43 protein-coding genes are annotated in these 42,545 nt (G+C 61.3%); 36 read left to right on the top strand and 7 right to left on the bottom strand.

Annotation, left to right across the window (positions count from 1 at the left end; genetic code table 11):
• The 3 genes from OOZ63_RS27675 to OOZ63_RS27665 all read right to left on the bottom strand — a co-directional run.
• Window positions 1–559: GMC family oxidoreductase N-terminal domain-containing protein (locus tag OOZ63_RS27675; protein WP_266008946.1), on the bottom strand; the 559-nt coding region annotated here is incomplete at its 3' end.
• Window positions 560–910: 351 nt separating this feature from the next.
• Window positions 911–1,687 (bottom strand): alpha/beta fold hydrolase, encoded by a 777-nt coding sequence (locus OOZ63_RS27670; protein WP_266008945.1) that lies wholly within the window; start codon window positions 1,685–1,687, stop codon window positions 911–913.
• 374 nt (window positions 1,688–2,061) lie between these two features.
• The gene (locus OOZ63_RS27665) at window positions 2,062–2,211 is read right to left on the bottom strand and encodes a hypothetical protein (protein ID WP_416234793.1); all 150 of its coding nucleotides are present in this window, start codon (window positions 2,209–2,211) and stop codon (window positions 2,062–2,064) included.
• A 562-nt stretch (window positions 2,212–2,773) separates the two neighbouring features.
• Here OOZ63_RS27665 and OOZ63_RS27660 point away from each other — a divergent pair.
• The 7 genes from OOZ63_RS27660 to OOZ63_RS27630 all read left to right on the top strand — a co-directional run bounded on the left by OOZ63_RS27660 (window position 2,774) and on the right by OOZ63_RS27630 (window position 8,939).
• Window positions 2,774–5,182: an ATP-binding protein gene (locus OOZ63_RS27660; protein ID WP_266008943.1), complete on the top strand. Its 2,409-nt coding sequence runs from the start codon at window positions 2,774–2,776 to the stop codon at window positions 5,180–5,182.
• A 131-nt stretch (window positions 5,183–5,313) separates the two neighbouring features.
• Window positions 5,314–5,793: a DUF1348 family protein gene (locus OOZ63_RS27655; RefSeq protein WP_266008941.1), complete on the top strand. Its 480-nt coding sequence runs from the start codon at window positions 5,314–5,316 to the stop codon at window positions 5,791–5,793.
• A 50-nt stretch (window positions 5,794–5,843) separates the two neighbouring features.
• A complete protein-coding gene (locus OOZ63_RS27650) occupies window positions 5,844–6,497 on the top strand; it encodes a response regulator transcription factor (protein WP_266008939.1) in 654 nt (217 codons plus the stop codon).
• Between the two features lie 112 nt (window positions 6,498–6,609).
• Window positions 6,610–7,053, top strand: a complete 444-nt coding sequence (locus OOZ63_RS27645) for a nuclear transport factor 2 family protein (RefSeq protein WP_266008937.1) — start codon at window positions 6,610–6,612, stop codon at window positions 7,051–7,053.
• Window positions 7,054–7,086: 33 nt separating this feature from the next.
• A complete protein-coding gene (locus OOZ63_RS27640) occupies window positions 7,087–7,476 on the top strand; it encodes a hypothetical protein (protein ID WP_266008936.1) in 390 nt (129 codons plus the stop codon).
• Between the two features lie 49 nt (window positions 7,477–7,525).
• The gene (locus tag OOZ63_RS27635; protein WP_266008935.1) at window positions 7,526–8,029 is read left to right on the top strand and encodes an RNA polymerase sigma factor; all 504 of its coding nucleotides are present in this window, start codon (window positions 7,526–7,528) and stop codon (window positions 8,027–8,029) included.
• 19 nt (window positions 8,030–8,048) lie between these two features.
• Entirely contained in the window at window positions 8,049–8,939 is an 891-nt protein-coding gene (locus tag OOZ63_RS27630) for an anti-sigma factor family protein (protein WP_266008933.1), read from the top strand.
• A gap of 213 nt (window positions 8,940–9,152) precedes the next feature.
• On the opposite strand, the gene OOZ63_RS27625 is transcribed toward OOZ63_RS27630, so the two are convergent.
• Window positions 9,153–10,415 (bottom strand): SET domain-containing protein, encoded by a 1,263-nt coding sequence (locus OOZ63_RS27625; RefSeq protein ID WP_266008932.1) that lies wholly within the window; start codon window positions 10,413–10,415, stop codon window positions 9,153–9,155.
• Between the two features lie 618 nt (window positions 10,416–11,033).
• Between OOZ63_RS27625 and sctC the strand changes: the two genes are divergently transcribed.
• From sctC to OOZ63_RS27550, 15 genes are all read left to right on the top strand, one after another.
• Window positions 11,034–12,881, top strand: coding sequence for a type III secretion system outer membrane ring subunit SctC (gene sctC, locus OOZ63_RS27620; RefSeq protein ID WP_266008930.1), 1,848 nt, complete (start codon window positions 11,034–11,036; stop codon window positions 12,879–12,881).
• 1 nt (window position 12,882) lies between these two features.
• Complete coding sequence (locus OOZ63_RS27615) at window positions 12,883–13,899, top strand: FHA domain-containing protein (protein ID WP_266008928.1); 1,017 nt, start codon at window positions 12,883–12,885, stop codon at window positions 13,897–13,899.
• A gap of 23 nt (window positions 13,900–13,922) precedes the next feature.
• Window positions 13,923–14,192, top strand: coding sequence for a hypothetical protein (locus OOZ63_RS27610; protein WP_266008926.1), 270 nt, complete (start codon window positions 13,923–13,925; stop codon window positions 14,190–14,192).
• 100 nt (window positions 14,193–14,292) lie between these two features.
• Window positions 14,293–14,601, top strand: coding sequence for a hypothetical protein (locus OOZ63_RS27605; RefSeq protein WP_266008925.1), 309 nt, complete (start codon window positions 14,293–14,295; stop codon window positions 14,599–14,601).
• Window positions 14,602–14,691: 90 nt separating this feature from the next.
• Complete coding sequence (locus tag OOZ63_RS27600; protein WP_266008922.1) at window positions 14,692–15,162, top strand: HrpB1 family type III secretion system apparatus protein; 471 nt, start codon at window positions 14,692–14,694, stop codon at window positions 15,160–15,162.
• 22 nt (window positions 15,163–15,184) lie between these two features.
• Window positions 15,185–15,574, top strand: a complete 390-nt coding sequence (locus tag OOZ63_RS27595; RefSeq protein ID WP_266008920.1) for a hypothetical protein — start codon at window positions 15,185–15,187, stop codon at window positions 15,572–15,574.
• 29 nt (window positions 15,575–15,603) lie between these two features.
• Entirely contained in the window at window positions 15,604–16,377 is a 774-nt protein-coding gene (gene sctJ, locus OOZ63_RS27590; RefSeq protein ID WP_266008918.1) for a type III secretion system inner membrane ring lipoprotein SctJ, read from the top strand.
• Window positions 16,374–17,048 carry a type III secretion protein HrpB4 gene (locus OOZ63_RS27585; protein ID WP_266008917.1) on the top strand — a complete coding sequence of 225 codons (675 nt, stop codon included), beginning with the start codon at window positions 16,374–16,376 and terminating at the stop codon, window positions 17,046–17,048. Before sctJ ends, OOZ63_RS27585 begins: the two co-directional genes overlap by 4 nt.
• Window positions 16,994–17,824, top strand: a complete 831-nt coding sequence (sctL, locus tag OOZ63_RS27580) for a type III secretion system stator protein SctL (protein ID WP_266008916.1) — start codon at window positions 16,994–16,996, stop codon at window positions 17,822–17,824. The genes OOZ63_RS27585 and sctL overlap by 55 nt, the downstream gene beginning before the upstream one ends.
• Window positions 17,821–19,155, top strand: a complete 1,335-nt coding sequence (sctN, locus tag OOZ63_RS27575; protein ID WP_266008915.1) for a type III secretion system ATPase SctN — start codon at window positions 17,821–17,823, stop codon at window positions 19,153–19,155. Before sctL ends, sctN begins: the two co-directional genes overlap by 4 nt.
• A gap of 13 nt (window positions 19,156–19,168) precedes the next feature.
• On the top strand, window positions 19,169–19,669 hold the full coding sequence (locus tag OOZ63_RS27570) for a hypothetical protein (RefSeq protein ID WP_266008914.1): 501 nt from the start codon (window positions 19,169–19,171) through the stop codon (window positions 19,667–19,669).
• Complete coding sequence (sctT, locus tag OOZ63_RS27565) at window positions 19,666–20,484, top strand: type III secretion system export apparatus subunit SctT (protein WP_266008913.1); 819 nt, start codon at window positions 19,666–19,668, stop codon at window positions 20,482–20,484. Before OOZ63_RS27570 ends, sctT begins: the two co-directional genes overlap by 4 nt.
• A 28-nt stretch (window positions 20,485–20,512) precedes the next feature.
• Complete coding sequence (locus OOZ63_RS27560; RefSeq protein WP_266008912.1) at window positions 20,513–22,135, top strand: HrpF/NolX family T3SS translocon protein; 1,623 nt, start codon at window positions 20,513–20,515, stop codon at window positions 22,133–22,135.
• A gap of 439 nt (window positions 22,136–22,574) precedes the next feature.
• Window positions 22,575–23,126, top strand: a complete 552-nt coding sequence (locus OOZ63_RS27555) for a hypothetical protein (protein ID WP_266008909.1) — start codon at window positions 22,575–22,577, stop codon at window positions 23,124–23,126.
• Between the two features lie 349 nt (window positions 23,127–23,475).
• A complete protein-coding gene (locus OOZ63_RS27550) occupies window positions 23,476–24,177 on the top strand; it encodes a response regulator transcription factor (RefSeq protein WP_266008907.1) in 702 nt (233 codons plus the stop codon).
• A gap of 342 nt (window positions 24,178–24,519) precedes the next feature.
• On the opposite strand, the gene OOZ63_RS27545 is transcribed toward OOZ63_RS27550, so the two are convergent.
• Entirely contained in the window at window positions 24,520–24,702 is a 183-nt protein-coding gene (locus OOZ63_RS27545; protein ID WP_266008905.1) for a hypothetical protein, read from the bottom strand.
• Window positions 24,703–25,437: 735 nt separating this feature from the next.
• Between OOZ63_RS27545 and OOZ63_RS27540 the strand changes: the two genes are divergently transcribed.
• The 3 genes from OOZ63_RS27540 to OOZ63_RS27530 all read left to right on the top strand — a co-directional run bounded on the left by OOZ63_RS27540 (window position 25,438) and on the right by OOZ63_RS27530 (window position 28,920).
• Entirely contained in the window at window positions 25,438–26,502 is a 1,065-nt protein-coding gene (locus OOZ63_RS27540; protein WP_266008903.1) for a TAXI family TRAP transporter solute-binding subunit, read from the top strand.
• 172 nt (window positions 26,503–26,674) lie between these two features.
• Window positions 26,675–28,126, top strand: a complete 1,452-nt coding sequence (locus tag OOZ63_RS27535) for a helix-turn-helix transcriptional regulator (protein WP_266008901.1) — start codon at window positions 26,675–26,677, stop codon at window positions 28,124–28,126.
• Window positions 28,123–28,920 carry a lytic transglycosylase domain-containing protein gene (locus tag OOZ63_RS27530; protein WP_266008900.1) on the top strand — a complete coding sequence of 266 codons (798 nt, stop codon included), beginning with the start codon at window positions 28,123–28,125 and terminating at the stop codon, window positions 28,918–28,920. The genes OOZ63_RS27535 and OOZ63_RS27530 overlap by 4 nt, the downstream gene beginning before the upstream one ends.
• A gap of 1 nt (window position 28,921) precedes the next feature.
• On the opposite strand, the gene OOZ63_RS27525 is transcribed toward OOZ63_RS27530, so the two are convergent.
• Window positions 28,922–30,640, bottom strand: coding sequence for a hypothetical protein (locus OOZ63_RS27525; protein WP_266008898.1), 1,719 nt, complete (start codon window positions 30,638–30,640; stop codon window positions 28,922–28,924).
• A gap of 140 nt (window positions 30,641–30,780) precedes the next feature.
• Here OOZ63_RS27525 and sctU point away from each other — a divergent pair, with 140 nt between their 5' ends.
• Genes sctU through sctS form a run of 6 tightly spaced genes read left to right on the top strand, consistent with a single transcriptional unit; the run spans window position 30,781 to window position 36,616 of the window.
• Complete coding sequence (gene sctU / locus OOZ63_RS27520) at window positions 30,781–31,860, top strand: type III secretion system export apparatus subunit SctU (RefSeq protein WP_266008897.1); 1,080 nt, start codon at window positions 30,781–30,783, stop codon at window positions 31,858–31,860.
• Between the two features lie 41 nt (window positions 31,861–31,901).
• Entirely contained in the window at window positions 31,902–33,920 is a 2,019-nt protein-coding gene (gene sctV / locus OOZ63_RS27515; RefSeq protein WP_266008894.1) for a type III secretion system export apparatus subunit SctV, read from the top strand.
• Window positions 33,921–33,931: 11 nt separating this feature from the next.
• Window positions 33,932–34,603, top strand: a complete 672-nt coding sequence (gene sctP / locus OOZ63_RS29335; protein WP_416234792.1) for a type III secretion system protein SctP — start codon at window positions 33,932–33,934, stop codon at window positions 34,601–34,603.
• A gap of 19 nt (window positions 34,604–34,622) precedes the next feature.
• Complete coding sequence (sctQ, locus tag OOZ63_RS27510) at window positions 34,623–35,714, top strand: type III secretion system cytoplasmic ring protein SctQ (protein WP_266008892.1); 1,092 nt, start codon at window positions 34,623–34,625, stop codon at window positions 35,712–35,714.
• Window positions 35,692–36,348: a type III secretion system export apparatus subunit SctR gene (gene sctR / locus OOZ63_RS27505; protein ID WP_266008889.1), complete on the top strand. Its 657-nt coding sequence runs from the start codon at window positions 35,692–35,694 to the stop codon at window positions 36,346–36,348. Before sctQ ends, sctR begins: the two co-directional genes overlap by 23 nt.
• Before the next feature lie 7 nt (window positions 36,349–36,355).
• Entirely contained in the window at window positions 36,356–36,616 is a 261-nt protein-coding gene (gene sctS, locus OOZ63_RS27500) for a type III secretion system export apparatus subunit SctS (RefSeq protein WP_266008888.1), read from the top strand.
• A 112-nt stretch (window positions 36,617–36,728) separates the two neighbouring features.
• Here sctS and OOZ63_RS27495 read toward each other — a convergent pair whose 3' ends face one another.
• A complete protein-coding gene (locus OOZ63_RS27495) occupies window positions 36,729–36,896 on the bottom strand; it encodes a hypothetical protein (RefSeq protein WP_266008887.1) in 168 nt (55 codons plus the stop codon).
• 226 nt (window positions 36,897–37,122) lie between these two features.
• Between OOZ63_RS27495 and OOZ63_RS27490 the strand changes: the two genes are divergently transcribed.
• The 5 genes from OOZ63_RS27490 to OOZ63_RS27470 all read left to right on the top strand — a co-directional run bounded on the left by OOZ63_RS27490 (window position 37,123) and on the right by OOZ63_RS27470 (window position 42,111).
• Complete coding sequence (locus tag OOZ63_RS27490) at window positions 37,123–37,497, top strand: hypothetical protein (protein ID WP_266008886.1); 375 nt, start codon at window positions 37,123–37,125, stop codon at window positions 37,495–37,497.
• Window positions 37,494–37,982 carry a CesT family type III secretion system chaperone gene (locus OOZ63_RS27485; protein ID WP_266008885.1) on the top strand — a complete coding sequence of 163 codons (489 nt, stop codon included), beginning with the start codon at window positions 37,494–37,496 and terminating at the stop codon, window positions 37,980–37,982. Before OOZ63_RS27490 ends, OOZ63_RS27485 begins: the two co-directional genes overlap by 4 nt.
• Window positions 37,983–38,075: 93 nt before the next feature.
• A complete protein-coding gene (locus OOZ63_RS27480; RefSeq protein WP_266008884.1) occupies window positions 38,076–39,965 on the top strand; it encodes a sensor histidine kinase in 1,890 nt (629 codons plus the stop codon).
• 69 nt (window positions 39,966–40,034) lie between these two features.
• On the top strand, window positions 40,035–41,480 hold the full coding sequence (locus OOZ63_RS27475; protein WP_266008882.1) for a sigma-54-dependent transcriptional regulator: 1,446 nt from the start codon (window positions 40,035–40,037) through the stop codon (window positions 41,478–41,480).
• 148 nt (window positions 41,481–41,628) lie between these two features.
• Window positions 41,629–42,111 carry a tetratricopeptide repeat protein gene (locus tag OOZ63_RS27470; RefSeq protein ID WP_266008881.1) on the top strand — a complete coding sequence of 161 codons (483 nt, stop codon included), beginning with the start codon at window positions 41,629–41,631 and terminating at the stop codon, window positions 42,109–42,111.
• The last annotated feature ends 434 nt before the right edge of the window (window positions 42,112–42,545 follow it).

Below are 42,545 nucleotides of genomic sequence, written 5' to 3'. Positions count from 1 at the left end.
CGATCTGGCGGGCGGCGTCGAGCAATGCACTGGCCACCGGCTGCGGGTTGCGGGCAGGGCCAACATGGACCGGGCCGCCGACACCTCGACGCCTCGCATCGGGCGTGCCCGCATAGTTCTCCACCCGTTGGTAGATCTTCAGAACAGACTCGTACCCCCAGGCTGAATTCCCACTCTCCTGCGCGAAGTCTTCCCAGTCGTTCATATGCCCGCGCGCCCACAGCATCACGTTGATGCTCGAGCCACCACCCAGGACGCGCCCCATATTGAGCGGGATCTGGCGATTGTTGACATGGGGGTTGGGTGCACCACTGAAGTTCCAGTCACGCTCGGAGCCCAGGTTCAGCGGCCAGTTGCCTGGCTCCAGGACGTCAGCAACCTCGTCGTCACCTCCGGCCTCAATGAGCAGCACCCGCACCTCCGGGTTCTCGGCCAGCCGGCCCGCTACCACCGAGCCGGCTGCGCCGGCCCCGCACACAATGAAATCGAAATGGCTCTCACACGCTCCACCGTCATTGGCGGATGCGTTCGGATCACGTTGGCTTTGGTTCATGGTCATGGCAGTTCTCGTCGGTTGATGGTTTTCCAGGCAAAGCGCGACCGGCACGCTCCGGGTTTTGCTGAAATGGGAGCCTGTATCGCAAGATCGCCGGAACCTGCGAGGTCGAAGGTCCCGCTCCGCGCAGCCGCAGTGCGAGGCTCGTCTCCTGAGTGAACCGCGTGTAAAGGTCAACTCAGCGCGAAGTCCATGGCGCTGCGTGGCAGCTCTGCGTCGCACAGGGCATTGAGGACTTCTGATGGGCAAGAGGGGACGGCATCGCTGCAAGACGCAGACACTTCAGGCCGAGACCCGCTCGGCGAATGCCGTTCACGCCGACATGGCTCTCGCCATGTCGGCACGGTGCCTGCCTCAGCGCTGTGCTGCAGTGGCGGCCTCTAGGATGGCCTGGGTGACCTCCTTGGACCTGGTCAGCTGAGGCACGTGACTAGTTGGGACGCGCACGACCTTGGCGGAGATCTTCTTGGCGTTGTCCAGTTGCAGTGCGGGCTGGATCATCCGGTCCTGATCCGCGACCACGAACCAAGAGGGCTTGGAAGACCAGGCGGCCACAGTCACTTTCTCGTCGAAGTTGGTCGCGCGGATAGGACCTTGAACGGCCGTCATCAGGCGCTTTTTCGCGGCAGGCACATCCTGCGCGAAGTGCTTTGAGATGCCCTCGAAGGACAGGGTGACGAAGCCTTCCTTGTCGACGACGACGTGGTCCAGACCGCTGGGCTTGGGGTACTCCTTGGCCATATCGTTGATCGACTGGCCAACGGACGGGGCGAATGCTGCGACATAGACCAGCGACTTCACACGCGGATGCACACCGATCTCGGTGATGACCATGCCGCCCCAGGAGTGGCCGACCAGGACGACGGGGCCGGTCTGCACATCGAGCACACGTCGTGTCGCCGCCACGTCATCGGCCAGCGAGCTCAGCGGATTTTGCACGGAGACAACCTTCAGGCCCTTGGCCAGCAGCGACGGAACGATGTTGTTCCAGCCAGAGCCATCGTCGAAGGCACCGTGCACCAGCACGACGGTTGGCTTGTCGGCATCGCTGGCTTGAGCAGGGGCGACGAAGCTCAGTGCGGCAATACCAAAGGCGACAAGGAAGGCGGAGGAGTTGAAGAGCGATTTCACAGAAGTTCCTTTCAGGGGGTGGAGACGGCTTCGTTTTGCCGTAGGTACATCGAAGAATCGAGGGATCGAAACAGGAATGAACCTGTGACTCCACTGTCTTCCACCCGCCGCCTTTGCACATGGGACCTCCGTCCAAGTCTGATGTGCCCAGGAGGACAGCGGTGTGCTACTACCTTTGGATGACTCCACCACTCAATCCAGACTCGTATCGCCCTGCCCACCGGCCCCGAGGTTCACTATCCCCGTCAAAGGAAAGTCAACGTATCAAAATGAACGGACGCCGCCACCCGTCCCTCTGCATGGCGCTGATCAAATTGCTCGCTCCGTAACTAAAAACGCGATGCAGAAGGCGGCCGCAAACCGCGCAGGCGCGCTCAAACTGTCGGCACCGTGCCACCATCCATCAAGTGCTCAGAGCCGGAGATTGAAACTGCAAGGGGCGACACAAGGACGGTGATCAGATCAGCGCCTTCCTGCGGTTTGCCCGGCCGCCCGAGAGGAAACCCACCAAGCGACTGTGTGATGATCTTCTTGCCCGCTCGCAGTCCGCGTACCTGCCTGAAGTGTCAAGCGCTCTGCCAGCGTTACCGTACGCGTGCTTGGTCGATGCCGCTGCCTTGCACGCTCTGATCGCGTCGAGGCCGGAGTAGGTCCGCCCCGCGTCCTCCACAACGGCCTGCGGTGTGAAGCAACTAGCAATCGCCTCGGGATTCAATTTGTCAGCCGCAAAGTAGGCCGAAATCGGATCCAGAAGTATCGCGCCAGTCATCGCGGCATGACTTCCTTAGTGTTGGAGCACCGAAGTTGCCACCCCACATAAAATTAGAAAATAGCCCACAAACATTATTTTCTATGGAGCATCCAATACAGAATAAGCAAGCCTGCAGACTGAAGTCTTTGACGATGGGCGAGCATCGTCGGCCAAGCAAGGCCGGCGTATCTCGCACATTCGCTACTTACACGCAGCCTGGCTTCGCCAACTGCGAATAGAGCGGGACATTTGGTGTTGAACTGGCCTAGATAATCCCGGGGCCGAGGCCTACCCCCGGCCACAAATACTCTGCGCCGCCAGTACTGAGCCATTCGATGTCCGACACTGCCCCACCCGTACGCTATCGATTTGGACGTTTCGAGCTGCAGCCCGATGAGCGGCGGCTGCTCGACGCGGGCGTACCTGTGGCCATTGGTCCTCGGGCCTTCGACCTTGTCGCCGCGTTGGTGGAGCGCGCGGGACATCTGGTCACCAAGGACGAGTTGCTCGAGCGTGTCTGGCCCAAAATGATCGTCGAAGAGGCTGCGCTGCAAATGCAGATCTCGGCTTTGCGCAAAGTGCTGGGGCGCGATGCGATCGCCACGGTGACCGGTCGGGGCTATCGATTTGCGCTCGTCGTGGCGAGTGATGGCGCGCAGCACAGCGCACCCTCGACAGTGCCTAGGCACAACTTGCCCCAGCCATTGACCAGCTTCATCGGCCGTGAGCAAGAACTCTCTGAGCTCAAGGGATTGCTCGACACCGCCCGATTGCTCACGCTGACGGGCTCAGGTGGATGCGGCAAGACCCGCTTGGCCATGCAGATGGCTGCGGACTTGACGGGCGCGTATCCTGACGGCATCTGGCTCGTAGAGTTCGCGGCCTTGGCAGACCCGGCGCTGGTGCCCCAAGCGGTTGCCCAGGTATTCGGGCTGCAGGAACAGCCCGGCAAACACTTGACGCAAACCATCGCCGAGCACCTGGCGTCGAGGCACCTATTGCTGGTGCTCGACAACGCGGAGCATGTGCTCGAGGCCTGTGCGCAGGTGTCAGATGTCCTGCTGCGGGCCAGCGCCAAGCTGCGCGTCCTGGTCACCAGTCGGGAGCGACTGGGCATCGTGGGCGAACTCATCTACCCAGTGCCGTCTCTCTCAGCGCCGGGTCCTGAACAACAGACCACGCCAGAGCAGATCGGGGCCTACGAATCCGTGCGACTGTTCGTCGAGCGAGCGCAGCTTCAGCAGCCTCAGTTCCGCGTCACTGCCGGGAACGTTGCCGCACTGGCCTTGGTCTGCCAACGGCTGGACGGCATTCCTCTAGCCATCGAACTGGCGGCCGCTCGCGTGCGGTCGATGCCGGTGGAGGAAGTAAGTCGACGTCTCGATCAGCGGTTCGACCTCTTGACCGGCGGCTCACGCACGGCGCTGCCCCGCCACCAGACACTGCGCTCGCTGATCGATTGGAGCTATGCCCTGCTGAGCGGGGCCGAACAGGCGCTGTTGTGCCGGGCCTCGATCTTCGCCGGCGGCTGGACGCTGGAGGCGGCAGAGCAGGTGTGCGTGGGCGACGGGGTTGACGGCAAGACTCTTTTGGACCTCCTCACTTCCCTCGCGGACAAGAGCCTGATCTTGGCCAAGGAGCACCAGGGAACCACTCGATACGGCTTGCTGGAGACGGTGCGCTACTACGCCCGGGACCGGCTGGCGGAGAGGGGCGAAGAAGCGACCCTGACGCGCCGGCATTACGACTATGTGCTTTCGCTGGCAGAAGTGGCCGACGATAAACTTGTCGGCGAGGGACAAAGGCTGTGGCTCGAGTGCCTCGATGCCGAGCACGACAATCTGCGTGCGGCCTTGGCGTGGTGTTGCGCCGGCGGAGGCGATGCCGCCGACGGTTTGTATCTGGCTGCAGCAGTTGGGTGGTTCTGGCGGTCGCGCGGCCATCTCAGTGAAGGCCGGCGCTGGCTCTCCTTGCTGATCGAAGCGACGTCGAGCAGGCCGGACAGCCCTGTTCGCGCAGATGCGCTGCGCCGAGCAGGCATCTTGGCGATGGACCAGGCCGACTACCCGGCCGCTCAGGATTTACAGCATGAGGCCTTGACGATCTACAGGAGGGTGGGGGATAGGCGAGGCATCGCCCGTTCGCTGCAGAACCTGGGACTGGTGGCGATGGAGCAGGCCAAGTACTCCGCCGCTCAACGGCTGCTGGAGGAGAGCATGGTGATTTACCGGGAGCTCGGCGCCCCGCTGGGCCTCCTGTTGAGCAATCTCGCTAGGGTTACACAACAACTTGGCGACCATGCGAAGGCCCAGGCACTGTACGAAGAGGCCCTGGGCATACAGCGTACGCTGGGTGATCGGGCATCCATTGCCCTCCTCACACACAACCTAGGTTCCACGCTCTGCTTCCAAGGCGACTACCCCCGTGCCAAAGCCATGCTCAAGGAGGCGCTGGCCATTTGGGACGAACTGGCCAGCAGACTCTGGCTTGCTTCGTCGCTCGAAGACTTCGCATGTCTCGCCTGGCTACAGGGCCAAGCGGCAAGCGCCGCTAGGTTGTGGGGAAGAGCAGCAAGCCTGCGAGACGAAATCGGCTCCACGCGATCGCCCAGCGCGCGGGCTACCCTGGACCCGCACATCGCCGCGGCGCGCACCGCCATGGGCAATGAAGCCTTCGAATCGGCCTGGGCCGAGGGGCGTTCTCTGTCTTTGGACGAAGTCACGCGGGAGTTGCTCGAGTCTTGAACCCGGAGGCGGCGGCGCCGTTCGAGTTCGAACGATGAGCCGCTCACGCAGGACTGCCCGGCTGCTGTCGTTGGAAAACTATTGGCCAGCGATTGGGACTTGTGACGTGATGCTCACGACACTCCGTCGGCATGAGCACTTTCGAATTGGCCCGCCCCCCCGTCCCGCCGTTCAGCATGGAGGCTGCTGCAGCAAAGGTACGCATGGCCGAAGATGCATGGAATTCTCGCGATCCTCAGCGAGTATCGCTGGCATGTTCCGTCGATAGCCGATGGCAAAGCTGCACAGAATCTCTGGCAGGTCGCGCGCAAATCGCACAGCTACTCAAACGCAAGTGGTCGAGCGAACTGGACTACCGACTGATCAAGGAACTGTGGGCCTGCGCGGAGAACCGCATTGCGGTGCGCTTCGCCTGCGAATTCCGTGATGAATCCGGACACTGGTTTCGTTCGGTCGGAAATGAAAACTGGGAATTCGACGATCAGGGGTTGATGACCCTGCGCTATGCGAGCGCCAACGGACAGTCCATCAGACCCGATGAACGGAAGCTGCACTGGCGTCTGGGCCGCCGCCCAGACGATCACCCAGGGTTGAGCTCCCTGGAGCTGTAGTCGTGGCGAACGAGCCCCCTAATTTGACGGACACACCAACGGAGTGACAGATGCATGCAGCTGATCAAATCCGCGTACAAGTTTGCCACGGCGACGCGCTGCTCGCGGCAGGCCTTTGCGCCATCTTGCGCAATGATCCAGACCTGTTCGTGATGAACGGCAGCGACGAAACCGACGCGCAGGTCATCGTTGCTGATTACGACCAGGGGCTTGCCGCCGCGAGCCGTCCTAGGCGAACGGCGGACGGAAGGCAGGTAGCCCCGAAGGTGCTCGTGTTCACCTCGCGTTGCAGCCAGGCCGACGTGCGCTTCGCGCTGCGCGCCGGCGTGCTCGGATACCTGGTCCAGGGCTGCACTGCACAAGACACCATTCAGGCCGCGCGCTCCGTCCACCGTGGCACACGGTACTTCTGCTCCCTGGCGACCGAGCGGATGGCCAACAGTCTGGCGCACTCGGCGCTCACAGCGCGAGAGCTTGAGGTGCTCGAGCTGCTCGCCAGCGGTCTGAGCAACAAGCTCATCGCACGCCAAATGGACCTGACCGTGGCCACCGTCAAATCGCATGTCGGAGCCATCCTTTTCAAGCTCGGGTCATCCAGCAGGACCCAAGCCGTCATCGTCGCATCCAGCCGCGGCTTGGTCCAGCGAAGCCTCGCCAGCTTCGAGCGTTCGTGGCCGCTGGATATGCACACGATCAGCAGCTGAGCCTGACATTTTGGATACGAGGACTGGAATAAGCACCGCATTGAGCCCGTCTGCCCTGGTGTCTGGGCCTCAAAGCCCTCCACCCCGCACCATCCTTTCACCGGAGCCTTCCATGTCCAATAAATTCGCCCTGACCTCCAGCTCTTTGGCCATCGCACTGATCTTTGTCGCGGGCAGCGCCTGCGCCGGACCCAGCGACGACGCACGCACGCACTTCCAGGCAGTCGCCTCGGGCGACACCCACGTCGTGATGCGCGGCTATGCCGATCAGGCCCAACTCAACTGGGTCGGCGGCCCGCTAGACGGTACCTACGCCACCACAGACACCATTCGCAGCACCTGGGAAAAATTTGGCAAGGCTGTCGGACCGCTGAAGCTCACCATCGGGCAGATCGAAGAGTCCGCCAACCCAAAAGGCGCAACCGTCTCGGCCAACGTTCTCTTCGAAGGGAAGACGCCCATCAAGGTGCGCTACGTGCTGACCTATCGTGAAGGCAAGATCGTCAGCGAAACATGGCAGATCGATCCGAAGCTTGTCGTCGCTGCAGCCTATTGATCCCACAGCGCCCCACCCCACCGGAGACACCCCATGAAGCACTTCCCCAGGCTGACCTTGCTGCTGGTCGCCGCGGCTTCCTTTGCCCTCTCGCTGTCCAGCGCCATGGCCGGGGAATCACCGGCCAGACTCGTGAACGGCGCACTCGTTGACGCCAAGGGCATGACGCTCTACACCTTCGACAAGGACGTGGCGGGAAGCGGCAAGAGCACGTGCAACGGCCCATGCGCCGCACTTTGGCCTCCCGCGAATGCCGCCGCCACCGACCGGGCCAGTGGTGCTTTCACCATCGTGGTCCGTGACGACGGCTCGCGTCAGTGGGCCTACAGGGGCAAGCCGATCTACACCTACCAAGCCGACCAGAAGCCCGGCGAGCGCGCAGGCGACAACGTTAAGGACGTCTGGCACATCATCAAGGCATGAGGTCGGCCCGGCTCGCCACCCGACAGCAAGACCATCCACTGGGCCGATAATGCGAAACGACCAGCAACTGTTGACTTGGCTGCCTCGTCTGCGGCGTTATGCACGGGCACTGGTCAATGATCGCGACGATGCCGACGATCTGGTTCAGGACACGCTGGAGCGGGCCTGGGCCAAGTCAGGACTTTGGGGCGGTGTGGCCGATATGCGAGCTTGGCTCTTCAGCATCATGCATAACCTGCACGTAGATGGCGTGCGCCGGCCCAGGCTGCACACAGTGACCATGGACGACGACACGCCCGAAGTGCCAGTGGCAGCCAGGCAGGGCGAGCGGCTCGCCGTCCTGGACCTGCAGGCGGCGCTGGACCTGCTGCCCGTGCAGCAGAAGGAGGTCCTGTTGCTGGTCGCCCTTGAAGACATGGCGTATGCCGATGTGGCGCAGGCCTTGGGCATTCCCATCGGCACGGTAATGTCGCGCCTGTCGAGGGGCCGTGAGCGGCTTCGCGGGTTGATGGAAGGCCGGGCCGAACCGGTGCATTTGAAGGTCGTCAAATGACTCCACAACAAAGCACCCCATGAACACCAACCGCACGTTACCCCCGATCCCACCGGTCACAGAGGCCGAGTTGCATGCCTTCATCGACGGCCAGTTGCCCGCTGACCGTCAACGCGAAATTCATGCCTACCTCGCGACGCGCCTCGATGAGGCACAACGGGTCGAGTCCTACCGGGCGCACAAGCGGGAGCTGCAAGCCTTGTTCGATCCAGTTCTGGATGAGCAGGCGCCTCAGCGCTTACTCGCCGCGGCGCGGCAACCTACTGCAGCGCTGACGCCGTGGTACCTGCAACGCCTGGCCGCCGGACTCGCCATCGCCGTCGTCAGCGGTGCGACGGGTTGGAGCTTGCGCGGCGAAATGCCGGCGGGTGGCGACGCAGTCCGTGCGCAGGCATCGGCCGTGAGCGGCTTCACGCAGGTTTCTGCGGGGGGCTTCGCTCAACGAGCGGCGGTGGCCCATGCGGTTTACAGCCCTGACTTGCGCCGACCGGTCGAGGTGGACGCGGCGCACGAGGACCAACTGGTGGCCTGGTTGTCCAAGCGCATGGGCGCGCCGATGAAGCCACCGCATCTCCATGCCCAGGGCTACTCGCTGGAAGGCGGCCGCTTGCTGCCAGGTGGCCAAGGGCCTGTGGCGCAGTTTATGTATCGCAACGAACTCGGCAGCAAGCTGACGCTGTATGTCTCGAATGACGCGGCCGACCTGGGCAGTGCCACAGGTCCGGGCGAAGCACTCAAGCATGGCCCGGAGAGTGCCGGCACCGCCTTCCGATTCGCAAGGGAGGGCACGGTCAATGTCTTCTACTGGGTCGATGGCCCCTTCGGCTATGCGCTGTCTTCCGACGCCGACCGCAGCGTGCTGGCGCAAGTCTCAACCGAGGTCTATCGGCAGCTCAGCCCCCCTCGTTGATGGCACGGGCTGCGTCGCAAAGACGAGCAGTTTTCAAACGCCAGGCAGTAGGCCGATCCATGCAGCGCTCTTGACTGGATCACCCGAATTGCACCCGCGGCGCCGGTCCACCGGGTGCCATCGGTCCCGTCAACCGGCCTCAAACACCCGCATGCTCATAGTCGCCCATCGTCGCGACATCCGTCGTTCGCAAGCGCGCCATGCACCAAGCCCTCATCGGCAAAGTCCTGAATCCAGCTGGGGCTCTACCCAAGCGGCATGACGCTCCAAGATGCGCACCTCATCAGCCATGATCGATGCGATCTGACGCCCGCCCGCAGTGGGCGGCGCACTTGCCGATCGCCGCCTAAGGACCTCTGCCCGAATCAGGCAGGCGTCTCGAAATGCGACCAGGGCGGCCCGCTTACCACTGAGGGAGTCAAAGTTGACAAGAATATCCGCCAGCGCATCCTCATCGGGACACGCCGACAAGCTCAGACACACATTGCCGACAGGCAAGGAAGCTGTGTCCCAGGGATTCCCCTGCAAGCAAAAACCGTGGGTCGCTAACAGCAGCGAATTCGGTGACTGCCCATAGCACAAAGCAATTGGCTGTTCTGCCGTGATCGGCTCTTCGACGGAAACTCGAAATCCACCCGCGTGTAGGGAGGCCTGGACCGGCCCGTGCTGCTCATGATTGAACAGATCAGCGACGGGCACCATGACGAATCTAGACCCTGCACGTCCATCGCGACGGAACGCGCGCGACAACACGCAAGCATACGCCCAGGCGAAATCTGAACCGCTCCACTGAGCACCGTCTACGGCACAAGCGAGGATACGTTCATGAGCTTGGCGACACTCCTCACGAACTGCTTGCACCGTATAGCGAGCTTCAGACCACTCATCCAACGCCGATAGCTCTGCGGCCCCATAGAAGAGGGGATGTGCGGAGAAATCGTGCGGCATCGTATCCACCCAAGGCTTCCAAAACCCGCCGTCTCGGCGTGCCGTCAGCAAGAACGCAGCCAACAGCGCGCGCTCGGAAAGCCCGGAGTCGGCAGCAATCAAGCACTGTCCAATTGCCGTCGCAGCGGCCACGTCCACATCGACCAGCAGCGCCGTCGGCACGTGCAACAAGGTGTCACCTACCGAAAGACAGCCGGCCGCGTGCAGACCACGAAGCTCCTCCACGGTACCCACAGCCATCGCGCCGACTTCCCCACCACAGGCACGAAGCCAGTCAAACAATCGATTGTGTGCGGCGCCCTGGGCGTCATCAAGACAAATAGCCCGCGGGCGCGCGTCGGTCGGCCTAACGCCTGTCTCCTTCGTGATGGGCGCGAGCCGACGGTAGGTGGCACGGGCTCGCCCCTTCTGAACATCGTCTACACCTGAGGTGGCAATCAATGCAGAGGCACCCGCTGGGCTGCTCACATCAAAGCCATTGTCTTGATCTTCTTCCTTGGCGCACTCGTCGCTCTGGACTTCCGGCATATGGCAGGCTGCCGCATCACCCCAACCGACGCGCCTGGATGCACTGGGTCCGGAAGGTACGGCCAATGGCTGCCCCAAGGCCGAAGTTCTGTTGAGCGTGGAGAGCGTACGGCGCATGGAATCAGTTGGCGAGAAAAAACGCCAATGTCCTCCACGCAGCTTCTCCGAGCCGTCAGCTATGCGAAGGACTGCTTGTGCTGGCGAATCCCCGGGTCCATTGCATCCGTCTGGATGCGTCATCGCCAAGCCATGTCGACAAACTGTGCTGGAAGGCGGCCTGAAATGGACATCACCTTCGCCACCCAACGGGTCGGCAAACTCAATGACGAAGGCATGCGGCGTCAACGCGTGGGCGCAAAGCAGCACAAGAGAATCGATTCGGCGGTAGTAGAGCAGTCGCCGAACTCGGCGGCGAATAGACACACATTTCAAAGTTCCGTGCCTGGCCTCCATCCCCTATCGCACCCTGACTTTGGCCGGCATAGCAAGCGGCCCTGAGCCGCCGATACCGCAGCTGGCAACCAAACCAACGTGTCAATCACGCAAGACTTCGCTCGGCAGCGCACTGCTTCGTGTTTCATATCGCACGCGCGACGTCTGGTGCCTAACCTCTCGACCATGCGCTCTTTCTCCGCCCTCATCTCACAAAGCCGCCCCTACGGCTCGCATCTCGCTGTCTGGCTGCTGGCCGCTAGCGCCACGCTAACGGCATTCAATCCGGCCTGGAGCGCAGGCCTGTCCAGCAAACGCTTCATCTACCAAGCATCCAACAAAAAGTTGCCCGAGGTGCTGCAAGACTTCGCGGCAAGTCAAGGACTGCCATTGATCGTTGACCCCTCACTGAGTGGCACAGTCAACGCTGACTTCAATGCGAAGCCCGAAGAGTTCTTGAATGCGATCGCGCGCACCTACGGCACGATCTGGTACTTCGATGGAACCGCCCTGTTCGTCTATCCCTCCAGCGCGATGCAAAGCAAGGTCTTTCGCATGCGCGGATACGACCGACAGCAGGTGCGGCAGCTCCTGGCATCGTTGGGCCTTGGCGACGCCCGCTTCCCGCTCCGCTTTGACGACAACAACCAGACGTTGCTGGCTTATGGTCCGCCCCGCCATATCGAATTGGTGTCCACAGTGGTGGAGCAACTGGAACGTGACGGAGCTGACCGCGTCGGGCGATCAATCCGAATCTTCCCGCTGCGCTATGCCTCGGCTGCGGACCGCCACTTTGGCAACAGCAAGGTGCCGGGACTTGCTCGCACCTTGAACGAGGTCTTCGCGCCTGCTTCCGACCGCTCAAGCTCCACAGACACGAACAGTGCCATTACAGCGATTACCGGGCCGACCGACAAAGTACGAACTGCCGCTGCAGGGAACTTCGGCCTGAAGCTACCGCCGGTGACTACGCCGCCACCGAACAACCAGACGGCACCGGCTGCACCGGCGGCGCCGCCCTCGGATCCCGAGCGTCCGTTGTTTCAGCCGGAGGAGTCGACAAACTCGATCATTGTGCGCGGCCTTCCGGACCGAATGGCTGAGTATGAAGCACTGATCCGCCAACTCGATGTCGCTCAAGACCTGGTGGAGATCGAAGCGACCATCATCGACGTCACGGCAGATGAATTCGACGCACTGGGCATCGACTTCAATTTCAGCAACAGGAACGTTCAGTTCGGCCTGTCCCCTGGCTCGCCCGGATCACCACCGTCCTCCGGCCTGGGTGACAACAACATCACCACAGTAATTCGTAGCGGCGGCGCTCAGTTGATATCCCGCATCCGTGCCCTCGAAGGCAATGGCAAGGCACAAATCCTGGCCCGCCCCAAGGTCCTGGGTGTCGCCAACCGCATGGCAACGATGTCAGATAAACGGGTTGCATCCGTACGCGTGGCGGGCAATCTGGATGCCAACCTGTTCTCCATAGAGACCGGAACAACTCTGCAAGTCACGCCGCAGATTCTGGCGTTCGACGACCACCGCGAGGTTCGACTTTCTCTGGCCATACGAGACGGCAGCTTCGACCGCCTCTCAGTCGACCAAATTCCGGTCGTGAAGCAGACCGAAATAGAAACCGAGGCCACCATTCGGGAAGGAGAGAGCTTGCTGGTGGGCGGAATCTCCCACCAGTCGGACACCAATGGCATCAGCTCTGTGCCAGGGCTGTCCCGTTTGCCTTTGATTGGTGCTGCATTCCGGCATCGGGAGACCACCACTGCTCGCAGTGAGCGACTGTTTCTCATCACACCCAAGGTCGTACCCAGCGGCGGCCGGCGCTCGTCGGCCAACACCGCGCTGGTAGCGCCAGCAGTCCATTCCAGCGCCACCGAAGCAGCCAGCTCCGTAGACACTTCGCCCACGGCAACTCCCGCAGCTCCAAAGCCGGAAACAGCGGCCTCGGCCCCTGCCAATCAGAGCTGCCCGGAAAAGGCACTGGGGCTGAGCGACAGCTGCGCCTCTGGAGCGCCATGACATGACCGACTCGACGGTGTTGCGACTGCGGGTACTCTCTGGCACACATGCCGGAGCCAGCGTTGATCTCGCGCATGGTCACTACTCCATCGGCGCCGATCCCACCGCCGACCTTGCGCTCGCCGATTGGACTTTTGCACCACTAGAGCTCGTGATCGATGCGACCGGTGCGTATGTACGCTGGGCTGGACCACGAGCTGGGCGCCGCAAGCTCACTCATGCTGCACCGATCGCCTTCGCCGGCGTGGTCATATGCGCTGCGCCTGTGGACAGTGTTTGGCCCGATGACACAGAGCTGCTTGATGCAGCCGTCCCCGCGATTGCCACATTCGATTGGCGTGCCGGCTGTCGTCACTTGAGGAAATCCCCTGCCCGGCTGGTGTCAGCCATCGCCGTCGCACTCGCTGTGTTGGGCGTAGCGGGCTGGCTTGTCTCTTCCCTCTTCGCCTCGGCACCGCCGCCGCCCACTTTGCTGGAGGTTCGCGACGCCCTTCAGCAAGACCTCGCTGCCGCGGGTCTGCCGAAGCTTCTGGTGAGCGTCGCAGGCAGCACCCTGGTCGTGCAAGGACTTGTGGACGACGACTCCCAGGCCCGAGCAGTAAGCCAGGGAATCGAGCGCAGCAGAGGGCAGCACGCCGTGGTCCAGCGCCTTTCGACCGCTGCGCAGGTCGCAGACGCAATCCGGGAAGGCCTCGGGATCCCGAGTGCCGATGTTCGCTACCGCGCAGAAGGTGTCTTCACAGTCCGCATTCGCACCAGCGACGTCGGCGCTGCTCAGGCAGCGGTGGATCGAGTCGCGGCCGATCTATCGTCCCTGGTGGTTCGCATCGAGCCGGAAATTGAGCCTGTGCAGACGGCGCCAACCCGCTCCGCAGATGTGCGCTCGACGCTGCTGCTCGACGGCTTGTCAATTGTCGAGTCGACCAACGGCACCAAGCACCTTGTCTTGACCCCAGCATCCCCGGACCGAGCCTCAGATCCCGCCAGCTCCCCGTCAGCCAACACCGTCTCCCGGTAAAAGCAACACCCCTTTAGATCGATATGGCACAAGAACTGAAACCACCACCACAGGAAATTCTTGGCAATCTCGCCGACTTGCCCGCGCTGTTGCGCAGTGATGCCAGCGGCGCTGCGCTGCGTCAGCTAGACAGCTACTTGGCCGACTGCGCGTCCAGTGCAGTTTCGATGCGCATGCGCGCCACGGACTATGAGGAGAAGGCATTTGCACAGCTCGTAGCCGATGCTTGCGCCGCATCCCGACACGTCATCGAGCTGGCCTGGCGACAGTATCACGGGGTTCCTAACAGCTGATGCCCCCCTCTCGCTGGAGTTAATGCAAGACCCGCTCCCGCACGCGGCCGATACGACCGCGCACAAGTGGTCACCGCGCACATCTCTCTAAGGAAAAACGATGCAAATCCTCAACGCTCTGGGAAATAAGTTCAAAACCGATGTCGTCAATGCTGGCGGCCAGTCTGCCGTCAACCAGGCTGGTGATACCGGCACCAAGCAATTGGCAAACACCGCTGCCGGCGGGGCTCAGGATGCGATGGCAGCGGCTGCAGCTTCCGCTGAGAACACGCTCAAGCAGACAGCCCAAATGAACCAGCTCAATATGGAAGTGACCAATAAGCTGAACATCATGAACATGCAAAAGGACCTGGCAAATAAGGCCTCCGAGGCAACGGGCACGTTCGGCAAGGACATCAGCAAGGTCTAACGCCTTACGCGGGAACGGTGGGCCCCCGTTCCCTGCGGCACAGACACCCGACCGTGGCGCATGCCACGGCCTCACTCAACAGGATCTTTCATGACTCCATCCACCGCTCCCGCGTGGCTGACCCAACTATTCGCAGCAGTGCTCCAGGTCGCCGGAGAGATCAACGCCGTGAACGAGCGCGCCGTTCTGTTGGAACTGATGGCTCAACTGAGGCCTGGTCAGCCGGAAATTGCTGCCATGCGCGCCTGGGTGATGCTGCAACAAGGTGACAGTGCCGGAGCGCGCACCACCCTGGAACGGATCGATCACGAACATCCCGGCCACGCCATTATCAAAGCGCTATTGGCCTATTGCCTACATGTGCAGCGCGACAGCCTCTGGCAGGCCTATGTGCATGAGACCCTAGCGCTGCCACTCGACTCTGCCTCCACCGAGATTTTGAAGGTCATCGCCGCTGCCTCCGGCACCGCCTTCCATGGACTTGAGGAAGCCGCGACTAGCGCCTCCGTTTCTGAATCGCATCATTTAAATCGACAGCCCATTGCGGGTCTGTCCTGCTGAACCTAACGCTGAAGTTCACTGTATGACGCCGCTCCCCACCGCCCTGCCCGCCGACGCTGCCCGCGTTTCGGCGGAAATGCTGACCAAGGAAACTGTCAAGCCTGTTGGCGACCCTGCCGCCGCCGATCGCTTTGCAGCACTCATGAATGGCGGACCTGCCGCATCGCCCGCAAATACCGAGGTCCATGACGCCACCCGACTTCTGCAAGGGGAGCAAGATCGAATTCACAGCATGGAGCAGCGCATGCAATCGTTCAGCGATGCAGCCCCGCACATGAGCGTCGCCGAGGTCACAGCGGCCAATATTCAGCTCACGCACGAGATGGCCATGACCACGACCCGACTGAGCCTTGCAACCACAGTCACCAAGAAGTCCAGCGACTCCTTCAACAGCTTGCTCAAGAACCAGTGACGCGCACGTCCAAGTGCCGCAAATTCGCCATGATCACCGCCTCCACCAGCCGCCATCGCGCCACTGCTTTGCTTGTTCCGATTCTTGCCGCATTGATCCTCTCTGCGTGCAAAGAGAACGTATACACCAAGCTCACTGAGGAAAACGCCAATGAGATGCTGGAAGTGCTGTTGCAGGCCGATCTGTCAGCCGAGAAATCCAGCCCCGATGGAAAGACCTGGAATCTAGCGGTCGAGTCAGAAGATCTGGGCAGCGCACTGTCCGTGCTTCGCGCCAATGGACTACCCTCCGAAAGGCGCTCCAACCTTGGCGAGATGTTCAAGAAGGAGGGGCTGATCTCGACGCCAACTGAGGAGAGAGTCCGCTTCATGTACGGCGTTTCTCAGGAACTTGAGCAGACGCTTTCCTCCATCGAAGGCGTGATCACCGCACGGGTCCATATCGTGCTGCCGAACAACGATCCGCTTGCCGATCAGGTGAAGCCGTCCAGCGCTTCGGTCTTTATCAAGCATCGCTTCGACACTAATGTTGCCACGCTGACACCGGCAGTGAAGAACTTGGTGCTACGCAGCGTCGAGGGATTGACCTACGAGAATGTGAGCGTCACGCTTGCGCCATCGGCGCCGGCTACCACGGGAGCTGGGGTCAACGGTCGCCGGGGCAGCAATGGCAGTCGCACGGCCATCCTATTGGCGATCACCCTTTGCGTTCTCAGTGGAGCCGGCTTCGCCGCCTACCGCTTTCGTAGCCAACTGCGGTCCCTGTGGCAGGCTGCAACCCGTGCAGACGCCCGCCAGCCATGACACCAGACACTGGAGTTGCGCTGGTTGAACGGCTTCTCTCGGCAGCCAGATCGAAGACAGCAAGCATTGCCGACCAAGTACATCCCGACTGGATACGAGGCTTGTGTGGTGGGCTCGGGCTGGGCAATGGCGAGTCGGTGCACGGCAAAGCACTCGACGATGCGCTGCGAGACGCCTTCATGCTGCGCTGGCCGTCTCTGTCGCAGCTGACCCGTTCGGCTCAGCGAATTTCGCTGCTGTCCCGACCGGAAATGTCACGCGTTTTGGCTGCAGTCGCACTGCACTCGGGGCGCGACAGTGTCAGACGCAATCTAAACAAGTCTCACCGCAGCCAATGGATCACTGCCATTGGGGAGGATGCCTATCTACGATTGCTGCGGCTTCCGCCACGTGGCCATCAGGTAGCCGAAGTCCGATTGCATCCACTGCCTCACGGCTACGCCATAGAAGGTCAGGCTTTGCTCGGCGCAGCCGGCCACTGGCGAAATCGCGACTGTGTTGCGTGGATCCGTTACGCACTTCCCCCATTTGCCAACGGCGGGCAGACATCGGTCGATGCCGAGCACCTGGACCCGGCAATCTTCGTTCATCTACCCTTCATATTTCCGGAACACGCATGGCTCTTTGGTTCAGACATGGAACGAACACTGTCGGCGCTGACGGCAACGTAATCCGTGCCGCCGACTACGCGGCACTCATCAACGCCGAGTCCATGATGGCCTCGGCATCGGACCAATGCGAACGGATGGTCGAAAAGGCTCAATCCCAGGCGCAGGCCTTGCAGAGCGAGGCCCGTGCCGATGCCGAGACCCTGCTCGCTAGAGCCCAGGCACTGCACGACCAAGCCTGGGAGGCCGGTTTCGCCAAGGGATTCCGCGAGGCTGCCGACCGTTGGGCCGCTCAAGCACTGCAGGAGGGCGCTGCGCGTCACGACCTTCTGAGACAACAGGTGGACCGCCTGTCCTCCATCGTCGCCACGGCTGTTGAGCGCATCGTCGAAGTCGAAGACCGTGCGTCCCTGATTCGTGCTGCGGTGAGGACCGTCAGCAGGCTCGTACAGGAAACAACGTTGCTGACGCTGCGTGTAGCCGCGGAAGATCGCGATGCCGCCCTGCGTGCTATCTCGGGATCTCCGGTAGAGATCGAAGTAGTCGCCGATGCGGGGCTCGCTCCCGGATCTTGCCTCTTCGAGTCGGAGCGTGGTGTCGTTGATGCCGGGCTTCCCACGCAATTGGCAGCGATCCGCAGGGCCATCGGGCGAGCCGTGCACCAGGTTGCTAGCGAGGAGCTGGACGCGTCAGTTGCTACGGCACAGTCACACGCAGCCAGCCTCGAGACATCTGCAGACGCCGCCAAGGAGGACGAACATCCGGCACATGCCCCGGTACAGGACGAAGTGCCGCCATTGGCGGCGGATTTTGAGGCGCCGCAGCGCCCATCGCGATGAGCCTGGACACAGACGACGCCTTCCACCGATTCGCAGCAGCGCTGGAGGGCGAACTGCAGCACGGTGACGTGGTATCCCGAACCGGCCGGGTAGTGGAGGTCGTTGGCACCTTGCTGCGAGCAACCGGTGTTGAGGCCCGCATAGGCGAGATGTGTGAGCTGCGCGGGCCGCGCGGCACGCTGCTTCAACGGGCCGAAGTAGTCGGCTTTGCCCGCACCGGAGCGATCCTCTCGCCCTTCGGCTCGCTAACTGGAGTGGCAGAGGGCACGCTCGTCCTGGGTACGGGCCAACCACTCAGTGTGTCGGTTGGGCCTGCACTTCTCGGCCGCGTGCTGAGCGGCTTGGGTAACCCCATCGACGGCCGAGGGCCGCTTCTTGGTGTAGAGCAGCGACCGGTCATTGCCGACCCGCCCGATCCGATGAGCCGAGCCCTGGTGGAGCGTCCGCTGTCGACCGGCATCAAAATCATTGACGGTCTGATGACGCTCGGCGAAGGCCAGCGAATGGGCATCTTCGCACCGGCGGGGGTGGGCAAGAGCACCTTGATGGGAATGCTCGCACGAGGAGCCGATTGCGACGTCAGCGTGATCGCCCTGATCGGCGAACGAGGGCGCGAGGTGCGCGAGTTCATCGAAGGAATTCTCGGCCCACAGGGCATGGCCCGCTCAGTGGTTGTCTGCGCCACGTCCGACCGCTCCAGCATTGAACGGGCCAAGGCCGCTCACACGGCCACCGCCATCGCTGAGTACTTCCGCGACCAGGGCCTAAGGGTCCTTCTCATGATGGATTCCCTGACCCGCTTCGCCCGCGCCCTGCGCGAGATCGGCCTGGCCGCCGGCGAACCCCCAGCCCGACGTGGATTCCCCCCGTCCGTATTCGCCGAACTACCCCGCTTGCTGGAGCGAACTGGCATGGGCGCACGCGGATCGATTACCGCCCTCTACACAGTTCTGGCAGAGGACGAGAGCGGCGGCGATCCAATCACCGAGGAGGTTCGCGGCATCCTAGACGGACACATGATTTTGTCGCGTCGCATCGCAGAAAGGAACCAGTGGCCCGCGATTGACGTGCTCTCGAGCCTATCGCGGGTGATGACGCAAGTCGTGCCGCCCGAGCATGCACAAGCTGCTGGACGGCTGCGAAGCCTGATGGCCAAGTACGACGAAGTGGAAATGCTGCTTCAAATGGGTGAGTTTCAGCCCGGCAACGACGCGTTGGCGGATGCCGCCGTCGAACGATCTGCAGATGTGCGGGCCTTCCTGACCCAGCGCACTGAAGACCTGCTCCCTTTTGCAAGCATCCTCGAGCAGTTGAATGCGGTAGTCCGATGAACAGGAACCGAGTGTGAAACCCAAGATTTTGAAGTCGCTGATCTCTATGGCTCAACGCCGCAGCGAGCGGCTGGTCGCCGCACTGGCCGACGAGCGCCTTGCACTGGCTCAGCGACAACATGAAACCAGCTCTGCGCGTGCCGCGCTGGATCAACATGCCAACGCTCGTGCAGCCATCGTGGCTGAGCTCGATCGTTTGACATCGGCGCCGTTTTCGGCGGACGCTTTGATTGCGGCGAACCTGCGAGAGCAAGAGGCGGCGCACACGCTCGCTAACGCCGCCGATGTCGTGGAGCAGCGGCGCAAGGATGAGGCCGTGCAGGCAGGCCGGGTGCAGGCCGCGCAGTCTGCGATTCGTCGAAATGACCGGCGGCTTGAGTCCCTGCGAGAGCACCTGACCCGCATCGAACGTGAAAACGAGAAAGTGTTGGAGGCTGCTGCGGAAGAAGAAACGGAAGAGACCTCCGTCGCCCGTAGCCTGGCGGCTCGGCGTGGCGCGGCAGCATCAATATGAACCCTGAAGACGACGTAGTCCAGCTGCTTCTGAACACCTTCGGACCCGCGCAAGACATGTTCATGGCGACCGCACTGGCCAGTCTGCGCGTGCAGATTGCGTTCAGCCTGCTTCCGCCTACCAGCACACAGTTCATCCAGGGCTTTGTGCGCAGCGGGCTTGTGGTGATGATCGGCGGATTCATCGCCTTCGGTGCGCCCCCAGGAGAACTCTCCGGTTTGACTCCCCTGGCCATGACTGGAATCGTCATCAAAGAGGTTTTGATCGGTCTGGTTATCGGATTCATGGCGTCGTCTGTATTCTGGATCGCTCAGTCCGTGGGGACCTTGATCGACCAGCAGGCCGGCTACGGCGGAGCCCAGATGTCCAGCCCCGTGTCGCAGGAGCAAGTCACGCCGGTTGCGTCACTGCTGCTGATGCTGCTCGTCGGAGTGTTCTACCAACTGGGAGGTCTGCTAGTGTTTCTGGGGGCGCTTTTCGAATCCTTCCAGCTGTGGCCACTGACCTCTTCGCTGCCCAGCGTGACGGCAGCCGCAGACCTTTTCGTGATCGACCAGGGCGCGTCGCTGATGCGTGGCATCGTCCAGTTCGCTACCCCGGTTTTGTTGGTACTCGTACTCATCGAACTGGGTTTTGGCTTCCTCACTCGCGCTGCTGACAAGCTCGAACCCGGTGGCTTGGCCCAGCCCGTCAAGAGCGCTGTCACGCTGCTTCTGCTGGCCCTGCTCGTCGGCGTGCTACTCACACACGTGCGCCGCTTCCTCTTGCCAACCGATCTGCTGGTGCAACTGCGCGCAGCGATCGGACTGCCCTGAACTCAATTCTTAAGATCAAGGAGCTACCATGAAAGGCGCCATCAATCAGCCGCTACCCTGCACTGGGCCGCCCTACGCACGCAGCGTGACCGGTGCGATCGACTGCCGCGCACCCGCAACGCCCGCTGGACATCGCAGCGGCCAAAGCGAGTCCCACATCGATCATCTGCTGCTGACGATGATCTGCTCCATGACCCAAGCCCTCGAGAAAGAGCGGCGAACAGAGGCAGAAACCCCGCCAGCCCGGGCTCCAGTAGGAGTAGCGGCCTGGGCCGGTGGCGATGATGGACTGGACGCACTCGCCACGCTTGAGCGCCATGGTGGGTTGTTCAAGAAAGCCATGAATCGGGAGCAACTCGAGAAAATGGCGAACGATCCGAAGACCGCGCCCGACGTGCGCGAGGCCTTGCACACAGTTCTCTCCACGCCCGGCATGTTCGAGCGGCTGGAAAGCGCTAATACCGGTAAGAAGGACGGTAAGTTAAGCGTCCACGATGTACGCGTTGTTGCCGAGGATCCGGCGCTGAAGACGCTGAACAAGACACAGGCGGCCTCCTTCGCAGATCACTATATCCCCTCATCGGCATCCGGTTCCGGTGAGGATTTGCCCGCGCCGCGGACGATCACCACCGAGGACGCGCAGAAGGAACTCTACAAGTATGCGCAGTATCTGCCGGACGACGTGTCACTCGATGGCTTGAAGGAGATCGTCGACGGCACCGCCGACGGCGACAAGATGCCGCCTCAACTCAAGGCGGCCGCACATCACTTCACTCGCAACCCCGATGCATGGAGAGCGCTAAATGGCGGGCAGGACCGCGTGAAGCGCGCCGATATGGAAGACAACATCTCCAGTGCAACGCGGCTCAACGATGTCGAGCGCGACACTGTCGATCGGCTGAGGCAAGACCCGACAGGCATCTTTTTCAAGAACGGAAATCTGACTCGAGAAAAACTCGGCAAGATCGTCAGTGATGAGAAAGCCAATCCGCTGGACCGCCAGGCGGCACAGCGACTGTTGGATGACCCGGTTCTTTTCGGGCGCCTCGACAACGGCAAGAACGGCAGCCACATCAGAGGTATCAAGGGTGCATGGCTGAAGTCGGATGACGGTCAGATTGGCCGCGGCGACCTGGATGGATTCGAGCGGCGCCTGAAGGACCACGCGGTATCTGCGACACCTGTTGCCGGCACTAGCCGCACGCCGGCTACCGCAGCGGCCCGGGAGGCGATATCGGACATGGCTGCCGGTACGCTTGACCAGCCCGAAATCAAGAAGGCCAAGGGTGGCGGTTTGAGAGACTTTGTGGACGGTGCGCTCAAGGTCGGCAAAGTAATTGCTGACACGGCATCGAAGGTAGCGGATTGGCTCGGCAAGACCGTCAACGTACCTCCCTTCAACTTGGTCTTCAAGGCCGCCGCGGTGTTCAACAAGGGCATCGCAGGTGCGGCGGATACTGCCAGCACGGCCTTGAACAACGGCGACGTGGAGCAGGCCGCGATTAAGGCGGGCATCGCCACCGCCGGCACAGCGTTGGACCAAGTTACTAACTCCAGCGTCGGCAGCACCGCGGCGAAGGCGGCTGAGGGCGCTATGTGGGCCCACAAGAACCAGGAAAAAATTGCCTCCAAGGCAGACAAGGTCATTTGATTTCAACCGAAAGAGCAGTTGCAGCATGAGTCCAGTCAATAACAACAGCACACGAGGCAGGCTCGGCTTGCCAACTCGCCCCGACCAGGGCATAACTCGTGCAAACGCCGCGTCTAGCTCGGCCACGCAGCCGTCGGCAAGTACGTCGGCACAAGCCGTTGGAACTCCATCATCCCGCGAGCGAACGGCCACAGACATGCCTGCCCCCAAACGCGGGATTGGTTTAGCAGCAGGAACAATTAGTTCGCAACGCCCTCCCCCTCGTGGTCTGGGCTTGGCAGGGGCCACTATGAGTTCCAAGCAGTCGCCGAGTTCGCCAGCGATCCCCCATGCCCCACTGGCACGAAAAACGGCAGGCCCACAGAATCACCGTCGGGGAGTTGAAGCTTCCGATATATGGGGGAGCAATCCCTTGTACGCGGAGTCTTCCTCGCACGCGATGGGCAAACAAACAAGGGCAGGTCGAGCATCAGCGTCGCCGGTACCGCCCGACATTTGGGGAGACGATCCTCTGTACCAAGCTTCCGAGGCACTGTTGCCACCCAGAGCACGAATTCAGGCCGAATTCGGTTCACGGATCAAGGACGAGTTGACGAGAAATGCGCTGCCCGATCTGCAGAAGTTCGAGCACGCCGGCACTGGCGCGACCAGGGCAATCGATCTATTGCGCAACATAGAGAGCGAAGTAGCCAAAGATCTTCGCTCGGCCGTGAGCCGCAACGAAGAACGCTTCATCGCTGGCCTCAAGGGTGAGATCGCACCTGCGGACGAAGTGGAGATGCGTGAATTCCTCGAGGACACGATTCAATCCGTCAGAGATAACCGCGAGAAGTCGCTCTTCCTAGCCTTGAAAAGTGGCTTCGCCGCAGAGCCGGGGTCCGCGCAAGATCCCGACCATCCGCTGTGGCAGTTGGCCAAAGAAGCAGGGATCAACCTCACTGATAAACAGCTGGGCAGCTTGCGCGGTCTTGCTGCGCCATCTGCGAGCTGATTGTTTGCAGACATGGGGGACGGGGAACAGCCTCAAAGCCATACCATCTGATTGGTTGATCTGCCACCGCAGCCGAACACAAGTGGCGTCTGCGTGGGCGCGGAGGAATCACTGCTCGGATCAACTCGGCAGGCCCAGATTGACCGACACAACCTCCAGCCTTCGCAATCCTGCCACTGAAGCATCGAGCCTATTTGCATCTCTGCGAACGGCGGTTCCAGACCCCACGCTCGTTTGACGCAGCTTTGCCCCTGATGGGTTGCCGTCTTCGTTCACCGTCGGCTCAACAACTCGCTGGCACAAGCCTTGCAAATCAGTTGACCACACCATCGACGGAAAAACTACTGCTGTGCCTAAAGCTGCTCTTCTCCTTTCCGACCACGACACCTACCTTGTCGTAGCCACCGCGCTCGAGTGCGCAGGCTTCGACTGCGAGCGCTTCTCCTCGATCGATAGCCTGATGCGTACGCTGCGCCAAGCGACAGTAGAACTGGTGGTAATGGAAGGGGATGGGCGGACTGAAGAGTACCGGGATGTACTGCGCCTGCGTCAAGGTTGGCTGGAATCCGCATTCGCCGTCATTACCATTGGTGGATCGGACGCGGCGGCATCGATCCGTTCTTTGCAAGCGGGCGCGGACGATGTCCTCATGCGCCCCGTGCGGGGGCCGGAGTTGCAGGCCCGTGTAGAAGCCGCTCTGCGTCGGCGGCGTGGCATTGCCACGCGGACCTCTGGCCTCGGACCATCCGCCTGCAGCGTCGATCTGGAGGGTAGCGCGCTGGTCTCTTCCCGCAATCGCGTCGACCTGACGCCACGCGAGCTTGCCCTGGCACAGTTGCTGTTTGAGCACTCCGGTCAATTGGTCTCGCGTGCGCAGATATCCCAGGAGGTACTGGGCCGACCAGAGGATCCAACGCGACGGACACTAGAACAACACGTGCATCAGTTACGCAAGAAGCTTCGTCGCTGCGTTGGCGATGAGCTCGTACTCTACGGCGTCTACGGTAGCGGCTATCGCCTCGATACCAAACGTGCCGATGCTCAGGGCTAGGCCGCAAGTTGTATTGCCATTCGCGCATCCTCAGGGCGGCCCTCGCCTGTCATCCAGACCCATGAAGCTCATCCAGCAACTCAAGCGCGTCGACCATCGACGTCTTCGGCGAGCGCAACATGCGCAGCGACTACGCGGTCAAACAAGCACGCCCTATCGAATGGCGAGAATGCTCGCTCCACCCCTGGATTCACATCATCTTCACGGGCTTCATGGCCATGCGCTGAGCATTGATCCAATCCGAATTTTCCTCATCTCCCCCCAAAGGGGATGCTTGGTCCACGCGGGAACGGCCGGTAGTCGGGACCGGCGGGCGCTCGGCGACACACGCCAGGGAAACATTCACACATTCGTCAGCCCCCAGTCCGCACCGTTGGGATCCGCACGATGACCGCCCACGAGAAACAACTGGCCGCTGAGCGTGAGGCCTTCCGTGCACTCATCCATCGCGTAGAGCGCGATATCGCCAGTGACTTGGCCATTGGTTTGAAACAAGCATCGTTCAAAGCAGAAGTTGCGGCGCAAGAAAGTTGGCCGGTATTGCCTCACGCCGACGTGATTGATCGTTTGACGCGTGCATGGCTACCGTCGTCGGTTCCGTCCACTACTGAGAGTGCGCCTTCAAAGCCCCAGCCGACAACGCACTCGCTGCCGGTGACCTCGTCGCCGGGTAGTCGTCCGCCGCCGCCCCAGACGAAGGGAGAGGGCGATCCGGCGCACATTCGCGACCTTAGCGAGGTCACTTTGGCAGTACGACCACGACAGCGCTCCTCTGACGCATTCACCGCAGCGGCCCTAGGGCTGCTTGGGCGCACTCCGCTGCGGAGGCTACTCCTAGGTGTGGGCGGGTCTTTGCTGGTGCTTTCAGTCGCCGGGGTCGTACTGCAATCAGCGATGCCAGGCAACTTCCCGCCTGCCCGCAATGAGCGAGGTACCGCGGCAGGGACAGAGCGCAAGTCGCCGAGGACGCCAGCCCCCACAGTGGCCCAGCAGCCTAACGCCACACCAGCCCATTCCCCAGCCACGGTTCCTGTCGACGATTCGTCCAGCGCAACCGTCGATTCGCCTCCCGCCGCGCACCCTGCTGATACCGCGATACCGCAGGCGCCTGCGTCCGACACGCAGCACGGAGCGAGCCCGGCTCGACCTGCTACATCGAGCGTCGCTGCAGTCCCTTCCGGCGAACGAGCCAGATGCAGCGCTGCGCAAATCGCGCTGGGCCTGTGCCCTGATCCCTAAGACTCCTTTCCCACATCGCTCATGAACAAGAATCATCTCGCGGCGCTGGCTGTGTTCTGCGCCGGCGCTGCGTGCGCTGCCGACCGGATTGTGACCGGCCCTGATCGAGCAACCCAGGTCGAAATCGGTCATGACCTCAGCCGCTTGATCGCACAGCCCGCAGGCATTGAGCTGGACGTCGAACCGTCCAAAGGTTCAATAGAGAACCTGCGTCGCCTGCGCACTGAGCCAGGCGTACGCCTCGCACTGGTCCAGTCAGACGTCTACCGCGCAATGCGCGACCAGGTCAGCGCCGGCGACGTCGAGGCGGGCCGACTGATCCGTCCTCTGCGCGCTCTGCTGCCGCTCTTCGACGAGGAGCTGTACTTCGTCGTTCGCGCCGACTCACCGATGAAGCATATCGGTGACATCCGCGGCAAGCGCATCAACGTGGGAGAACTCGGCGGAGGAACTGCCTTAACAGCAACTACCGTCTACAGAACCATATTCAATTCACAACCTGACGAGGGAAAACTAAGCTACCTGAGCAATGAGCAGGCACTCCTCAAGCTCGCCACAGACAAGTCCATTGATGTCGTCGTGGTCGTGGCGGGCCAACCAGCGCGGCTGTTCTCCGAGATGACACCTCAGGCCCGCAACTTCATCAAGCTACTCCCACTTGACCCCGATGCTCCGTCAAGCTCGGCCCTTCGCAACGTCTATGGCGAAGCCACCATCCGTGCCGACAGCTACTCACAATGGCTTCGCGCCGACGTGCGCACGCTGGCCGTCAAATCGCTGCTCGTGACCTATGACTACCAGGCGCATGGCACACGTGACGTACTAGTACGTTTCGCCAAATCACTCTGTACCAACTTTGATCGCCTGCAAGCCGAAGGTCATAGCAAGTGGCGAGAGACGCGCCTCGGGCAGCCACCGCTGGCGAAGGGCTGGTCTTACTATTCGGCCACGACAGAAATCCTGTCCAGTTGCGGGCCGGCGCGGCCATCGGTCGCAATCGGTTCCGGAAAACCAAGTGCTACGCCTCTAGCATGCACGCGAGAACGGGCGGTGCTGGGCTTGTGCAACGCCGCAGGAGCGAAATGATGGGGTCTCACTCCTTCGTGTGGATGCTCACCTGTTCGCAGTTTCGCGAAATGCCATGCCCGATTGTCTCGGAGCTGGGGTGACAAATGTTTCATGAACATGTTGAGGGACCGGACTCTTAGCATCCTCTCCGGGCCTGATGAAGGCAGCCGATGATCACGGAGATTCCAGCTTGCAGTTCGCCATTCTTTCCGCCATTCCCACATCTCAGTACGCAGAACAGCTACGAACGATGATCCTTGATGGTCGCTTGCGGGAGGCTGCCGCGTCCGTAGAGGTGATGCTGCTGGAGGACACCCAACCTCGAGCTCCAGGGGAGATTCGCGACCTGGCAGAACTCTGCGGGGACCTGATGCTGGCACTCGACCGCCCTGAGGAGGCGGAAGCGATCTATCGCCAGGCGGTGCTCGCCGCGGCCAGGGCAGACGACCGCGGAGCCACCCGACTCTCCTCATGCAGAGCAACCGGCATGATGAGCCTTCATTCACGCCGCTTGCGCACTGCAGCTAGTTGCTTCCAGAGAATTGCAGGCGACCAGCAGGCATCGCCGCGACGCCGGGTCGATGCACTCTGCGCGCTAGCGAGAGCGCGACATGGGATGGGGCAAGTCGATCGTGCGGTCGCGAGCTTGGACGATGCGGCAAGCCTGGCAGCACAGGAGGATGACAGCCTCCTGCAAGCGCTGGTTACCCTGCTTCGACTGGAAATCAGCGCGCAGCGTCAGTTGCGAGCACACGAAGCTCTGCGCGACCATGTGTTCTGGCACACACAGAACGAATCTTCAAGTTCTACAGCCGCGCTGCCGCCCTTGCAGGCCATCGGCTCATGCCTGCTCGCCTATGGACAACATCGCTTCATCGCCCAAGGGCTGACCCTGTATCGGGACTTGCTGACTGCGGGGCTTGGAGACCTCAACGCTCTGGCAGCGCTACCCGGCCACCTTGCTGCAAGGCGGCGCGCCGGACACGCTGCGCTTGAGCACAGCGCACGCGTCGAGGCCGCGCTCGTGGCGATCACCGCGCGAAACTCGGAGCTTGCACGAGCACTGATCGACCCTCTCCAGAGCAATCCCTGGCCCCGCCGCTGGAACATGGAGACGCTTTATTGCCTATCCAAGCTATCCGCTCTCACCGGGCGCATTGACGACGCCCTCAGGTGGTACCAGAGCTATGCGCTGGAATCGGTACAGTGCGTACGTGCGGAAGTACTGTCCTCCGCGCCCTCATCGACTAGTGCCATCGATTCCTCATCCCGAGTTGATGACGTCGAAATGCAACTGCCGCCCAAATACAGAAGGGCTTACCGCTACATGATCGAGCATCTGGACTGTGCCGGTCTCAGCGTTCGCGAGGTTGCAGATCATCTAGGAGTTTCCGAGCGGGCACTGCAGCTGACCTTCCGCGCCCACTTGGGCCTGACGCCAGCAGAGCTGATGCAGCGCTGTCGGATGGAGCGCATTCGCGACGATCTTCTGCGTGAAGACCAGACCGCGCTTTCAGTGTTCGAAACCGCCGCCCGTTGGGGTATCCGCAATCGCTCAACCCTGGCCAACTCCTATCGGAAGTACTTCCGGGAAACGCCGACACAGACATTGGCGCGCCGCGACACAGCGCTGGCCGCATGAAACCCATCCGCTCCAGAGCACACCTCTCATTGGTGTTCCTCCTATTCGCAATGCGACCGGCGGAGGCAGGCTGGCACTGCGTCGATTGGTCGGGCCGCACCTACCGATCAGCAGAGCCAATTGGCAGTAGCAACGCCTTGCAGTGCATCGCCGACGAGACTACAACCAATGAAATGCTCGCCAAGAATCCAGCCAGCGACAGGAATTCAGCGCCAGCCAGCACAGCAACTAGTGGCATGGGAGTTGCAATGCCGCCCGACTCACTTGTCAGTGAATTCGCAAGAACGCATGGCAAAGGGATGCTTGCCCTAGCTGAGCCATCACCGGTACAAGCAAGCGGGGGCTTGCTGGCACTGGCCTCGGTCGCAAGTGCGGACAATGACCGCGGGGTTCGATTCGATGCATTGATTCACGAGGTAGCCAACCACTTCAGGCACGACGCGGCTCTGATACGCGCCATCGTGCAGGTGGAGTCAGGCTTCAATGCGAATGCAATCTCGCCTGCCGGAGCTATCGGCTTGATGCAAGTCCTGCCGACCACCGCGGCCTGGCTGGGAGTGGCCAATCCAAAGCAGTCCCTGATGGAGCCAGCAACCAATCTCTATGCCGGGGCGCACTATCTGAGACGCTTGATCGACCTCTTCCCAGGACGCCTGGATCTAGCGGTTGCGGCCTATAACGCAGGCCAAGGCGCCGTGCTGAGGCACCGTGGAGTGCCGCCCTACCCAGAAACTCGTCGCTATGTACGCGCGGTGCTTGACCGCTACGAGCGGCTAAGGTCGGAGTCGCGCTGAGCTAAGACCTGGCGGGCAACTCGAGTCCGAAACGCAGACGGCCAGGAACGATCTCTGTGACTTGCAAAGAACCTTGCATTTCGCGAGCGATCTCCTCGCACAACGTTAGCCCGACCCCCGGGGATACCGCTGCTCCCAGACCCCGACTGATATCCAATGAGATCCCAGCGCGATTGCCACGCACACGCACTCGTACGCAAGGAGCACTTCCTCCGCCAATTCTCTCGATCTCCAACAGCAAAATACGCAGCAGCACTGCCAAGCGCTGTATGTCGCAGCTTACCTCTGCAAAGGCATCACCCCGGGGAACCACCGGCGCATGGTCAGCGGACGCAGGAAAACCAATGCCACTCCAGGCGTCCTGCAGCGCCTGCGCCAAGTTGACGGCCATCTGCTGCGGTGCCGATCGGTACGAGAACATTTTGAGCTGACGGGCAAGCCGCGTTGCCTCGTCGACGTTTGCGATGACACCGGCCAGCGCCCGGGCTAGCTCATCCGTCGACATTGACGCAAAGTCGTCCACGCAGCGCTGCAACGAGCTGCATACGCCTCGCACCGGCGCTTCCAACGAGTGATAGATCTGCGACATCAGCCGACCAATAAGGGCAAGGCGCTCGGTGTGTTGGAACTCGGAGCGACGCTCGACGACACGAGCTTCGACTTGGCGCTCCAACATGTTTAACCTGCTCTGAACGCTGACCTGACCACTTTCGACCTGCTCGCGCATCGACCGAGCGCGCCGCAAAAGCACAACAGCCTCCTGATGCCGACCAGTCGCGGCCTGGAGATTTGCAAGCCGTCGGGCGCCCACCAGCCATGCATGACGCCGCCCCAGAGAATCCATGCGACGCAACGAACGCTGCATTGATCGAATCGCACGATCAGAGTCCCCAACGGCGACATACCAGGCGCTGATGGTCATCAGGTAGTGAGCGCGGCGCAGGTCACCGGGCCGAAGCCGACGACAGGCGCTGACGTATCGCGGCACGAGAGCGCGGGCGTCGTCCACGCGCTCAAGTCGCGCTAACGCATAGAGCGAGGCGTCCAACTCAAACCAATCGTCTCTGCACTCGTGCGCGGGCAAGTCTGCCACTGCGCGGCGACGCTCGACAAGCGCCTCCTCTCGAAATCCTTGGCGATCCAGGGCCTCCGCGCGCGCAACCCGAGCTGCGGCCAACACCGCTGCGCACAACGCCGAGGGGGGCCATCCCGGAGTCGAATTCGCTCGTGCGTGGGCTGCGGCGGCGCAGGAAGCCGCAGCGTCGACATCCTCAACGCACTCGAACAAGTGCGTGAGATTGATCAGCAACATGACCTCCATGGCAGCATCTTCCGCCTCCCGTGCCAAGTTCAATCCGCAATGGAGGTGTTTCAACGCCCCTGCATGGTCACCCATGTCAATACACACGGCGCCGCACAGCCATGCAGCAAGCACAGAGCGTCGACGCTCATCGAGCCGGCCGATGAGCTGATCCGTTCCGAGGGCAAGCTCATACGCCCGATCAGACTCACATGCTTGCCACAATGCGCGCCCTACCAACTTGCGCAGCGGCTCGCTGAGGCGAGCATCCCTCGAATCCTCCGCCACCATCGAAAGAGCTCGGCCCAAGCCGGCCAACAAAGGAGCAATGCTGTGGGCATAGCCAGGGTCCGCGAACGCTGGCATCAGGGCTGCCACCGACTCGAAATCTAGCGCGCCGATGTTTGATTTTTCAGGCATGGCGTCGATTGTCACCCTGCAAAGATCGATCTTGCTGGAGTCGCTCGCAAACCCACACAAGGCTTCGCTTTCAAGTGCATCGTCATTTGCGCTGACCTCTACTCTTACGCGCTCATCTACTCTGCGAGATTCGAGCCGCGATGTCCGACGACAAGACCGAAGAGCCTACCGAGCACAAGCTCAAGCAGGCACGCGATGAAGGCAATGTCGTCAAAAGCCAAGACATCGTGGCTGCGGTAACCGCTCTGACGGCGTTCGGGGTATTGCTGATCATGGCGGACGATGCATATGGCCGCCTACGTCGCATCGTATCTTTAGGCATTGACTTCGGGGGCGACGACCTGGACACCGCCGAGATGCTCCGTCGCATGAGCACGATCAGCGTTGAGGCGGTCTATCTGATCGCGCCGATTGTGGTCGCCGCTGCCATCGCTGGACTTACAGGGCTTGCTGTACAGGTAGGACTGAAAGTCACCACAAAGTCGGTTGTTCCCAAGCTTGACGCTATTGACCCAGCACAGGGTGTCAAGAGGATCTTCTCGCTCAAATCCTTGATGTCGTTGGGGCAGTCAATAGTCAAAGCGGTGCTGCTCGGCGTACTGATGTGGCAGGCCATCCTGGCGCTGCTGCCGTTGATCTCAGCCTCAGCTTTCCAGGCCTCCGCGACTTCTGGGGCGATAGCCTGGAGCGCAATCGAGCGTTTTTGTCTGACCGCAATTGGCGTTCTGGCCGTACTGGCGCCGCTGGACTATGCGATCCAGAGGCACTCATTCATTAAGAGCCAGCGCATGAGCAAGGATGAGATCAAGCGCGAATTCAAGAGCCAGGAAGGCGATCCACAAATCAAAGGCCAGCGCCGTCAACTGGCACAGGAACTGGCCATGGAGCCGATTGCACGCAGCGTATCTCGGGCAGACGCGCTGATCGTCAACCCAACTCACTATGCGGTCGGGGTCCGATATCGGGCCGATGAGGCAGGCGTTCCGATTGTTCTATTCAAAGGCATCGACCATCAAGCTCTCGCGCTTCGTCGTGAAGCTGAGGCGCTTGGAGTTCCGGTTTTCTCGCACCCGCCGCTGGCACGTGCACTGCACAAGGTGCCGGTCAACGCACCTATTCCAGAGGAACTCTTCGACAGCGTGGCTGTGATCCTGAGGTGGGTGCGTGAACTCGCCCAAAGCCGAGGTTCCGCAGCAGGACAAGAAGGAGGCATGAAATGAGGGCTAAGAAAATTAGGCTCAGACTTGGCGGGGAAGCAATGATGGTAGTGACCATCATTGCCATTCTGGCCCTGATGGTCTTGCCACTTCCCACCTTCGCCATCGACGCGCTGCTTGCGGTCAATCTGGCCGTCAGTACCCTGCTGCTGATGGTGACGCTGTACATCCCCAATGCAATCAGCCTGACATCGTTTCCGGCCTTGCTGCTCTTCACGACACTGTTCCGGCTTGCACTCAACATTTCGTCAACCAAGCTCATTCTGCTGAACGCGGATGCCGGCCACATCATCGAGTCCTTCGGAAAACTGGTGGTAGGTGGCAACCTGATCGTCGGAATTGTTGTGTTCCTGATCATCACGGTGGTCCAGTTCATCGTCATTGCCAAAGGGTCGGAGCGGGTCGCTGAGGTCGGCGCGCGCTTCACGCTGGATGCAATGCCTGGCAAGCAGATGAGCATTGATGCCGACCTGCGCGCGGGCTTCTTGACCGGGGAGGAGGCGCGAGCCCGCCGCTCCGAGCTGGCAATGGAAAGCCAGCTGCACGGGGGCATGGATGGGGCGATGAAGTTCGTCAAGGGTGATGCAATTGCAGCGCTGATGATCACCGTGATCAATATCGTCGCAGGCATCATCGTCGGCATCCTCTATCACGGAATGCCAGCGGCAGAAGCCGCCAACCGGTTTGCGGTTCTCTCAATCGGCGACGCGATGGTCTCCCAGATTCCATCACTGCTGATCTGCGTCGCAGCGGGCATCATGATCACTCGAGTCGCAGACGAGCACGCCACGCAGCAGCGGTCACTCGGCGAGGAAATCACCCATCAGCTTACTCGCAGCCCCCGAGCTCTTTACCTTGCAGCGGCGTTCCTTTGCGGATTCGCGCTGGTTCCAGGCTTTCCATGGCATGTATTCCTGTTGCTCGCCGCAGGCTTAGCCGCACTCGGCAGGAAGTTGTCACGCAGCGACGGCTCCAAGGGGGGCTCGGGGGCGGGAGGCGGCGCACCGCTGAAGGGCTTGAAGCGCGATGGGGCGAAGACGCCACGTGGAGACGCGCCGGCCATAGAGGAACAAGCCGGCGCGTTCAGCGCACCTTTGGCAGTCACAATGTCTCGAAAGCTCGGGGAAACACTGCGCCCCGATGTCCTCAACGCCGCTTTCGAAGCCGAGCGTGCCACCTTGCAGGAGGAGCTTGGACTGCCATTCCCCGGCATCCGGCTGTGGACCCGTGCTGCACATGAGGAAACTGCCTACGAGGTGCTGGTGCACGACGTGCCGTGCGGTCGTGGTGAACTTGTGCCGGGCCGGCTGATGCTGGTCAGCACCGAACCAGGAGAAGCGCCAGACGGCCACAGCCAAGGAGGGGCGGCTGGTGGCGACACACAGACTTGGTGGGCGCCACCCGGTGTCGCTCCTGAAGATAAGGCCCTGGAAGCAGAGGAGGTAGTGGCACGACATGCGGTGCGTGTGCTGCGTGATCAGGCACATCAGTTCCTCGGCATCCAAGAAGTTCAATGGGTGCTTGAACGAGTAGGGGCAGAGTACCCAGGCCTGGTGGCAGAGTTACACAAGGTCGTACCGCTACAGCGAGCTGCTGAGGTACTGCGTCGGTTGCTCGAGGAGCAGGTGCCCATCCGCAATATGCGCGCCATCTGTGAGTGTCTGGTGGTCTGGGGGCCACGCGAGAAGGACGCACTGATGCTGACCGAGTATGTGCGTATGGAGCTGGGGCGCTTCATTGGCTGGCGAGCGACACAAGGCAGCGGCGCCTTGGCAGCGGTGCTGCTGGATGCTTCGGTGGAGCGCACGGTGCGGGATGCGGTAAAGGCAACACCATCCGGCAACTACCTGGCTCTCCCGCCGGAGCAGGTCAGTGCAATCGCTCAAGGTGTTGCGCGTATCGCCGGCGAGTGCCGCGCAGGCGTGGCGGTGGTGACCTCATCGGACATTCGTCGATATGTGCGAAGAATCGTCGAATCGGAGCAAAGTTGGCTCCAGGTGTACTCGTACCAGGAGTTGGGGCCCCACGTCCGAATCGACCCGCTCGGCCGGGTTGTTATCTGAGAAGCTTTCCCATGAGCACCTCCAAGCCCCATGCGCCGAAGATACATGCACTCGTGGCCCTTCGGCCCGGGCCAGCGGAGGCGCCTGTCGCTACACGCTTGTCCTTTGGCGACCTACTACGCGGCAGATCCAGCAACGGCGAAACAGTCGATCCGGATGGGCCTCATACGAGGCCTGCGCCGCCGCATATATCGGTCTTGGCGGGCCCAGTCGAGGCTCAAATCAATCCTTCGCAAACACCCCCACGGACTTCCTCTGAGGGGTGGACAGAAAGCTCGCGAGGCCGAAATAGTTTCGAGGAGCAGCCGAAAGAGATCTATGAACCCGCGAGCAGGGAACAGCTTCCCTGCGTTGAAAGACCAGATCCGACACCTCGCCTGACGGCACTCTCTTTCAACGCGACGCGAGACCCCATATCAACAATCTCGCGCACTATTGCTGACTTCTGCAACGCCCCAATCGTCGGCGACAGTGAGGGCTGGAGTGTCAGCCTGCGGCTGGACGCAGAACTGCTCCCGGAGACCACGATGCACGTGGGACTTTCGCAGCAGCGACTGCTGCTTCGCTTCCAGACACTTGATCAGGACACGCGGCTCCTACTATCGACACATCAGGATGCGCTGCGCACCCGCCTCTTCGAGGCCGTTCCTCACCTGAGGGACATCGCCATCAACATCCAATAGCCAAGCTGCTGCCGCCGAAATGTCCGGCTTCGCCTCCCTGCACATGTCTACCTCGCCAACGATAGAAGACCTGAGTCATCGCTTGCCGCGATTCTCGGCCACTGCTGCCGCCGCTGCGCGGCTCACGGGTGACACGCGCTTCGATACATGGATTTCAAGCCAACTACAGGCCGGCATCGAAATCTCCCCGGCCCTGGGACCGCTGGCCGGGCCGTTGTACCGGCTGTTTCTGCGATGTTCGCGAGGCGATATCGAACTGATCGTGTCGGCTGGCGATGATCCAGGGCTAGCAATTGCATCGGCGCCGGACCTGACGCAGGCGCAGCGTACTTTGGCCTTGCATGCCCTGCTGGCGCTGCCGTTAGGGCGGTACCTGCCTGACGACGGACCATTTGCCGGCAGCCAAGCCCTTTCGCTTGAACCCGTCGACGCAGCGCAGCGCATACCCGACGCATGGCACTCGGTGCGCGACCTCGACAGGGAATTGACACGTGTCGCGCTAGGAAGCATCTCGCCGAACCTGGCAGATGCATTGAGGGTCCGCGCACCTCATCCGCAGGTCAGCCGATTCTGGCGTGATCGGATGTATGTGCCTGGATGGGTGGAGCTCGCATCGGTTGAGCTGTCACTTGTCACGATGCGAACCCTGAGCCCAGGCGATGTTGTGTTGCTGCCATTGACAGCGGGCGGACTGGACCGCGCGCCAGTTCGTTGGCGATCAGGTCCATCCGGCAATAGGCGGCTTCATGCCAATGCTGCCATTGAAGGTGGCCAACTTAAGTTCACTGGAACATTGATGACGCATGACCCAAAAAGCTTGGCCAACCAAGCGAATTCCCAGCTACCGCAAGAACAGGAACTCGACGCCCTTGAGCAGCTGGAGCTGCCCATAGGTTTTGAAGTGGAGACAAGCGCCATGTCACTGACGGACCTGGAAGCTATTCGACCGGGCTATGTCATCGAGTTTTCACAGCCACTGAGCGCAGCGGGACTGCGATTGGTCTGCGCAGGGCAAGTCATCGGACATGCTGAGCTGGTTGCAGTGGGTGACAGGCTGGGTGCAAGAATTACACGGATGGTAGCGAGCGATGAACACGAACAGCGTCGCTGAGCTGCTGCCGCTGCTCGTTGTCGTCGTTGCGATCGGACTTCTGCCGTTCGTAGCGATGATGGTTACCTGCTATACGAAGATAGTCGTCGTGCTGGGCCTACTGCGCAATGCGCTTGGGGTGCAGCAGGTGCCGCCAAACATGGTAATTAATGGCATCGCCATCATCGTATCGGCATACATCATGGCTCCAATTGCCATGGATACTCTGGATAACATACGTGCCAGGGGCCCCGCAGGATCCACCGCAAGCCAGGTGGAACAGGTGGTCGAGGCCGCACAGGAGCCAGTCAGAAAGTTCCTCGACAAGCATGCACAACCTCGAGAAAAGGCCTTCTTTCTGAAGTCCGCATCGGCCGTCTGGCCCGAGGCACGTGCCAAGGCGCTGAAGTCCGACGACTTGATCGTGCTGGCTCCAGCCTTCACGCTATCGGAGCTAACGGCAGCCTTCAAGATCGGCTTTCTGCTCTACCTTGCATTCGTAGTCGTCGATCTGATCATCGCCAATATCTTGATGGCGATGGGCCTGTCGCAGGTAACGCCGACACAAGTAGCAATTCCGTTCAAGCTACTGCTCTTCGTAGTAATGGATGGGTGGTCGACACTGGTGCATGGACTGGTACTGACTTACCGATGAGGCATAGATGAATACAGACAGTTTCATCCAACTCACTTCCCAGGCGCTGATCCTTTGCCTGACCGTATCGCTGCCCGTGGTCTTGGTGTCCGCAGCGGTTGGCCTGCTCGTCTCATTCGTCCTTGCCATCACGTCGCTGCAGGAACAGAGCATCTCTCAAGGTGCCAAGCTGATCGCGGTGGTGGTGACATTGCTCCTCGCTGCACCTTGGGGTGCCGCCACGGTTCTCAACTTTGCCACCCAGGTCATGCAGCTTGCCCTGCAGTGACGCGACACAGTCCATCGAGAAGGGCTCACTCCTAAGTAGGTAAAGAGATTCCATCCATGCTTCCCGCCAAGCTCCAAGGCCCACCGCAAGTCGCACCTGCGCCAACAACGGCTCACTCGAATGACGTGGCTTCCCCTGTGCCCGCAGCTGCAGCAATGTCGCGTTCTTCCCAGTGGCTGGGCGGCAAGGCGATAACGCCGCGCAGGCCTCCCAGCGCACCGGCGAGGCCGCGCAGACCCGGCGTCGCCTGTGCGGCCACGGGAACGCATGGATCGTCCATTGACGACCTCACCGTTACGCTCCAGCATGCGTCGGCACGGTCCGCACTCGACGCCGTTGCAAGTGCTCGGCAAGGCGACCAGTCGCAAGAAGATGCGGATTGCGAGCACGGCCGTTCAAGAGATGCCTCAGTTTCTGGAGCGCTCAGCGCCGAGCCTGGAGGGCCTTGCGCCGAGCCGCCTGTAGTCCGGTCTCGTCGCACATCGTTGGCCACGACCATTCAGGCAATGCACGACGTTCTTGCGCGCACCTCACACAGTGCGCAGCTGCGGGCAGCCGGCTTACAGAGCACTGAACACTCGGGCTCCGAGTCTAGAAGTACGCGCGGACTGGCAACGGCGTTCTTGCGGCAGCGCCTTGACCTGTTGTTGCGCACTCGCGGGTTTCAGCCGGCCGAGGCCCTCAACTTATCCGAGGTGAAGCAGCATCTCGTGGCGCTAATGAACAGTGCTGTGAAGCCCACCGACAACGAGAATGTTCGGGCATTGCACTTCATGCTGCCGCTGCTGCTCTTGGGCATGTCTCGCGACATGTCCGCAACCCCGGCCCAGGCAGAGATGAAGATTGCGCGCATGACAGCAATGCAGCGGGGCAAGGTGTGAGCAACGGCCCGTACACGGAGATCTCGGATCCCGATCAGGCAAGATTTGTCGACCTTCTGGTGGAACTGTGCGAGCAAATTGACATCATCGATGTGAATTCGGTACTGCAGCGCCGCCAGCTGGTTTATCAGGGCTTCGATGTCATCATCGATCACGTACTGAACGACCCACAAGCGTTGTACATGCAGTTCGACTACGGCATGACGACAGCTGGTCGCACCCTTACCATCTTCCGATTGATGTTGGAGTCCAACTTGTTGGTGTACGCGCAAGATCAGGCACAGCTTGGGCTCGATCCGGACAGTGGGAACTCGCACTTGATCGTTCGTCTTCCGATGACAGACGACATTGACGGCGCCTGGCTAGCTGACACACTCAGGCACTATGCTGAACATGGCCGCTATTGGCGCGAACACCTGCTGCAAGCGCCGGACGAGCTGTACGAGGCGATCTCGAGCGGCAACTATCTCTGGCTGAGGGGATGACCGCGCGCCCCAAAGGGTTTGCGCTGCCCGGCTTATGCTTCTTCCCTCACGCGCAACACAATTGCGTCCCAGATTTCTCACTGCACCGTGCATATGCCTGGCCGGCACTTTTTTCCTCAGCTCCTCGATCAGGACCGCCCCACCCTCTGGCCGCATTCTGGACCTGAGCGCACGCTCCCCGACGAGCTGGAGCAGCAACTGACCCTGGCTGCTCAGGCAGCTACCGGGGCGCCGGCCGCCGCGATCGCCCTTCTCGAGGACACCACCGATCTCGCTCGTCGTTCGGGCGACTCCCAGGTTGTTGCACGTACGCTCCATCGAGCGGCCAGCTTGGCGCGATTGGCCGGCCGAGCAGATCGCGCCTACGCCTACGCCCTCGAGGCGCAACTCCTGTTCGAGCAGGGCGACGATCGCTGGCGCGCCACCCAGATGATGCTTGTGCGCGGGGAAGCGTACCTGGAGATCGGCGAATACGCTCGTGGTAAGAAGGCTGCTCTGGAAGCTGCGGACCGGTGCCGCTTGACCGACGATCGTTCCCAGTTGGCGCGTAGCCTCGCCCAAGCGGCATTGGCCGAATCGCTACTGGGCGAGTCCGACGCCGCTCTGAATCGCATGAAAGAAGCGGCCAGCGTGGCTGCATCATGCAGAGATTCTGCCCTGAACATCGCACTGAACCATATCAAAGCTCGGATCCTTCTGCGTCAGGCTCAGCAGCGCGAACTGGCAGGAGATACGCGTGGCGCGGCCGATGCGCGGGCTGATGCTGTGGCCGTGTTGCCCGACATAGATGCACTCGCGCCGTCAAAATTGGCGGACGATGCTCCCACGATACTGGAGACTGCCGCCATCGCGGCCCTAAGCCGGGGCGACCGGAGCCGCTGCGCACGCGCTGTTCGATGGATGGCGCGGCTGGCTCGCGAGAATGCCGATCCTGTCCTGCGCGGCAGTGCCTGGTGCCTGCTGGCGCAGGCAAGCCCTGCGCCAGCATACCTTCGTCGGATTGCCTGCGCACGCCGGGCCGTCGTCTTGCTCAAGTCCCGCGCCGCACTTCCGAAGCAAATCGGCATTCTCATGATGCTCGCGGACGCGCTTGAGACTGCGGGCGACTGGCGGGCCGCGTACGAGGCGCAGGATCAAGCTTGCCGGCTACAAGCCCGCCAATTTCAAGAGTCGATTGCGCATCGAGCTGACGTGCTTGCTTTAGACCAGCTAGCCGATCAGCGCTTACGGGAGACCGAACGGACTTTGGCTTACGCTCAGCGCCTGTCCAACGTGGGCCACTTGGTTGCTAGCGTCAACCATGAGGTCAACCAACCTATGGCATCTATACGGATGTCAATGGAAACTGCGCTTGCCCTCGTGTCTGCTGGCGAACGCCAAGAGGCACTGGACATACTTCGTCAATCGAGCAAGCTGGGCGCTCGACTGACCGACCTGACAGCGCAGCTCGCGGCCTTTCCCGTGCGCACCGGCGCACAACTGGGGCGCGTGAGCCTGCGCCACGCGATCTCCGAATCCCTTGCTCTACTGGGGTCAAGGCTCTCGCAAGCGCCATGTGAGATTTCCGTCGCGTTTGAAGACCACCACGTGTGGGCCCACGAGGGCCACCTTGTGCGAGTTATCGCGAACCTTGTGAACAATGCACTGGATGTGATGGAGTTGGGCCAGGCTCGACGTATTTTGTTTGACTGCCAAGTCACAGGCAATCGGGTGTCTCTTTCAGTTCAAGACAATGGGCCGGGGCTCTCCCCTGCCGTCGAGAGCCGCCTTTTCGAGCCATTCTTTACGACCAAGGTGGCTGGGCGGGGTCTGGGGCTCGGATTGGCGATGGCGCGAGATGTTCTTCGAGAGATGGACGGAAGCATCAGTGGCCACAATGCAGTTGATGGCGGCGCGCGCTTTACGATCGAGTTGCCGACCGCGCCGCAACCGGCTGCCCCCGAAGTTGACAGTACCCACGCCACAGCACGGCCTCAACTTTGAGAAGGCTGTACCCCCGCCGTTCTCGGATTCGAGAGACTGCGGACCGGTCACACGCCAAAGAGCCTGCATTTGTCGCTGCTGCACGTTCATGCACAATGGCCCGCCTCTTGCTTGATCGGCCCCAAGCACTTCTTTCGCTTGACCCAACCGATGAACATCCCTACGAGCCCATTTCCTACTCCCGAGCGCCTGCGGGTCGCGTTGATCGAGGACGATGAGGCGTTTCGCGCCAGCATGAGGCGATCGCTGGAAATAGCCGGCTACTTCGCCCCGGCCTTCGCAAGTGCCGAGGAGTTTCTGGAAAGCGAGGAGATCGGGCAAGTCTCCATCGTACTCACCGATCTGAAGCTGGCCAAGGCCGATGGGCTCTATGTACTGGATCGCGTCCGCCGCGCGGATGCGGATTTGCCTGTCGTCCTGATGACGGGCCATGGCGACATTCCAACCGCAATCCAGGCTATCCGAGCAGGCGCCTACGACTTCCTGGAGAAGCCGTTTGATCGAGAGAAGTTGCTGGCCGTCATTCAGCGTGGCTGCGAACAGTTTCGCCTGGTGAAGGAGAACCGGCGACTTAAATCGCAACTGGCTGAGTCCTCTGGTATCGATCAAAGGCTCACGGGGGATTCGCCGGCCCTTCGAGAGTTGCGTGACCTGGTGCTGCGTATTGCACCGACACCAGCAGATGTGCTGATCACCGGCGAAACCGGCACTGGCAAAGAGCGAGTTGCCCGTTGCCTTCATGACTACGGTCGGCCTGGGGGGAATTTCGTTGCTGTGAACTGCGCGGCGGTTCCGGAGCACCTGTTCGAGAGCGAATTGTTCGGCCATGAAGCGGGTGCCTTCACCGGCGCAAGCAAGCAGCGCATTGGCAAGATAGAACATGCCAAAAACGGAACGCTGCTTCTCGACGAGATCGAAGCCATGCCCCTGGCGCTGCAGGCCAAGGTACTGCGCGTTCTACAGGAACGAGAGATCGAACGGCTGGGTAGCAACCGCCCCATTCCTGTGGCCTTCCGAGTGGTAGCGGCCTCGAAGGTCAACCTGGCTGAGCACAGCGAAAAGGGTTTGTTTCGCCCCGACCTGTATTACCGCCTGAACGTGGTGTCGTTGCGGGTCCCTCCGCTGCGGGAGCGGCATGGTGACATCATGGTTTTGTTTAGGCTCTTTGTGCAAGAAGCGTGCGAACGCTTCCAGATGAGCGAGCCCCAACTGAGCCAGGAACAGCACGGCGCCCTGCTCACTGCCCGCTGGCCAGGCAATGTGCGGGAACTCAAAGCCTGCGCCGATCGCTTGGTGTTGGGACTGCCGATCTTCGTGGACGGCGAGTCAGCGGCGGATTCACCGCGTTCCTTCGATGAATCCATCGCCGTTATCGAGCGGGCATTACTTGAGGAATCGCTGCGCCGCAACGGGGGGTCAGTGAAGGCATCTTGCGCCGAGCTATCTCTCACGCCGGCAACGCTTTATCGCAAACTCAAAGCCCTGTCCGTGGATCCTTCAGCCTACAAGGCCTGAGAACACTTCGCACCGGCATCGAGAACTTCGGCCTGGTGTTTCTCCTCAAGAGCCACCGTTTCTAAGCTAGCCATTCCAGGGTTTGTGCGGCACACGCAGTTGGCAAGTCCTAGCCGCTACCTGATCGCTTGACTAGAAAGGAAGAACCATGAGCAGAAAGTTCACCGCCGCGCTCGGCATTGCGCTGACCGCATTCACCATGCAGCTAACGATGGCCGCAGATATGGGTACCCAGACCGTAGCCAAGGACAAACTCGATTCAGCACGTCAGTACATCCAAGCACGACAGTGGGACGCGGCATTGAGAGAGCTCAAGCAGGTCGAGGACCGCACCAGCGCAGACTGGAACAACTTGATGGGCTACACGCTGCGTAAGAGCACCACGCCGGATCTGGTTGCATCTGAGCGTTACTACGACGCAGCGCTGCGCATCGACCCGCGCCACCGAAACGCGCTCGAATACTCGGGCGAGTTGTATCTGATGAAGGGCGACCTGCCCCGTGCGCAGTCTCGCCTTGCCACGCTGGCGACCGAGTGTGCCTCCAAGTGCGAGCAGTACACCGAGCTGCTGGAGGCCATCAACCGCTATCAGGCCAATGGCAACAAGTACCTGCCGAAGGGCAATTGGTGAACCTGCGCATGAGCAGGCAGTTGACCGTCGTGTCTGAGGGGATGGCCTTTCAACCGGAAGCCGGCCAACCTGTCTTGCAGGATGTGCACGTATCCAAGCACCTCGCCAGCTAGCAAGCCACGGCCTGGCATACGCAGTGAAGTACAGCGGCCAGTGATCTACCGTGCCGCTGTATTGACCGTGTGACCCCATTGGCAGCCCAGTCTTAGGTTGCACCACCCGGGTTGTAGGTCAGTCGTAGCAGGCGACTCACTGCTTGTCCCGTGATCAGTCCTGAGTCGCGTCGACAAAGGCATGGATTCGGCGTAGGACTTCCTGCACGGAGCGGGTGGCCTCGACGTCCTCGCGCGGCGCGGCGTTGCCGGCTGGCTGCACATCGAACTGCGCCCCCTCCACCGTCATTGCGCGAATGCACCAAGCCGACATTTCGCGAT

This window comes from Paucibacter sp. PLA-PC-4, from assembly GCF_026241155.1.
Taxonomy (GTDB): Bacteria; Pseudomonadota; Gammaproteobacteria; order Burkholderiales; family Burkholderiaceae_C; genus Roseateles_E.
Note: the sequence above shows the minus strand (reverse complement) of the source record. Positions and strands in the feature narration are given on the sequence as shown.

Excerpts from the sequence above, each read along its gene's own strand:
- OOZ63_RS27660 (WP_266008943.1), top strand. The coding sequence starts at position 2,774 with ATGTCCGACACTGCCCCACCCGTACGCTATCGATTTGGACGTTTCGAG.
- OOZ63_RS27655 (WP_266008941.1), top strand. The coding sequence starts at position 5,314 with ATGAGCACTTTCGAATTGGCCCGCCCCCCCGTCCCGCCGTTCAGCATG.
- OOZ63_RS27650 (WP_266008939.1), top strand. The coding sequence starts at position 5,844 with ATGCATGCAGCTGATCAAATCCGCGTACAAGTTTGCCACGGCGACGCG.
- OOZ63_RS27645 (WP_266008937.1), top strand. The coding sequence starts at position 6,610 with ATGTCCAATAAATTCGCCCTGACCTCCAGCTCTTTGGCCATCGCACTG.
- OOZ63_RS27640 (WP_266008936.1), top strand. The coding sequence starts at position 7,087 with ATGAAGCACTTCCCCAGGCTGACCTTGCTGCTGGTCGCCGCGGCTTCC.
- OOZ63_RS27635 (WP_266008935.1), top strand. The coding sequence starts at position 7,526 with ATGCGAAACGACCAGCAACTGTTGACTTGGCTGCCTCGTCTGCGGCGT.
- OOZ63_RS27630 (WP_266008933.1), top strand. The coding sequence starts at position 8,049 with ATGAACACCAACCGCACGTTACCCCCGATCCCACCGGTCACAGAGGCC.
- OOZ63_RS27625 (WP_266008932.1), bottom strand. The coding sequence starts at position 10,415 with ATGCCGGAAGTCCAGAGCGACGAGTGCGCCAAGGAAGAAGATCAAGAC.
- sctC (WP_266008930.1), top strand. The coding sequence starts at position 11,034 with ATGCGCTCTTTCTCCGCCCTCATCTCACAAAGCCGCCCCTACGGCTCG.
- OOZ63_RS27615 (WP_266008928.1), top strand. The coding sequence starts at position 12,883 with ATGACCGACTCGACGGTGTTGCGACTGCGGGTACTCTCTGGCACACAT.
- OOZ63_RS27610 (WP_266008926.1), top strand. The coding sequence starts at position 13,923 with ATGGCACAAGAACTGAAACCACCACCACAGGAAATTCTTGGCAATCTC.
- OOZ63_RS27605 (WP_266008925.1), top strand. The coding sequence starts at position 14,293 with ATGCAAATCCTCAACGCTCTGGGAAATAAGTTCAAAACCGATGTCGTC.
- OOZ63_RS27600 (WP_266008922.1), top strand. The coding sequence starts at position 14,692 with ATGACTCCATCCACCGCTCCCGCGTGGCTGACCCAACTATTCGCAGCA.
- OOZ63_RS27595 (WP_266008920.1), top strand. The coding sequence starts at position 15,185 with ATGACGCCGCTCCCCACCGCCCTGCCCGCCGACGCTGCCCGCGTTTCG.
- sctJ (WP_266008918.1), top strand. The coding sequence starts at position 15,604 with ATGATCACCGCCTCCACCAGCCGCCATCGCGCCACTGCTTTGCTTGTT.
- OOZ63_RS27585 (WP_266008917.1), top strand. The coding sequence starts at position 16,374 with ATGACACCAGACACTGGAGTTGCGCTGGTTGAACGGCTTCTCTCGGCA.
- sctL (WP_266008916.1), top strand. The coding sequence starts at position 16,994 with ATGGCTCTTTGGTTCAGACATGGAACGAACACTGTCGGCGCTGACGGC.
- sctN (WP_266008915.1), top strand. The coding sequence starts at position 17,821 with ATGAGCCTGGACACAGACGACGCCTTCCACCGATTCGCAGCAGCGCTG.
- sctT (WP_266008913.1), top strand. The coding sequence starts at position 19,666 with ATGAACCCTGAAGACGACGTAGTCCAGCTGCTTCTGAACACCTTCGGA.
- OOZ63_RS27560 (WP_266008912.1), top strand. The coding sequence starts at position 20,513 with ATGAAAGGCGCCATCAATCAGCCGCTACCCTGCACTGGGCCGCCCTAC.
- OOZ63_RS27555 (WP_266008909.1), top strand. The coding sequence starts at position 22,575 with ATGGGCAAACAAACAAGGGCAGGTCGAGCATCAGCGTCGCCGGTACCG.
- OOZ63_RS27540 (WP_266008903.1), top strand. The coding sequence starts at position 25,438 with ATGAACAAGAATCATCTCGCGGCGCTGGCTGTGTTCTGCGCCGGCGCT.
- OOZ63_RS27530 (WP_266008900.1), top strand. The coding sequence starts at position 28,123 with ATGAAACCCATCCGCTCCAGAGCACACCTCTCATTGGTGTTCCTCCTA.
- OOZ63_RS27525 (WP_266008898.1), bottom strand. The coding sequence starts at position 30,640 with ATGCCTGAAAAATCAAACATCGGCGCGCTAGATTTCGAGTCGGTGGCA.
- sctU (WP_266008897.1), top strand. The coding sequence starts at position 30,781 with ATGTCCGACGACAAGACCGAAGAGCCTACCGAGCACAAGCTCAAGCAG.
- sctV (WP_266008894.1), top strand. The coding sequence starts at position 31,902 with ATGGTAGTGACCATCATTGCCATTCTGGCCCTGATGGTCTTGCCACTT.
- sctP (WP_416234792.1), top strand. The coding sequence starts at position 33,932 with ATGAGCACCTCCAAGCCCCATGCGCCGAAGATACATGCACTCGTGGCC.
- sctQ (WP_266008892.1), top strand. The coding sequence starts at position 34,623 with ATGTCCGGCTTCGCCTCCCTGCACATGTCTACCTCGCCAACGATAGAA.
- sctR (WP_266008889.1), top strand. The coding sequence starts at position 35,692 with ATGAACACGAACAGCGTCGCTGAGCTGCTGCCGCTGCTCGTTGTCGTC.
- sctS (WP_266008888.1), top strand. The coding sequence starts at position 36,356 with ATGAATACAGACAGTTTCATCCAACTCACTTCCCAGGCGCTGATCCTT.
- OOZ63_RS27495 (WP_266008887.1), bottom strand. The coding sequence starts at position 36,896 with ATGGACGATCCATGCGTTCCCGTGGCCGCACAGGCGACGCCGGGTCTG.
- OOZ63_RS27490 (WP_266008886.1), top strand. The coding sequence starts at position 37,123 with ATGCACGACGTTCTTGCGCGCACCTCACACAGTGCGCAGCTGCGGGCA.
- OOZ63_RS27480 (WP_266008884.1), top strand. The coding sequence starts at position 38,076 with ATGCCTGGCCGGCACTTTTTTCCTCAGCTCCTCGATCAGGACCGCCCC.
- OOZ63_RS27470 (WP_266008881.1), top strand. The coding sequence starts at position 41,629 with ATGAGCAGAAAGTTCACCGCCGCGCTCGGCATTGCGCTGACCGCATTC.